Genomic DNA, 57671 nt, shown 5'->3' on the forward strand with positions numbered 1-57671 from the left:
CACCCGCTTTCCTTCGTCCAGAGCTTGTCCAGGCACGGCATCTGGTCGAGGCCGTAGCCGGCGGCGGTCATCAGGTCGCAGCCGGTCCTGCGGTGGCCGCTGTAGACGGCGCAGGAGGCGGGTGCGGCATACGACGGCGGTCCGGCGGAGCGGGTGTTGGACCGGCTCGCCTCTTCTTCCTTCTTCTTGCGCGCGGCGTCCTCGGCGGCCTTGGCCTGCGCGGCGGCCGCGGAGGCGGCGTCCTGCGCCTTGCTCTGCGCCTCCTGCTCGGCGCTCTGGGTGGCCGACGGGCCGCCCGTCGCTCTCGGCAGGGCCGCGGCGTCGGCGGCCTTGACCGGCTGCGCCGTTTCGTGCTGGGTCTGTCGGCCGGCGATCACGAACCCACCGGTGAGCAGTCCCGCTACCAGCACGAGAATGCCCAGGGCCCGGAGCGTGCCGACCCGGTGCCACAGCCGGATCACGAAGGTATCCATTCGTCGGGGACAGGAACCGGCGCACGGCCCGGACGGCGATCCACTCCGATGAGCGGACCCGCCGTCCGGGCCGATGACGCACCGTGAGCGCCTGATGCCGGGAAGCTCCAGAGCAGCCTGGCGTCATGCGCTCGTTCCCCACCATCGCCTAGTGCATTCGAGGGTGAGAACCCGAACAGTACCTTCTGTGATCCTAATCACGTGACAATTAGGACTCTTTCGCTCAAGTTACCGCTCGAACGGGAGGTCCTCCAAGAGGTCCGTGACGACCTCGGCGATCGGCGACCGCTCGGAACGAGTCAGGGTCACGTGCGCGAAGATCGGATGCCCCTTCAGCGCCTCGATCACCGCGGCGATGCCGTCGTGCCTGCCGACCCGCAGGTTGTCACGCTGTGCGACGTCGTGCGTCAGGACGACCCGCGAGTTGCTGCCGATCCTGGAGAGCACGGTGAGCAGGACGCCCCGCTCCAGCGACTGGGCCTCGTCCACGATCACGAACGCGTCGTGCAGGCTGCGACCCCGGATGTGGGTCAGCGGCAGGACCTCGAGCATCCCCCGGGCCGCCACCTCCTCCATCACGTTGTCGTGCACGAGCGACCCGAGGGTGTCGAAGACCGCCTGCGCCCACGGCGACATCTTCTCCGCGGCGTCGCCGGGCAGGTAGCCCAGCTCCTGGCCGCCGACCGCGTACAGAGGCCGGAAGACGATGACCTTCTTGTGCTTGCGCCGCTCCATGACCTGCTCCAGGCCCGCGCAGAGGGCCAGGGCGGACTTGCCGGTGCCGGCCCGCCCACCCATCGACACGATGCCGATCGACTCGTCGAGCAGCAGGTCCAGCGCGATGCGCTGCTCCGCGGAGCGGCCCCGCACGCCGAACGCCTCCCGGTCGCCGCGCACCAGCCGCACCGACTTGTCGACCCCGACCCGGCCGAGCGCCGACCCGTTCTGCGAGGTCAGGACCAGGCCCGTGTGCACCGGCAGGTCGCCGGCGCCGTCGAGGTCGACCGCCTCGCCCGCGTAGAGCCGCTTGACCTCGTCCTCGGCGATGCCGAGCTCGACCATGCCCGTGTAGCTCTGGTTGGTCGCCGGGCCGGGCTGGTACTCGTCCGCGGCCAGACCCACCGAGCCGGCCTTGACCCGCAGCGGCATGTCCTTGGTGACCAGCAGGACGTCCTTGCCCTCGGCCGCGAGCGCCAGGGCGACGGCGAGAATCCGGGCGTCGTCCGTCTCGGCCCGGAAGCCGGCCGGCAGGACCTGCTGGTTGGCGTGGTTGAGCTCGACCCGCAGGGTGCCACCGGCGTCGGTCAGCGGCAGCGGTACGTCCAGCCGGCCGTGCTTGGCCCGCAGGTCGTCCAGGAACCGCAGCGAGCGCCGCGCGAAGTACCCGAGCTCGGGATGGTGCCGCTTGCCCTCCAATTCGGAGATGACGACCAGGGGCAGGACCACGTCGTGCTCCCCGAAGCGCAGGAACGCACCGGGATCGGCCAGCAGCACCGAGGTGTCCAGCACGAAGGTGCGCCGCTGCTCCTGCGCGGGCTCTTCGGCTTTCTTCCGGGTGCGACGGACCGGCTTGGCGGCGTCCACGCTCGTTTCCGCGGGCTGCGCCTTACCGGCGCGGCCGCGTGGAGCAGGGGTGGAATCTGAGGGACTGCGGCGAACGGTCACGGGATCTCCGGGGACGGGCACCTCGCCGCCCGCACTCGCGTCCTCCGACGCCCGCACGGGGTCGGGTGCTTGGCCCCGTGGCTTCACAGTGGATCGCTCGGTCCGGGCCTCGGATGGCCGGGAAAACCCCTAGCCACAGCACAGACGCTAACCGCTGCAAGCAAAATCCACTAGATCGAGTCTGCGATTGCCCGCCTTGTGAGGTACACCCCGCCCCACACGCTGCGCAAACACACCACCACACCGAGCGATCCACCACCGCACCCCACCATGATCCGGAAGAGTTCTTGTCCCCCCGGCGACCCCAAGCCTTCCGGATCACGAACAAACCGGACCGGCCCACGCCGCCCAACCCCCGGACGCCACCCCGAACGGCGCGCCGCACACACCCGAACGCCGCCCCTCGGACTCGAGCCGCCGCCCGCCATGATCCGGAAGAGTTTGCGTAGCCAGGGGCGCACAAGGTCTCCCGGATCACGGAACCCAGCCAGCCCGGCCCAGCCAGCGGCCGGCCCCGACCCATGATCCGGAAGAGATTTCGTCGCTCTGGCGACCATAAGTCTTCCGGATCATGGGAAACGCGGCGGCGGGCCACCGGGGGATGGCACGCGGATGCGTAGGAAGCTGCCGCGCGCTCTGCGCGCTGGCAGTGCGTCGCGGAGCGGCGCATTGGGGGGCTCCGGGGGTGAGAATCCCCCCGGCGGGACCCGCGCGAAGCGTGGGGCAGCGAGCCCCATCGCCGGAGGCGACACAGCGGGTAACAGGACCCGCGCGGAGCGTGGGGCAGCTAGCCCATCGCCGCAGGCGACAGAGCGGGTATCAGACGCCGTAGCGGCGTTGGCGGTTGGCGTAGGAGCGCAGGGCGCGGAGGAAGTCGACGCGGCGGAAGCTGGGCCAGTGCACGTCGCAGAAGTAGAACTCCGAGTGGGCGCTCTGCCAGAGCAGGAAGCCGGAGAGGCGCTGCTCGCCGCTGGTCCTGATCACCAGGTCCGGGTCGGGCAGGCCGCGGGTGTACAGGTGGTCGGAGATGTGGTCGACATCGAGGATCTCGGCGAGCTCCTCGATCGACGTGCCGGCCTTGGCGTGCTCGTGCAGCAGGGAGCGCACGGCGTCGGCGATCTCGCGGCGGCCGCCGTAGCCGACGGCGAGGCTGACCTGGGCGCCGCCGGTGCGGTTGACGGTGCGTTCCTCGGCGGCCTTCAGGGACTGGGCGCTGGCGGTCGGCAGGAGGTCCAGGGCGCCGACCATGCGCAGCTGCCAGGGGTTGCCCTCGTCGGCGAGCTCGGCGGCCAGGTTCTCGATGATCTGCAGCAGCGGGTCGAGCTCGGCCGACGGGCGGGAGAGGTTGTCGGTGGACAGCAGCCACAGCGTCACGTGCGACACCGTGGCGCCGTCGCACCAGCGGAGCAGTTCCTTGATCCGCTCGGCGCCGACGCGATGGCCGTCGTTGGGGTCGACGTAGCCCATCTCGCGCGCCCAGCGCCGGTTGCCGTCGACGATGACCCCGACGTGCCGCGGCGCTGGTTTGCCGTGCAGCCGTCGGGCGAGACGCTTCTCGTACAACGAATACACCACGTCACGCAGGCCCACGGTCGAGAAGAGTAGCGACCTACCGGGCAAAGCGACACCGTCAGCCGTGCACCGGACAGTGCCGGGCGGCGGATGCCAGGGCGGCCGATCTCCCGACTGACCGGCCGCCCACCAGGGGTTATGCGGCGTCGAGGCGGGCCTTCAGCGCGTCGAGCTCGGCCCAGAGCACGCCGGGCAGTTTGTCGCCGAACCGCTCGAACCACTCGACCACCTGGGGGATCTCCTGCCGCCATTCGTCGGCGTCGACACGCAGAGCGAGCGCCAGGTCCTCGGCCGGAAGGTCCAGGCCGTCGACGTCGAGCGCGCCGGGTGTGGGGACCCGGCCGATGGGGGTCTCCTCGGCGGATGCGGTGCCCTCGATGCGCTCGACGACCCACTTGAGCACGCGGGCGTTCTCGCCGAAGCCGGGCCACAGGAAGCGGCCGTCGTCGCCGCGGCGGAACCAGTTGACGTAGAAGATCCGCGGCAGCTTCGACGCGTCCCCGTCGAGGCCCTTGCCCATCGAGATCCAGTGGGCGAAGTAGTCGCCGGCGTTGTAGCCGATGAAGGGCAGCATGGCCATCGGGTCGCGGCGCACGACGCCGACCTTGCCGGTGGCCGCGGCGGTGGTCTCGCTGGACAGGGTGGCGCCGAGGTACACGCCGTGCACCCAGTCCCGGGCCTCGGTGACCAGCGGGATCGTGGTCTTGCGCCGGCCGCCGAAGAGGATCGCGTCGATCGGGACGCCGCGCGGGTCGGCGTATTCGTCGGCGAGGATCGGGCACTGCTCGATCGGCGTGCAGAAGCGCGAGTTCGGGTGCGACGACGGCTCGTCGGAGTCGGGGGTCCAGTCGCGGCCCTTCCAGTCGGTGAGGTGCGCGGGCGGCTCGCCCATACCCTCCCACCAGATGTCGCCGTCGTCGGTCAGCGCGACGTTGGTGAAGACCGAGTTGCCCTTCGCGAGGGTCCGCATCGCGTTGGGGTTGGTCTTCCAGTCGGTGCCGGGTGCGACGCCGAACAGGCCGAACTCGGGGTTGACCGCGTAGAGGCGGCCGTCCTCGCCGAAGCGCATCCAGGCGATGTCGTCGCCGAGGGTCTCGACCTTCCAGCCGGGGATGGTCGGCTCGAGCATGGCGAGGTTGGTCTTGCCGCAGGCGCTCGGGAACGCGGCGGCGACGTACTTCACCTGGCCGGTCGGGCCGGTCAGCTTCAGGATGAGCATGTGCTCGGCGAGCCAGCCCTCGTCGCGGCCCATGACGCTGGCGATGCGCAGCGAGAAGCACTTCTTGCCCAGCAGCGAGTTGCCGCCGTAGCCGGACCCGTAGCTCCAGATCTCCCTGGTGTCGGGGAAGTGGGAGATGTACTTGGTGTCGCTGCAGGGCCACGCGACGTCGTCCTGGCCGGGGGCGAGGGGCGCGCCGACGGAGTGCAGGCAGGGCACGAACGGCGCGTCGTCGCCCATCCGGTCGAGCACGTCCGCGCCCATCCGGGTCATGATCCGCATGGAGGCGACCACGTACGGCGAGTCGGTCAGCTCGACGCCGAACATCGGCTGCTCGGCGGTCAGCGGGCCCATGCAGAACGGCACCACGTACATCGTGCGGCCGCGCATCGAGCCGTCGTACAGCTCGGTCATCACCCGCTTCATCTCCGCGGGCGCCATCCAGTTGTTGGTCGGGCCGGCGTCGGCCTCGTCGGCGGAGCAGATGAACGTGCGCTCCTCGACGCGGGCGACGTCGGAGGGGTCGGTGCGGGCCCAGAACGAGTTGGGCTTCTGCCGCAGCCGCACCAGCACCTGCTTGTCGACCAGTTCGTCGGTGATGCGGCGCCACTCGCCCTCGGAGCCGTCGCACCACACGACGCGCTCGGGGCCGGTGAGCTCGGCGACCTCGCGGACCCACGCGAGCAGCTTGGAATGTTCGGTGGGGGCCTGATCGAGACCGGGGACGGTGACCGGTGCGGACATGTTGGAAATCTCCTCAGTGGTCGGCGTTGACCTGGTCGCACATATGGCAAAGCACGGCGCGCGATGATGCGAGCGGCCGTGGCGACGGTGATCCGATTTCCCTCAGCCTAAACCGGCAGGCAGGGCCGGGCAGCGCGAGAGCTTGTGAAACCTTGCACAAGGACTGGAGAATCTCGCGACCGTTCGCAGAAACGCGCGTGAACTTTTCGTCAACCGAGCATCAACGCGCAAAGCATGCGGTCGAGCCCTGGAAGGGCATGCCCGGCGGGGCGGCGGTGCGCCTCGAGGCGCCGGTCTGTAGCAGGCGTGCCCGCTGGGGCCGCCGGTGCCGTACCCTCTGCGTCGTGACGGAACTGCAGTCGGTGCCGACCGAGTCCGGCCCCGGTGGCCTGCGCGGGCTGGTCGCACGCTTCGAGCACCTGGTCCGCGAACTCGGCAAGTTCGGCACGGTCGGGATCATCGCCTTCGTCGTCGACGTGGCGATCTTCAACGTGCTGCTCTTCACCGGCACGCCGACGCTCGTCGCGAAGACGATCTCCACGGTCGTCGCCGCGACGGTCGCGTTCATCGGCAACCGGTTCTGGACCTGGCGGGACCGCGAGCGCACCAACCTGCGCCGCGAGTACAGCCTGTATTTCGTGTTCAACCTGGTCGGCCTGATCATCGGCCTGGCCTGCCTGTGGGCCAGCCATTACGGCCTGGGCTCGGTGTGGCCGTTCTTCCAGGGCAAGCTCGCCGACAACATCGCGGCCAACGTGGTGGGCATGGCGTTCGGGACACTGTTCCGCTTCTGGTCCTACCGCAACATTGTGTTCCGCAAGGCACCCGAGGCGGTCTAAACTCGGCAGCAGGTAACAACCTGGTTGCACAGGGGTCAAGATGCGGGTGACCTGCCCCGCAGTCGGCGCTGTAACCGGGGCGATGCTCGGCGACCTACCGTAAGGTTGCACGGTGCGCCTAGCCAGCAACCTCCGCGACCGGTTCGTCCCCGAGCGGCACCGCTCGCTCGCCACCGAACTGTTCAAGTTCCTGGCGGTCGGCGGTATCAACACGGTCATCGACTTCGCGGTGCTCAACCTGCTGCTGTCGATCGGCCCGCTCAAGGCGAAGATCGTCGCGGCCCTCGTCGCGACCACCGCGTCCTACTTCCTCAACCGGCAGTGGACCTATGGCCAGAGCGACCGTAAGAGCATGCGCCGCGAATACACGCTGTTCTTCGCGCTCAACGGCGTCGGCCTGCTGATCCAGGCCTCCGTGCTCGCCGTGGCGAAGTACGGGCTGGGCTTCAGCGAGACCAACAGCGCCGACCGGCTGGCGTTCAACATCGCCAGCGCCCTGGGCATCGGCATCGCGATGGTCTTCCGCTTCTGGGCCTACCGCACGTTCGTGTTCACGACCGCGGCGACCGGCTCCGACCCGCAGGCCATCGCGGACGCCGAACTGGAGGCGGAGGTCGAGGCCCTGGAGGTGGCGCTGACCGAGGTCGCCGTCGCGCCCGTGCCGCGGCACTCCCACGACGACGACCCGGCCGGCGAGCTGACCCTCGACGAGCTCGAGTCCCCCGCCGGCCACCGCTAGGTCAGATCAGGACACCGCGTCGTTCTTGATCTCGTCGACGAGCGCCTGACGGTCGTCGTCGCCGAAGGTGTGCTTCTGCCGGTCCGCGTCGACCAGCTCGTAGAGCATGCTCTGGGTCTTCTCCACCTGCGGGATGTCGGACAGCTGGATCTGGCCCCGCTCGCCGGCCGACTCGATGGTCAGGGTGCCGCAGCCGAGCATCCGCTCGAAGAGCGAGTGCGAGAACGACACGTCGTTGACCCGGCCCAGCGGGATGTCCCGGCCGCTGCGCGAGAACACGCCGCTGCGCATGATCACCCGCTCGTTGGTGAAGACGTAGTGCGTGGTCTTCCACTTGATCCACGGCCACACGGTGACCACGAGCACGATGACCAGGCCGACCCCGGCCGCGATCAGCGTGCCGAGCGTGCCCACGCCCGTGAACAGGGAAACGGCCACGACCGCGGCGGCGGTGAGGACGAACCACAGCGCCGGCAGGAACAGCGCCTTCCAGTGGGGGTGCAGGTGCAGCACCACCTGCTCGTCCTTGGTCAGGACGCTTTCCGGGAACCCCACGCCAACCTCCTCGTTCGTGAATGTCGAGGTGAGGCTAGACCGTCCCGACCCGGTGCGACATTGGCCTACCCGGTCGTCTCTGCGCGGACGTGCACCACGTCTCCGGCGGCGACCGCGTGGACCTCGCCGGCAGGGTCCGTGACCTGCAGCCGGCCGTCGGTGTCGACCCCTGAGGCGACGCCCGTGAGCGTGGATCCGCCGGGAAGGTCGACCCGGACCCGGCGGCCGATCGTGCCGCAGTGGAAGAGGTACGCCTCCCGCACGCCGGAGTCGTCGCCGGCCTGCCACTGCCCGTACACCTCCTCGAACGACCGGAGCAGGGCGCGCAGCAGAGGGTCACGGTCGGCGCTGGCCGCCCCGGCGAGCGCGAGGGACGTCGCGTCCGGGCGGGGCAGCTCGTGCTCGCGCAGCGTGGTGTTGAGCCCGATGCCGACCACGACGGCGCCGTCGCCGACCCCCTCGGCGAGGATGCCGGCGGTCTTGCGGTCGCCCTGCAGCAGCAGGTCGTTGGGCCACTTCAGGTAGGCGTCGAGCCGGGCGACCCGGCGCACCGCCTCGGCGAGCGCGACCCCGGTGAGCAGCGGCAGCCACCCCCAGCGAGCCGGGGGCACCGAGGGGCGCAGCAGGATGCTGAGCGCCAGCCCGGCCCGCGGCGGCGACTGCCACTGCCGGCCCAGCCGGCCGCGCCCGGCGGTCTGCCGCTCGGCGACGATGACGAGCCCCTCCGCGGCTCCGGCCCGGGCGGCGTCGGCGGCGTCGGCGTTGGTCGAGCCGGTCTCCTCGACCACGCGCAGGTCCGTCCAGAGGGCACCGGGGACGACCAGCGCGCGCCGGAGCGCGGCCGCCCGCAGCGGGGGCCGCTCCAGGTCGGTGTAAATGTTCACAGGTCGACCGTATCCCCGCCCGATTACGATGCCGAACGTGACCATTGAGCAGGCTGGTGTCGACGCTGACATCCACACGACCGCGGGGAAGCTCGCCGATCTGGGCCGGCGCACCGACGAGGCCGTGCACGCCGGATCGGCCCGGGCAGTGGAGAAACAGCACGCCAGGGGCAAGAAGACGGCCCGGGAGCGGATCGAGCTGCTGCTGGACCCCGGCTCGTTCGTCGAGCTCGACGAGCTGGCCCGGCACCGGTCGACGAACTTCGGCATGGAGCGGTCCCGGCCGTACGGCGACGGCGTCGTCACCGGCTACGGCACCGTCGACGGCCGCCAGGTCTGCGTGTTCGCGCAGGACTTCACGATCTTCGGCGGCAGCCTCGGCGAGGTGTTCGGCGAGAAGATCGTGAAGGTCATGGACCTGGCGATGAAGATCGGCTGCCCGGTGGTCGGGATCAACGACTCCGGCGGCGCGCGCATCCAGGAGGGCGTCGTCTCGCTCGGCCTGTACGGCGAGATCTTCTTCCGCAACGTCCGGGCGTCCGGCGTGATCCCGCAGATCTCGCTGATCATGGGCCCGTGCGCGGGCGGGGCGGTCTACTCCCCCGCGGTCACCGACTTCACCGTGATGGTCGACCAGACCTCGCACATGTTCATCACCGGCCCCGACGTGATCAAGACGGTGACCGGCGAGGACGTCGAGTTCGAGGAGCTGGGCGGGGCACGGACGCACAACACCAAGTCGGGCAACGCGCACTACCTCGCCACCGACGAGGACGACGCGATCGAATACGTGAAGGCGCTGCTGTCCTACCTGCCGTCCAACAACATGGACGACGTGCCGGTCGTGCCGCTCCCGGCGGTGCTGGAGGCGACGGAGGAGGACCTGGCGCTGGACCGGGTCATCCCGGACTCGGCGAACCAGCCGTACGACATGCACACCGTCATCGAGTCCGTCGTCGAGGACTTCCTCGAGGTGCAGCCGCTGTTCGCGCAGAACATCCTGATCGGCTTCGGCCGGGTCGAGGGCCACCCGGTCGGCGTCGTGGCCAACCAGCCGATGCACTTCGCCGGTTGCCTGGACATCGACGCGTCGGAGAAGGCGGCGCGCTTCGTGCGCACCTGCGACGCGTTCAACATCCCGATCCTCACGTTCGTGGACGTGCCCGGCTTCCTGCCCGGCGCCAGCCAGGAGTGGGACGGCATCATCCGGCGCGGCGCGAAGCTCATCTACGCCTACGCCGAGGCCACCGTCCCGAAGGTCACCGTCATCACCCGCAAGGCGTACGGCGGCGCGTACGACGTCATGGGCTCCAAGCACCTCGGCGCCGACCTGAACTTCGCCTGGCCGACGGCGCAGATCGCCGTCATGGGCGCGCAGGGTGCCGTCAACATCCTGTACCGGCAGGAGCTGCGCGACGCGAAGGACCCGGCCGGCATGCGGGCCGACCTGATCCGCGAGTACGAGGACACCCTGGCCAACCCGTACGTGGCGGCCGAGCGCGGCTACATCGACGGGGTCATCGCGCCGTCGGCGACGCGGGTGGAGATCGTGCGGGCGCTGCGGCTGCTGCGCACCAAGCGGGAGACCCTGCCGCCGAAGAAGCACGGCAACATCCCGCTGTGAGCCGGGCGGCGCGCCGGCGCCGCACGGCCTCAGGGCTTGACCACGAACGACAGCTTGATGATGGTGAACTTGTTGGCGGCCGCGGGGTCGTCCCAGAGGCCGTCCGGGGTCTGCCAGTAGATGGCGTGGCCCTTGCCGCTGGGGACCTTGCAGCCGATGTTGGACACGTGCAGCGGCCCGCTCGGCGCCGTGTACCGCCACTGCCAGTCGGCGCAGACCCAGCCGTCCTTCAGGGTGAGCGGCTCGATGTGGACCTGCTGGTAGTTGGGGTAGAGCTTGTCGGCGAGCCGGGCCCGCTCCTGGTCCTTCCAGTCGGCGACCGGGTCGTCCCTGCCCTTCGCCGCCGTGTCGATCGCCAGCTCCCACCGCGCGTCCAGCGGGTCGTTGAAGGAGATCATCGACGGGTACGCCTGGGGGCGCTTGACCGAGCGCACCCAGCCGTCGGGCACGGCGACCGTCCAGCCGTACTTGTCGTCGGTCTCGTAGTGGAAACCCGGCGGCAGGTCCATCGCCATCCCGCCGAAGGAGCCCCGCACCTGCGGCGACACGCTGGGCGTCGGGCTGGGCGCGGCGGATGACACCGGTGCCGCCGTCGGCCCGCCGGCCTGGCCCGTCGGGGTCGTCCGCGGCCCGCCCTCGCCGCCGGAGTCGGTGAACACGATGACACCCGCGGCGAGCAGGACGACCGCGCCGAGGACCGCCGCGATCCAGCGGCCGCGGTGCCGCCCGCGCGGGACGGTCTCGACGTCGTCGCTGACCGGCACCACCGCGGGCGCCGCACCGGCTCCGGCCTCCATCGCACCGCGCGAGTAGAGGCCGGCACCGACGGGCGCGCTGCCGCGGGCCTTGCCGGGGAAGTCGACCTGGGACGGGTCGGCGGCGGTCTGCGCGACCGCCGCCGGGCTGCCCTGCTCCAGCCCCGCGGGCGGCGAGCTGACCGGCGCGTCCGGCACCGGCGACAGCCCGCCGAGCGGGTGCGACGAGCCGCGCGAGAACCCGCTGGAGGAGCCGCGCAGCCCGGTCGGGTGGCCCTCCCGCGACCGGCGCGGCCTGGGCAGCGCCGGCAGCGCCCAGCTCCAGCCGCGGCCCTCGCCGGACGCGGCGCGCTGCAGCAGCCGCTCGGTCTCGGCGACGCCGGCGCGGGCCTTCGGGTCCTTGCGCAGCAGCGCGGTGAGGACGGGCTTGAGGACACCCGCCCGGGTCGCCGGGTCGGGATCCTCGGTCGCGAGGGCCGTCAGCGTCGCGTAGGTCGTGGACCGCGCATACGGCGAGCGGCCCTCGACCGCGGCGTAGAGCGTGGCGCCGAGCGACCACAGGTCGGACTCCGGGCCGGAGATGCCCTCCCGGGCCCGCTCCGGCGAGATGTACTGCGGGGAGCCGAGGATCAGCCCGGGACGGGTGACCGCGCCGTCGCCGCCCTCGAAGACGGCCAGGCCGAAGTCGGTGAGCACCACCCGGCCGGTGTCGGCGAGCAGCACGTTGCCGGGCTTGACGTCACGGTGCAGGACACCGGCGGCGTGCGCGGCCTTCAGTGCGTTGAGCACGGCGATGCCGATCTGCGCGGCCCGCTCCGGCGGCAGCGGGCCGTCGTCGGTGATCACCTGGTGCAGCGACCGCGACGGCACGTATTCCATGACGATCCACGGCGCCTGCTCCGACTGCACGACGTCATAGATCCGCACGACGTTCGGGTCGTTGAGCCGGGCCGCGGCGCGGGCCTCCCGCATCGTGCGCAGCCGCAGCTCCTCGCGCTCCTCGGGGGTCAGTCCCTCGGGCGGGAGGACCTCCTTGATCGCGACGTCGCGGCGCAGCATCTCGTCGCGGGCCAGCCACACCCGGCCCATGCCGCCGGCGCCGAGCGACTCGATCAGTCGATATCGCTCGGCGATCAGGGACCTGGACTGCATCATCACTGCAAACGCTACCCAACGACCGCACGTTCAAGACAGCCTGGATTCGAGGGAGATCATCCTTCTCAGTCGGTGCGCGACCGCAGGACCATGATCAATAGGATGACGAGGCCGATACCGACCAGACCGGCTCCGATCAGGGCCACCGGCAGCACCCGGAACGTGTCCAGGACCTTCTGCTGGGTCGGTGCCGCATCGTCGGCGGTGAACGTCACCGTGACCGTCACCGTGTAGAGGTCGACGTCCTTGCCGGCCTCCTCACCGATGGCGACGGTCCCCGGGATGCCCAGGGGCGCGTTGCCGGGTGCGGGGTCGAGCGTCGCGCCGACGCTCACCGTGGCGCCGCCCGACACCGGCGCTTTCGGGCGCTGCACCGTGCACTTCGTCGGGTCGAGGAAACCCAGCGGCGTGGGCAGCGTCGCCTCGCTGTTGTCGTCCTCGGGGAGCACGACCCGGCCGGTGGATCCGTCGGTGCAGTCGAGGTCCAGCACGACCGGGCCGGCGCGGCCGCTGGTGCTGCCCGCGAAGCGGACCGTGACCTGCAGCTGGTGCGCCTCGACGAACAGGTAGCTCGCGGTGCACTTCGCCGCGGGCTCGCCGGCGGTCAGCGGCACGACGTCGGCGCCCACGTTGGGCACGTCCTGCGACTCCCCCGGGTCGCAGGCGAAGGAACTGAGCCGCCAGCTGCCGTCGACGGTCGCCAGGGGCGGGATCGGCGTCACCAGGTAGTCGCCGAGCGGCAGCGAGGCCGGCAGGCCCTGGGCGATCGCCGCCTCGCCGAACGCGGTGGTGGTCGCGACGCCCGCCCAGCCGGGCGAACCCTGGCCGCGGGGCGCGACCATGAACGACGCCGCGCCGATGCCGCCGACGGTCACCGACCGCAGCTGGATCGTGCCGCCCTTGCGGGTCACCCGCAGCGTGCAGTCGGTGGGCGTGCCGGCCGCGACGAGGACGGTCACGGACAACCCCTCGGGCTTGAGCTCGGTCGCCCCGCAGCCGACGCCCGCGAGGGACCACGCGGCGGCCTCGCCGGCCGGGGCGGTGAGCGTCACCGGATAGGCGCCCGGCAGCAGCGTGGTCAGGTCGGCGCCGGTCGCGACGGTCGCCGAGCCGTCGCCGGCCGGCGCGGCCTGCAGCAGGCGGGGCGGGTCGGCGCCGCCGCCCGAGGCGACGGACAGGTTGAACGCGCCGCCGGGCGCGTCGCCGAACAGCCGCAGCGTCAGCCCGGCCGGCGCGACCGGCGGGGCATACGTGAACGTGCAGGTGACGATCTCGCCGGCGGCGAGGGTGACGGTGGCGGTGCCGGTCGGCACGTCGGTCGTGGTGAGGCTGCGCCCGGCGCCGCTCTTCGCGCAGCTGAGGTCGGTGAGCGTCCAGCCGGCCGGGGTGCGCGACACCACGGTCTGCGGCGCCCCGCCCGAGCTGCGCACGAGCGTCGCGTCGGTGGTCGCGTCGGCGTAGACGCGCTTGTCGGCGGCGTAGCTGGCGCTGGCGTCGTAGGCGAAGCGCTGCGGATAGCCGGCCGGCGCCGAGGTGCGGGCCTTCACCACGAGCGTGGCCGTCGGTTGCGCCTGCCGTACGTAGTACGCGAAGCAGAACACGTGCCGCACGCCGGCGGGGAAGCCGAGCCACTGCACGTTGCCGCCGGAGTGCCCGTCGGCGGCGCAGCGCAGGGCGCCGAACCCGTAGCCGGGCATGGCGGAGCCGAGCAGCGGGTCGCCGGGCGTGCCGCCCTGCACCCACAGCTGCCGGTGCGCCGAGGCGCTCGCCTGCTCCGGGGTCAGCTGCAGCGTGACCGCGCCGTCGAGCATCGCGTCGGTGCGGCGGCCGACCGCGTCCAGCAGCGGCACCTGGGCGACCGTCTCGCCGGAGTCCACGGCCGGCGTGGTCACCGTCGACAGCGCACCCTTGCGCTCCTGGCCCGGGCCGATCGAGAAGTGCCAGCCGGGCAGCGCGGTGCAGCCGGCGCCGTTGGCCGCCTCGACCGCGGGGTCGACCGCCTGGCCGTCCTTGTACGCGTTGGCCCGGCCCGGGACGGTCGCGGCCTCGAGCCGGTCGTCGCGGACCCGGTTGGCCATGACGTCGTCATACGAGCCGCAGGAGCGCGCCGCGAACGTGATCCGGTAGCGCAGCGAGGCGGAGACCGACGCCGGTTGCTCGCCCTCGCGCGCCTGCGCCGGGATCCCGGGCAGCAGCACGGCCAGCAGCACGGCGAGCAGCACGCCGACCAAGAGCGTCGATGCCGCCCGAAATGGGACGTTTGTCAATGCGCCCCCCAAACTCGCCATCGACTCCCGTTCCGTTTGAGTATGCGCTGCCAGTGCATGCGTATGCTCGCAGGACGGCAACGTTTCGCACACTTTCGCAGGAGTCCCGATGGCTGAGGAACCGCTGATCAAGGTCGTTCGTGGCACGCCGAGCGCCGAGGAGGTCGCGGCGATCGTCGGCGTGTTGTTCAGCCGTCCCGCCGCTGCGGGCGCGGTTGCGGGAGCCGCTGCGCGTCCGGTGTCGCGGTGGGCTCAGAGCGCTCGCCCGGGCGCTCGTCCCCGCTGGAGCTAGGCTCCCCTCCCGGTCCGGTGGCCCCGGTCTCGCTGACCGGTCCAGTCGCGCCGGCCTCGGTGACCGGCCCGGTGGCGCCGGGCGCGTCGACCGGTGCGGTGGCGCCAGGTGCGTCGGCCGGTTCCGTGGCGCCGGGCGCGTCGGCCGGTTCGGTGCCACCGGGTTCCCTCGACGGCGGCGGATCGGCCGGCGGACCTGCCGGAGGGCGGCGGCGCGGGATGACGAGCGGGGGCAGTGGCGGCAGCGTCGGCCAGCGCCTGGCCTCGCGCTCGTCCTGCAGGAGCTCGGCCTGCGCGAGCGTCGGCAGGTCCTCGACCAGCTGCTGGCCGCACGACCGGCAGATGAGCGCGGCGGCGGGCACACGGTCGTAGCAGAACGGGCACTGCCGCTGGTCCAGCGGCCGGCCGCGCTCCACGCCGATCCACGTCATGAACTTGATGATCACGAACAGGGCGACCGCCAGCAGCATGAACTGCAGCAGGTCGTTGAGGAACACGCCGTACCGCAGCGGCGTGCGGTGGATCGTGATCTCGAGCTTCTGGAAGTCGGGCTCCCCGGCCACGGAGGCGACCGCCTGCAGGAACAGGTTGGTGACGAACGACTGGACGAGCGTGGCGAACGCCGAGCCGATGATGAAGCCCAGCGCCAGGTCGAGGACCGTGCCACCGATCGCGATCGCTTTGAACTCCGCCCAGAGCTTCCGCATGGCCGCGATGGTACTAACGTCCGTCCCGTGAAGACGTTCATCCTCGCCTCCGCGAGCCCCGCCCGGCGGCGGCTGCTGCAGGCCGCAGGCATCGAGCCCCGTGTCATCGTCAGTGGCGTCGACGAGTCGGCGATCGAGGCGGACGGCGGCGCCGCGCTCGCCGGCACGCTCGCCGAGCTCAAGGCCCAGGCGGTCGCCGACCTGCCAGGCGTCGCGGGGTCCGCCGCGCTGGTACTGGGCTGCGACTCCGTCCTGGAGTTCGACGGCGCCGTGCTCGGCAAGCCGGCCGGCGCCGCCGACGCGGTGGCCCGGTGGAAGGCCATGCGGGGGCGGTCCGGCGTCCTGTACACCGGGCACTGGCTGATCGACGCCGAGTCCGGCAGCAACACCTCGAAGACCGTCGGCACCGTCGTGCACTTCGCCGAGGTCACCGACGAGGAGATCGAGGTCTACGTGGCGACCGGCGAGCCGCTGCACGTGGCCGGCGCGTTCACGATCGACGGGCTCGGCGGCGTCTTCGTCGACCGCATCGAGGGCGACCACGGCAACGTCGTCGGCCTGTCGCTGCCGACGCTGCGGGTGCTGATGACGATCCTCGGTGCGGGTGTCATCGACTACTGGTCGGGCAGGATCGAGGCATGATCGGGCCGGAGCGAAGCGGAGGGCTGAGCATCATGAGCACAGTGTCTGGATCAGGCCGGCGCCGGAGTGCAGCGGAGGTGACGGCATGATCGGGCCGGAGCGAAGCGGAGGGCTGAGCATCATGAGCACAGTGTTCAAGTCAGGCCGGCGCCGGAGCGCAGCGGAGGTGACGGCATGACGAGACAGACGCTTTCGCTGACCGACGCGCTGCACGCCTACGTCGTCGCCAACGGCAGCGAGCCCGACGAGCTGGTCCGGGACCTGATCGCGGAGACCGCGGCGGCGCTGCCCGGCGACGCGGGCATGCAGGTCGCGCCGGAGCAGGCGGCGTTGCTGACGTTGCTGACCCGGATCGCCGGCGCCCGGCGGGCGGTGGAGATCGGCACGTTCACCGGGCTGTCGTCGATCGCGATCGCCCGCGGCCTCGCCGACGGCGGGCGGCTGACCTGCTTCGACGTGTCGGACGAGTTCACGTCGATCGCCCGGCGGTACTGGCGGCGCGGCGGCCTCGAAGACCGTGTCGAGCTGCGGATCGGGCCCGCCGCCGAGACCCTCGCGACGTTGCCGGACGAGCCGCACCTGGACCTGACGTTCATCGACGCGGACAAGACCGGCTACATCGGCTACTGGGAGGCGATCGTGCCGCGCACGCGGCCCGGCGGCCTGATCCTGGTGGACAACGTGCTGCGCAACGGCAACGTGCTCGACCCCGACCCGGGCGACGCGGGCACGATCGCGATCCTGGAGTTCAACCGTCTCGTCCTCGCCGACGAGCGGGTCGAGTCGATGATCCTGCCGATCGCCGACGGGCTCACACTGGCTCGACGGCTCTGATCACCGCCGGTGGCCTGGTGGCGCGCTCCAGCCGCGTCACCACCACCGCGCTGAGCAGCAGGAACGCGGGCACGAGCAGAAACGCGGTGTGCGGGCCGACCGCGTCGGCGAGCGCCCCGAGCGCGAACGGGGCGACGGCGAAGGAGATCCCGACGGCGAAGGAGGCCCGCGCCGCGGCCAGGTCGGGCTGCCCGTCGGAGTGGGCGAGGGCCAGGCCGATCCCGAGCGGGTAGTGCAGGCCGACGCCGAGGCCGCAGACGAACAGGCCCGCCATCGCCGGCCACGGTACTGTCGCCGCCCAGAACAGGGCGAAGCCGGCCGCCGACACGCCCAGCGCGGCGAGCAGCATGCGGGTCGGGCGGAAGCGCAGGAGCAGCCGCCCGCCGATGATCCGTCCGGTCACCATCCCGGCGATCAGCGTGGACACGGCCGCGGTGGCCACGCCGGCCGACACGCCCGCGTGGGCCCGCAGCACGTCGCTGCCCCACAGGGTCAGGCAGACCTCGACGGAGCCCGTCGCGAACAGGCTCGTCGCGGCCAGCCAGTAGGTCCCCGGAAGCCGGCGTGAGCCCTGCCCGTCGGTGACGGTGCGGGCGAGCGGCTCCGGTGCCCGTACATTGGCGAAAACCGCCAGCAGCGCGGTCGGGACGATCACGAGCGCCAGCCCGGCGCGCCACCCGAGGCCGCTGCCGTAGGCGAGTCCGACGATCAGCGGGGCGACCAGGCCGATGCTGGCCGCGGCGGCGTTGGCCTCGCTGATCGCGGCCGGACCGGCGGTGCCGTGGTGCTCGGTGAGCGCCGCGACGACGCCGTTGACCAGCAGCGAGCCGCCGAAGCTGCCGATGGTGGCGAACGCCAGGGTCAGCGCGAGATGGTGCGCGGTGAACATGCCCGCGGCGGCGGCGCAGATCAGGGTCAGGCCGCCCCAGATGAGGCGGTGGCGCCCGTACCGCCGGATCAGGGCCGGGATGACGGCGCCGCCGACGATGCCGCCGACGGCGAAGCCGGTGCCGTGCAGGCTCGCGAGGGTGCGGCTGATGCCGAGCTCGTCGCGCAGCAGCGGGGCGACGGGTCCGAAGCCGTAGAGGAAGTAGCACCACAGGGCCAGCTGGGCGTAGATCACCCAGGTGAGGCGGTCACGGACGAGTCTCGGCACGTCCCTGACGGTGTCACGGCCCCTTCCTCCGCTGGAAGGGGCCGTGACGGTGATTGTCGTTACCGGTAAAGCCGCTTTACCGCACGCCTCTGGCGAAGGCGCGGGAGGCCCAGACGACGGTGACGAGGGTCAGGCCGCCGATGACCACGCCCGCCTGCCAGACCGAGTCGGCGCCGGGGTCCCCGGCGAACAGCGCCCGGACGCCGTCGGTGGCCCACGAGAACGGGTTCCAGTCGGCGACCCGCTTGAGCCAGGCCGGGGCGAACGTGAGCGGCAGCAGGATGCCGGCGGTCAGCAGCAGCGGCTGCGAGATCGTGTTGAGCAGCGGCGCGAGGGCGTCCTCGCTGCGCAGCTTCAGCGAGATCGCGTAGGAGAACGCCGACAGCATCAGCGAGATGACCGCCATCAGCGCGAACGCGCCGAGCACGTCGAGCACGCCGACGCTGAGACCGAAGCCGACCGCGACGACGACGATGAGCGCCGCCTGGAACAGCAGCGACACGACGTCGCGCAGCGAGCGGCCGACCAGCAGCGCGAGGCGGCTGACCGGGGTGACCCGGCTGCGCTCGATGACCCCGGCGCGCAGCTCGGCGATCAGCCCGAACCCGGTGAACAGCGAGCCGAACATGGCCAGCAGCACCAGCAGGCCGGGCACGAACAGCTTGTACGCCTCGGCGTTGGTCTGCACGCCGAGCGCCGGCTTGAGCAGCGGCGCGAACAGCAGCAGGTAGAACAGCGGCTGCACGACGCCGACGATCAGCCACACCGGCTGGCGGAGCATGAGCTGCATCTGGCGGGCGAAGACGAGCCAGGTGTCACGGAGGAATTTCATGGCTTCTCAGCTCTCCCGAAGCGAACGGCCGGTCTTGGTCAGGAAGACGTCGTCGAGGCTGGGCCGGTGCAGCTCCATCTGCTTGAGCTCCACGCCGGCGTGGTCGAGGACGCGCAGGATGTGCGGGATCGCGACGGCGCCCTCGTCGACGTACAGCCGCAGGTCGCCGTCCGCCCGCTCCTCGATCCTGCGGACGTAGTCCTGGTCCCTGAGCAGCTCGGTGGCGGTCTGCGTGGCCCCGTCGACGCCGACGGTGACCACGTCGCCGGCGACCTCGCGCTTGAGGTCGTCGACGGTGCCCTCGGTGACGACCTCGCCGTGGTCCATGATCGCGATCCGGTCGCAGAGGGCGTCGGCCTCGTCGAGGTAGTGGGTGGTGATGAAGACCGTCATGCCCTCGTCGCGCAGGCGGCGCACCTCGTCCCACATGTGGGCGCGGCTCTGCGGGTCGAGGCCGGTGGTCGGCTCGTCGAGGAACACGACCTTCGGTCCGTGGATGATGCCGAGCGCGATGTCGACCCGGCGGCGCTGGCCGCCGGAGTAGGTCTTGGTCTTGCGGTCCGCGTATTCGCTGAGCTGGAACGCGTCCAGGGCCCGCTGTGCTTTTCGCAGCGCCTCGGCCTTGTGGATGCCGTAGAAGCGGGCCTGCAGGACGAGCTCCTCGCGGGCGGTGCTCTCGTCCCAGGTGCTGCCGCCCTGGGCGACGTAGCCGATCCGGCGGCGCACCTCGCCCGGGTCCTTCAGCAGGTCGGCGCCGGCGATGACGGCCTCGCCGCCGTCGGGCGTGATGAGCGTGGCCAGCATCCGCAGCGTCGTGGTCTTGCCGGCGCCGTTGGGGCCGAGGAAGCCGTAGATCTCCCCCTCCTTGACGGAGAGGTCGACCCCCCGGACCGCCTCGACGACCTTGGTCTCGCGACCGGCCCGTGAGCGGTACGACTTCCGCAGCCCCTTCGTCTCGATCATGACGGTCTCCCCTGTCGTCTCGGTTCTCGCAGGGTCAACGTAACGCGATATAGTTCGCGTGGTCAAGCATTCCGTATATCGCGTTTTAGTCCTCGTCCTCCGGGTCGCCGAACTGCTCCCGGATGGCCCTGCGCCAGGCCTCCGCGCCGTGCTCCCCGTCGTCGGCGCCGGCCTCGTTGAAGTGCATGCCCTCGCCGCCCTCGACCCGTCCGGCGACGTCGTGGCACCAGCGGGACTCGGCCTCGGCCCGCGCGGCGGTCAGCTCGAACTGCCAGGCGACGTGCGGCGGCTTCCCGGCGGCCCACTCGTCGGCACTGTCGCGATAGGTCTTCACCCAGTCGTCGAGGAGCCTGGCCCTGGCCCGCAGCGCTCCGGCCGCCTCGGCCCTGGGCAGCGACGGCAGGAACGCGAAGGCGGCGAGGAAGGGGTCGACCGGTTCGGCGTACTCCCACCAGTACCGCCGCAGCATCGCCTGATACTCGACCTCGCCGGACTTGGTCAGCCGGTATCGCGTGCGGGCCGGGCGGCCGTCCACCTGCGCGGTGTCGACCGCCTCGAGGAGCCCCGCGTCGGTCATCCTGCGCAGCGCGTGATAGATCGACCCCGGCTGGACCGCGGCCCAGCTCTCCACGTTCCAGCTGGTCAGCTCCTTGCGGATGTCATAACCGTGGACGGGCTGGAGGTAGGAGATCAGCCCCATGATCATCAGACGCGTAGTAGACACGACACAATCGTAATAGTTGCCGCTTGACTATGACATTGTTGGCAACGGAACTGTCGGACGGGTCGCCTAGACTGCGCGGAGGGTTACCCAAGGGAGCGTTCAGCGTGCGCAAGGTTCTCATCGCCAATCGGGGCGAGATCGCCGTCCGCGTCATCCGCGCCTGCCGCGACGCCGGTCTGGCCAGTGTCGCGGTCTATGCCGACTCCGACCGCGACGCGCTGCACTCCCGGCTGGCCGACGAGGCCTATGCCCTGGGTGGCGACACCGCCGCGGAGTCATATCTGCGCATCGAGAAGGTCATCGAGGTCGCCGTCTCCTCCGGCGCCGACGCCGTGCACCCCGGCTACGGGTTCCTCTCGGAGAACGCGGACTTCGCCCAGGCCGTCATCGACGCCGGGCTGACCTGGATCGGGCCGACCCCGCAGGCGATCCGCGACCTCGGCGACAAGGTCACCGCCCGGCACATCGCCCAGCGCGCCGGCGCGCCCCTGGTCCCCGGCACCGCCGAGCCCGCCAGGGACGCCGACGAGATCGTCGCGTTCGCCCGGGAGCACGGCCTGCCCGTCGCGATCAAGGCCGCCTTCGGCGGCGGCGGGCGCGGCCTGAAGGTCGCCCGCACCATCGAGGAGATCCCGGCCCTCTTCGAGTCCGCGACCCGCGAGGCCGTCGCCGCGTTCGGCCGCGGCGAGTGCTTCGTCGAGCGCTATCTCGACCAGCCCCGCCACGTCGAGGCCCAGGTCCTCGCCGACCAGCACGGCAACGTGATCGTCGTCGGCACCCGCGACTGCTCGCTGCAGCGCCGCCACCAGAAGCTCGTCGAGGAGGCGCCCGCGCCGTTCCTCACCGACGCCCAGCGCGCCCAGATCCACGAGTCGGCGAAGGCGATCTGCCGCGAGGCCGGCTATCACGGCGCCGGCACCGTGGAATATCTCGTCGGCGCCGACGGCACCATCTCCTTCCTCGAGGTCAACACCCGCCTGCAGGTCGAGCACCCGGTCAGCGAGGAGACCGCCGGCGTCGACCTGGTCCGCGAGCAGTTCCGCGTCGCCGACGGCGAGAAGCTCCGCTTCGACACCGACCCCGAGCCCCGCGGCCACTCGATCGAGTTCCGCATCAACGGCGAGGACCCCGGCCGAGGCTTCCTCCCCGCCCCCGGCACCGTCACCGACCTGCGCCTGCCCACCGGCCCCGGCGTCCGCGTCGACACCGGCATCGAGTCGGGCAGCGTCATCGGCGGCAACTTCGACTCCCTCCTCGCCAAGGTCATCATCACCGGCGAGACCCGCGAGCAGGCCATCGAGCGCGCCCGCCGGGCCCTCGACGAGATGGTCGTCGACGGCATGGCCACCGCGCTGCCCTTCCACCGCGCGGTCCTGCGCGACGAGGCCTTCACCGCCACCCCGTTCCGCGTGCACACCCGCTGGATCGAGACCGAGTGGCACAACACGGTGCCGCCCTTCACCGCACCCGCCGGCGACCCGCCCGCCGCCGAGGAGCGCTCCACGGTGGTCGTCGAGGTCGGCGGCAAGCGCCTCGAGGTCTCCCTGCCTGCGGGCTTCGGCGCCGGTCCCGCTTCGGGTGCGGCGCCCGGTGCCGCCCCCCGCCGCCGCACCGGCGCCAAGAAGCAGTCGGGCGCGGCCGGCGGCGACGCCCTCACCAGCCCCATGCAGGGCACCATCGTGAAGATCGCCGTGGCCGAGGGCGACACGGTCGCCGAGGGCGATCTGATCGTCGTCCTGGAAGCGATGAAGATGGAGCAACCCCTCAACGCCCACAAGTCCGGCGTCGTCACCGACCTGACCGCCACCGTCGGCGAGGTCGTCTCCGCGGGCGCCGTCATCGCCACCCTGAAGTAGCCACCACCCCGGCCGCGGGCGGTCCACACCCTGCGGCCGGACCCGTTCCGCCGTCACGACCAGCGGCGCCGACCCGGCGCGCGGGCCTGGTCATGCGGCTGTTTCCGGCGCCGGGGGCCGCGCGGCCGACAGGCGGCGGCCGCGAGGCCCGCTCCAGGTCCGGCCACCGGATGAAGCGGTCCCAGATCCCGTCCCGCACGCTCCACCCGAGCCGCCGTGGAAGCAGCCGCCGGACGACGCCGCGCCCGCAACCCCCTGGCACCGACAGACGCCTCGAAGCCGGAGAACGACGGCCCGGCCCGCCTCAGGTCCGGCGCCAGGACGATGCGACCCCCCGAACCCTCGTGCCCGCACATCACCCGAGCTGCCGGGGAGCGGGTCCCCGCACGCACCAAACGGTCTGCCGCGGGGGCGGTCACCGGACGACATCATGCCCACGTCTCAAGGCCGGAGGCCGGCAACCACGCATCCGTCAGGTCCGGCCACCGGACGAGGCGGTCCCCGAACCCCGTCCCGCATGCTTCACCTGAGCCGTCGTGGAGCCGGTCACCGGGCGATGCCTCCGACGCCGAGGGGACTGTGGTCGACGCTGAAGTTCCGATGGGCTGACAGCGATGGCCTGGCGCAGTTCACCCCGGCGGCCGCACGGCGGGGGCTGTGTCTGCGGCCGCACCACCGCAGGCGACAGGCGTGGCGGCCGGGGTGTGGGAGAGGTGGTCAGCGGGCGGCGGTGGGGGATCTGTCGGCGGCGTGGGCGCCATGTGTGGTGTGGAGGGGGACGGCGACCACGGCGGTGCCGTAGGCGCAGAGCTCTGCCCAGGTGTTGGTGAAGTCGCGGTGGTCGAAGCGCATGCCGACGACGGCGTTGGCGCCGCGTTGTTCGGCGACCTGGACCATTTGGCCGACGGCGCGGGCACGGGTCTGGACGAGGAACTGGGACATGTCCTGGCCGGGGCCGCCCTCGGTGGAGCGCAGGCCGGACGCGAACGGGTTCTTCGACGTCGCGCACACGCCCAGGACCTCGCCGAGCACGGTGGTTATCTCGTAGCCCGGTAAACCTTCAGTGGTGACAACCAGCACATATGAATCGTATGCACATATGTACGGTTTGGTGTGCATGTACCCCGAAGATCCTCATCCCTGGCCCGGGGTGGCCGCGGGGGTGACGGTGATGCCCGCCGCGAAGCGGAGCAGGTCGGGCTCCGGCAGGGGTACCGCCGCCGCCGACTGCACCACGAGCAACCTGCCGTCGCCCAGGTCGACCTGGAGCACCACATAGCCGTCCTCGGGGTCGCTCAGCGTGCCGGGGTGGCCGGCGACGTCGACGGGACGGCCGGCGGACCGTTCGGCGGCGACGCTCAGCATGACGGTGATCTTGCCGACGAAGGTGGCGTCGAAGGGGAGGTCCGGCGGGCAGAACGTGACGGCGGCCGGGCTGATGTTGTCGACCGCGTAGCCGGCGGGGATTACGGCGAACGTGAACGGGGCCGGGGCGGTCACCGGCGTGGCCACCAGGCTCTTCGCGAAGCCGGCCAGGTGGTCGGCGGGCACGGCCGGGTCCGCCCGCAGCTCGAGCCACTGCTCCGGGCCCTCCTGCCACACGATCGCGTCGCCGGTGGCGGCGAGGAAACCCTGGACGCCCCGGACCGGGACGGGGGTGGCGAGCCCGGCAGGGCGGGTGGGGCGCACGGTCAGCGTGGCGGTGCCGCCGTCCGGCATCGGGAGGCTGATCGTCGGGAGTCCGGCTTCGAGGCGTACGTCGGGCGCGGCCACCACCCCGTCGACGGGTGCCGGGCTGAGCGGGAACGTGACGGTGACCGGCCCGGACGGCTCGGTCAGGGCGGACGGCTCGGCGACGGCGTAGGGAGCGGCGTAGGGAGCGAGCCGCAGCGGCACGGTCACACCGATGCCGGCGAGCACGGCGACCGCCGCGGCGACCACGGTACGGGCCCGCCGGGTCCGGCGGCGGCTCTCCGTGCGCACGGTGGTGAGGAGGGTCGCGCCGGCGGGGGCCTCCTCGGCGTGGCGCCGCAGCAGGTCACGGACGCGGTGCTCGACATCGCTCACGGCCGGCCTCCACGACACAGCAGGAAAGAACGCAGCAGGGAAGAACGCGGGAAACCGGTCATGGCAGCGGGACGGGGGTCAGCGCCGACCTGAGCCGGTGCAGGGCGTGGAACGCGTGGACGCGCACGGTCGCCTGGGCGCAACCGAGCAGCCTGGCGATCTCGGCGTCGGGCAGGTCCTCGTAGTACCGCAGCACGATCACGGCGCGCTGCGAGCGGGGCAGGGCGCGCAGCGCGGTCCACATCTCGTCGGCCTCGACGACCCTGTCCGCGAGGTCGCCCGGGGCGGCGACCGGCGGGAACGCGGCGACCGGACGCTCGGTGCTCGCGCGGCGGCGGCGCCAGGACAGGTACTGCCGCAGGATCGCCCGCCGGACGTACGGCTCCGGGCCGTCCGAGCCGGTGATCGCGTGCCAGCGCCGGTGGGCCCGCACCAGGGCCTCCTGCGTGAGGTCCTCGGCCAGGTGCCGGTCGCCGGTCAGCAGGTACGCGAACCGGAGCAGCGCAGCGCTGCGCACCGTCACGAACTCGTCGAAGTCCCGCACATGGGTCTTGACGTTGCGGGAGGGGCCGGGCGTTTATGGCTGCTCCTCTGGAGTCGGGTCGTCGTACTGCCCGGAGCGGCCCGCGTACGGGCGGCCGTCGACGATCGGCCACGGGTTGGCGGCGCAGCCGTGCAGGCCGAGGGTCTGCTGCTGCATGACGGGCGCGGGCCGGCCGGGGCCGGGGCACAGTTCGTGGCCGCGGCCGAGCCGGTGACCGGTCTCGTGGTTGACGACGTAGGCGCGGTAGGCGGAAAGCTCGTAGCCGGGGATGGCGCGGGCCCAGCGGGCCACGTTGACGACGACGCTGTTGCCGTTCCTGCAGGAGGTGTACCGTTCGTAGCCGTTGCCGCACAGCACGTCGCGGGTCGCCGGGGTGGCGAGGAAGACGGTGAAGTCGTAGCGTTCGCCGGCCCCGGCCCGGCGCAGCCGCCAGTTGCCGGTGGCGGGCCAGCTGCGCGGGTCGGCGTAGACGAGCTCGACGGCGTCGCCGAACGTGGCCGCGTCGACGCCGGTGACGCCGCGTTCCACCCCGACCCGGTAGGTCAGCAGCCGGCCGGCGGCGCCGATGACGGGGCCGCCGGCGGCGGCGAAGTCGAACGCCCCGCCGCCGGCCACGGGGAAGCCGATGACCGGGACGTCGGTGGACACGGGCCCGCGCGAGGAGGACGAGGGCACCGGTGCCGGCGGCGGGGACAAAAACGGGGACGAGGACGGGGACGGGGACGGGGACGACGCGACGGCGGGAGCCGAGAGCGAGGGCGTGGACGAGCAGCCGGCCGCGAGGGCGAGCAGCACGACGATCGGGAGGATCCGCACGCCCGGACTGACGCGCCGGCCACGCCCGGCTGTTTATGGGGCGGCGCACACCTGCCGGAGCTCGGCGACGGCGGCGTCGACCGGCAGGACCCCGGACAGCGCGCCGGCGTCCCGCGGGCGGATCGAGACGGCGCCGGCGGCGGCCTCCCGCTCCCCCACGACCGCGACGAACGGCACCTTCCGCGCCGCCGCCTGCCGGATCCGCGCGCCGAGGCTGCCCGCGTGCCACTCCTCGACCCGCAGGTCGGCGGCCCGGCACGCGCGCAGGAACGCGCCGCCGGCACCCGCGTCGGACACGGGCAGGACGACCACCTGCAGCGGCGCGTACCAGGCCGGGAACGCCCCGTCGTGCACCTCGATCAGGTGCGCGAAGAGCCGCTCCATGCTGCCCGCCACGCTGCGGTGCACCATGACGGGCCGCCGCCGCTCGCCGCCCGCGTCCACGTAGGACAGGTCGAAGCGGGCCGGCTGGAAGTGGTCGACCTGCACGGTGGCGAGGGTGCTCTCCCGCCCGGCGTGGTCGACCAGCTGGACGTCGATCTTCGGCCCGTAGAACGCGGCCTCGCCGGGGGCCTCCACGTAGGACACCTTCGCGGTTTCGAGGGCTTCCCGCAGTACCGCCGACGCCGCGGACCACATGGCGGGGTCGTCGACGTACTTCCCGCCGTCCCCGCGCAACGACAGGCGGAACGACGACGGCGAGAAGCCGAGCGCCTCGTGCGCGACCCGCATCAGCCGCAGCGACTCGACGACCTCGTCGTGCACCTGGTCCTCGGCGCAGAAGACGTGCCCGTCGTTGAGGGAGATGGCCCGCACGCGGGACAGGCCGCCGAGGACGCCGGAGCGTTCGGCGCGGTACTGCCCGCCGATCTCCCCGATGCGCAGCGGCAGCTCACGGTACGACCGGCCGCGCGCGGCGAACACGGCCGCGTGGTGCGGGCAGAGGCTGGGCCGCAGCACGAACGCGTCGTGCTCGCTGAGCGCCATCGGCGGGAACATGTCGTCGGCGAAGTGCGGCAGGTGCCCCGATCTGACGTACATCTCCTGCTTGGCGAGGGGCGGGGAGTACACGTGCTGGTAGCCGTTGCGGCGTTCGAGGGCGTGGAGGTAGTCCTCGACGGCGCGGCGGGCGGCGGCGCCGGCGGGCAGCCACAGCGGCAGCCCCGCGCCGACGAGCGGGTCGGAGTGGAACAGCTCGAGGTCGCGGCCGAGCTTGCGATGGTCCTGCATGGTCATGACTCCCTTTCGCGGTGGTGGAAAGGGGGCGGCGCGCACGAAAAAGCTCCGGGGCGCACGCCCCGGAGCTTTGCTGGACAGTGAGTGTCAGCGCCGCCGGGGTCGGCCCGGCGTCGTCGTGGACAGTGCGCTGTGACTCATGCCCCCGAGAATAGCGCGCCGGCATCCGGGCCCGGCGGGTATAAACGTGCGGTGCCTGAAGGTCACACCATCCACCGTCTCGCCGAGCGGCACCGCAAGCTGTTCGCGGGCCGCGCCGTCGCCGTCAGCAGCCCGCAGGGCCGGTTCGCGGACGGCGCCGCGCGCGTCGACGGGCTGGTCCTGCTCGACACGGCCGCGCACGGCAAGCACCTGCTGCACCGGTACGAGGGCGACATCACGCTGCACGTGCACCTGGGTCTCTACGGGAAGTTCACCGACGGCGACGGCGACCCGCCCCCGGCGGTCGGGGAGGTCCGGCTGCGGATGGCCAACGGCGAGCACTGGCTCGACCTGCGCGGCCCCACCGCCTGCGAGCTGCTCGACCCGCTGCAGGTCGAGGCCCTGCTCGACCGGCTCGGCCCGGACCCGCTCGCGGATACCGACGACGGCGGGGTGAAGGCGTTCGCCGCGATCAAGAAGTCGGAGCGGCCGCTCATGGCGCTGCTGATGGACCAGTCGATCGTCGCGGGCGCCGGGCTGATCTACGTGACGGAGGCGCTGTTCCGGGCCGGGCTGCGCCCGACGGTCCCCGGGCGGCGGCTGACCCGCCCCAGGTGGAACGCGATCTGGCAGGACCTGCGGATGCTGATGCGCACCGGGGTCGAGGACGGCCGGATCGACACCGTCCGCAGCGCCCACCTGCCCGAGGCGATGGGCCGTGCCCCGCGCGTCGACCGGCACGGCGGCGAGGTCTACGTGTACCGCCGCACCAACCAGCCCTGCCTGGTCTGCGGCACCCCGGTGCGCACGGCGGAGCTCAACGCGCGCAACGCCTACTGGTGCCCGGTCTGCCAGGCGACCCGCTGATGGTCGCCGCCCTGGAGCTGCACCTCGACGAGCGGTCCACCCGCCGGATCCGGGTGCTGTGGGACCTCCTCGAGGACCTCGGCGTGCAGACGCTGCGGACCCCGCACGACGGCAAGCACCGGCCGCACGTGTCGCTGATCAGCGCCCGGGCGCTCGACCCGGACGCGGTCGCCGAGGCGCTCGAGCCGGTGCGGGTCGCGGCGCCGCTGCGGCTCAACTTCCAGTTCGCGGGCGTGTTCGTCGGGCGGGTCGTGTTCCTGGGCCTGGCACCGACCCCCGACCTGATGCGGCACCAGGCCGAGGTCTGGCACTACCTCAGCGCCGCCGGGATCGAGGGCCTGCCCCTGTACGACCCGGGCGAGTGGGTCCCGCACTGCACCGTGTCGATGCGGGTGCCCCGGCCGATCCTCACCGACGCGCTCCGGCGCTGCCTGGAGGTCCTGCCGATCGAGGCGACCGTGAAACGGGCCGCCGTCGTCGACTACGCCCGGGGCGTCTACCGGGAGCTGCCCTAGGACCGCGACTAGTCCGAGGCGTGCAGCATCAGCTGGCGGGCCGCCTCGGCGACCGATCCGGAGATCGACGGGTAGATCGTGATGGTGTGGGCGAGCTGGTCGACGCTCAGATGGTTCTCCACCGCCATGGCGATCGGCATGATCAGCTCGCTGGCCTTCGGCGCGACCACGACACCGCCGACGACCAGGCCCGACGCGGGCCGGCAGAAGATCTTCACGAAGCCGTCGTCGAGCCCGTCCATCTTCGCGCGGGCGTTGCCGGCCAGCGGCAGCATGACCGAGCGGGCCGGCACGCGACCGCTGTCGATGTCGGACTGGGTGATGCCGACGGAGGCGAGCTCCGGGTCGGTGAACACGTTGGCCGCGACGGTGCGCAGCTTCAGCGGGGCGACCGCCTCCCCGAGCGCGTGCCACATGGCGATCCGCCCCTGCATGGCGGCGACGCTGGCCAGGGGCAGCAGGCCGGTGCAGTCGCCGGCCGCGTAGATGCCGGGGACGTTGGTCCGCGAGACCCGGTCGACGGTGACGTAGCCGCCGGGGGCGACGTCCACGCCGTACTCCGTCAGGCCCAGCGCCGCCGTCTGCGGCACCGAGCCGACCGCCATCAGCACGTGGGAGCCCTCGACCGAGCGGCCGTCGGCGAGCTCGACCACGACCCCGCCGTCGACGCGCCGGGCGGCGGCGGCACGGGAGTTGTTGAGGATCGTCATGCCGCGGGCGCGGAAGACCCGCTCGATCGCCATCGCGGCGTCGGGGTCCTCGTGCGGCATGACCCGGTCGCGGCTGGAGACCAGGGTGACGTCGATGCCCATCGCCAGATACGCGGAGGCGAACTCGGCGCCGGTCACCCCGGACCCGACGACGATCAGGTGCTCGGGCAGCTGGGGCAGGTCATACACCTGCCGCCAGTCGAGGATCCGCTCGCCGTCCGGCGCGGCGGTCTGCAGCACCCTCGGGGTCGCCCCGGACGCCAGCAACACCGTTGAGGCGGCAATCACATACGGAGCGTCACCACCCGCCGGTGTGATCTGCACCGCATGGGTGTGACCGAGCGTGTCCTCTCCGAGGCGCGCAGTGCCGGTGACGAACTCGACGCCCGCCTTGACGAGCTTCGAGTGGATGTCGCCGGACTGGGCGGCGGCGAGACGCTTGACCCGCCGGTGCACCGCCGGGCCGTCGACGCGCACGTCGTCGCCGGGCGGGCCGATGACCCCGAACTCCTCGGTGTCCAGGTGCGCGGTGACCACGCTGGAGCTGGCGATGAACGTCTTGGACGGCACGCAGTCGTGCAGCACGCACGCGCCACCTGCGCCTTCGGCCTCGATCACGGTGACCTCGGCGCCGAGCTGCGCGGCGACCAGGGCCGCCTCATAGCCCGCCGGGCCCCCTCCGATGATCACGATCCGGCCCACGAACGCCACCCTTCTCGCCTGCTGTCGCAACATTGTCCCTCGTCGGCGTGCGCCTCTGAGCAGGGACCCAGCCGAACGGCCGCAACGCGCCGACGAGTGGATCCGAATCCGACACGCTCTGCAGTATTCTCTCCCGCACCCTGACGGGTTTATCGTCATCGCCGTGCGCCATTACGCCGCGTATGGCTCGAACCTGGATCCAGCCCGCATGCGGGCCTACTGTCCGTATTCGCCGATGATCGGCACCGGCTGGCTGGAAGGCTGGCGGCTGACCTTCGCCGGTGAGGATGTCCTCGGCTGGGAGGGCTCGGTCACCACGATCGTCGAGTCACCCGGCGACCGGGTCTTCGTCGCGCTCTACGACGTCCACCCCAACGACGAGAAGCAGCTCGACGAGGTCGAGGGGCAGCTCGCCGGCACGTACCAGAAGCTCCACCTGCGCGTGGCCACCCTCGACGGTGACGCGACCGCGTGGGTGTATGTCTTCAACGGGTACGAGGGCGGCCTGCCGACGGCCTGGTATCTCGCCGAGATCGCCAACGCGGCCGCGAAGGCGGGCGCCCCGGCGGACTACCTGGACGAGCTGCGGGGCCGGCCGACGAAGACCGCCATGCCTTAGAGCGGGCGCTCGTAGACGTCCGCCGCGAACACCACCGTCATGCCGACGCCGGTGTAGAGGTGGTATGCGCCCGTCGGGTTGGTCAGGTCGACGCCGAGCCCGGCCGACGTGCGCCCCTTCGCCGCGTAGGTCGCGAAGGCCGTCCGCAGCAGCGCGCCGCCGAGCCCGGTCCTGCGGTGCCCGCGCAGCACGGCCAGGTTCTTGATCCAGCCCTCGCCGTGCTCGACGGCCTGGTCGGCGGACTGCAGCACGCCGACGATCTCGCCGGCGCCGCTCACGGCCACGAACCACTCGTCCCAGCTGATCGACGGCAGGCTGTCCAGAGCCGCGCGCCAGTCGTCGTAGGGCGTCGGCTGGAAGTCAGGGGTGTCGGCGAACGCCGACTCGAGCACCTCGTGGAAGCGCGGCAGGTCCCCGGGCGTGACCGGGCGGATGCCGAGGCCGGCCGGGGCGGTCTCGTCGCCGGTCAGCGGGCGGCGCATCCTGGCGTGCCGTTTGACGAAGGCGAAGCCGCCGGCCTGCAGTACCGACACCAGCGCCGCCTCCGAGGCGAGCGTCCCGGCGCGCAGGATGCCCTGGGTGACGCCGTTGCGGCGGGCGCGGTCGGCGGCCCGGGCGACCGCCAGCTCCAGCAGTGGCGCGTAGGCGGGCTCGCCGCGGCCGGGCCACCCGTAGAGCTCGACGTTGTCCCGGGCGCCGCGCTGCGGGTTGTCGACATACGCCCAGGCGACCGGCTCACCGTCGGGGCCGGCGGCGAGCCACGTGTCGACCGCGGGGTCCTCGGACGGTGCGGTGAGCGTCGCCACGACCTCGTCCTCGGACCAGTCGGGCTCGCCGAGCGCGGCGATGTCGCTGGCCCGCGTGATGGCGAGGATGGCCGGCACGTCGCGCAGCGTGCAGCCGCGCACGGTCCAGCCGTCCACCCCCGGCAGCGCGCCCGGCCGTCCCGGCAGCGCGCCCGGGGCGGCGTCCGGTCCCGGCAGGTCACCCGGGGCGGCGTCCGGGCCCGGCAGGTCGCTCATACGGGCGCTCCTTCCCGGACGGTGGTGACGGCCGCGTCGAGGAGGTTGACCAGCTCGACGCGCTCGGTGGGGGCGAGGGCGCGGAACGCCTCGCCGGCGATCCGGTCGGTGAGGGCCTCGGCCCAGCTGCGGCGGCGCACCAGCGGCTCGAACGGCGGGAACGGCGGCTGCCAGCCGAACGCCGTCGCGCCGGACTCGCCCTCGGGCCCGGCGATGATCGCCTCCAGGGGGCTGAGGCCGCTGGCCCGGATCGCGAGGAGGTGCGCGGCGCCGCGGTGCTCGCGCAGCAGGTGGGCCAGGACCGCGGCGCGGGCGCCGGGCGAGTCGTCGGGCAGCGGCATCGCCCGCCACGCCGCGAACAGCGGCATGCCGGCCGTCTCGGCGCTCACCACGACCCGCTCGGCGAGCTCGACGAGCTTCGGCAGCGCGTAGAAGCTCTCCAGGTGCTCGCGGCCCCAGCGGCAGCACTCGTCGAGGTTGTCGGCGGCGATCTGCTCGGGCGGGGCGACCTTGCGGGCCGCGTCCCACCCGTCCTGCACCGCCGCGGGCGCGATGAAGCCGAGCGCCGCGGCGACCGTGTCGGCCCGCACGTCGCCGAGGGCGCCGCCGCGACCGGCGACGTAGAACGCCCAGCCGGTCAGCCCGATCTGCCGTGCCCGGCGCATGGTCTTGGGGTCGTCGCTGAACGCGCCGCCCAGCATCAGGACGGCCTGCTTCGCCGCCGCTGCCGCCTGCTCGGGAGTCACCCGGCTCATTCTGCCTGCTCGGGTGGATCACAGAGTAGGCACTCGTTCGTGGCGATGCGTCAGGTCGGGATCAGGACAGGTCCGCGAGGGCGTCCTGGGCGATTTTCACCCGTTTCTCGGCCGACCTGATCGCCTTCTCGGCGGCGGCGACGGCGCGCTCCGCCTCCGACCTGGCGGTCTCCGCGTCGTTCAGCTGCTGCAGCGCGGTCATCAGCTCGCGGCGGGCCTGCTTGACCGCTCTGGCGTGGTCCTCCTCGGCGCGGCGCCGCTCCTCCTCGCGCCTGCGGGCCTCGGCGCGCTGCTCCCGGTCGTCCTGGGTGGGGGCGGACCGTTTCGCCGTCACGGTGCCGACGCTCCGCTCGCCCTGCACCAGCCGCAGCTGTGGCCTCGGGGTCTCCCCGAAACCGGTGTACTCGAGCGATTTCGTCAGCGCCCCCTGCCGTACCGCGGCCGCGACGTCGGCATCGGCCAGCGCCGCCGAAAGGGTGCCCTCCACCTCCACGAGTGAGACGGCGTCGCGGCCGGCGAGTCCCGCGGCCTCCTTCGCCAGCGCGGAGACGGTCGCGCGGCGGCGGGTGGACAGCTCGCGCAGCTCGGCCCCCCGCAGGTCGCGCTGGGCGTCGCGGAGCTGCTCACCGAGCTCCAGCAGCTCCTCGACCAGGTCGGGCCGCTCGTGGGCGAGGAGGTTGACCAGCCACGCGGCGACGGTCGGCTTGCGCAGCTTGCCGATCGCGGCGGCGAGCCCGGTGTCGCGGGCCTTGCGGGCCTTCGCGACCTCCTCGGACCGGACCGCGACGAAGTCCTCCGGCGGCGCCGAATACAACCTGGCCACCACGGCGGCGAGCGCATCGTCCACCATCCGATCGTAGGATCAGCGGATGCGCGCGGACGTCTATTTCTCCCTCGATGTCGAGGCCGACGGCCCGATCCCGGGGCCCTACTCGATGGTGAGCGTCGGCCTGGCGGTCGCCGGGCGGTCCGACGGGGTGTTCGTGGCCGCGGACCCGACCGCCGACACGTTCTACCGGGAGCTGCGCCCGATCAGCGACGACTTCGTCCCCGAGGCCCTGGCGGTGTCCGGGCTGGACCGGGCGGCGCTGCTGCGCGACGGCGCCGACCCGGCCGCCGCGATGGGCGAGCTCGGCGACTGGGTGACCCGCGTCGCGGGCGACGGACGGCCCGTCATCGTGGCCTACCCGGCCGTGTTCGACTGGATGTTCCTGTACTGGTACCTGCTGCGCTTCACCGGCCGCAGCGTCTTCGGCCACTCCGGCTGCCTGGACATCAAGACCCTCTACGCGGTCCGCGCCGGCGTCCCCATCGGCGCGGCCGTGAAGAGCCGCATGCCGGCGCACCTGCTGTCGAAGCGCCGGCACACCCACCACGCGCTCGACGACGCCGTCGAGCAGGCGGAGCTCTTCGCGAACCTGATGGCCTGGCGGCCTTAGACCGACTCGCCCGGGTCGAGCCTGGTGTACCGCGTGCCGGACAGCCTGGTCATGTGGCCGGTGACCATCTGCTGACCGGCGTCCACGAGCAGGCTGTCGTGCAGGGCGAACGCCCGCTCCGGCGCGACCGCCCGGGTGAAGTCGATCGCCTCGGCGAGCTTCAGCCACGGTGCGGACACCGGCACGAACAGCGTCTCGATCCGCTCGTCCGGCACGTGCAACGCGTCGCCGGGGTGATAGAGCGGCCCGGCCGGGGTGTCGATCACGAAGCCGATGTTGACGATCCGCGGGATGTCGGCGTGGATCACCGCGTGCTGCCCGCCGACCGCGCGGACCGTCATCCCGGCGGCGACGAACGTGTCGCCGGGGGCGACCGCGTAGACGTCGGCGTCGAGGTCGGTCAGCTGCGCCTCGACGTCGGCGTGGGTGTGCACGGTCAGCTCGGGACGCTTCAGCCCCCGCAGCGCCTCGATGTCGATGTGGTCGAAGTGCTCGTGCGTGACCAGGACCGCGTCCGCGCCGTCGAGCGCCTCCGCCTCGCTGAAGACCCCCGGATCGATCACCAGCACCCCGCCGTCGTGCTCGATGCGCAGACAGGCGTGCGTGAACTTGGTGATGCGCATGGCCGGTCTCCCTTTCGCCGTGCTCTTGCCGTGGCTTCGCCGTGTCGTAACCGTGACTGTGCACCCGGGAACCGGCGTGGCGCCCTCCTGCGTCCCAAGGTGCAGTTCGATCGCTCCGGTCGACCCTACCCAGGAGGCGTCATGTCAGTCAGGCGCACCAGACTGTTCCTCACGGTGGCAGGTGCCGTGCTGCTCGTCGCGGTGAGTGGCTGCGCCGCCGACAAAACGGACTCTGCCAGCACCAGCTCGGCGAAGGACGCCGGGGTCCCGGCGGCCGGCGGCATGGCGCAGGAGGGCGGCGCCGGCCCCGCGCCCGCGAAGGAGCCCGTCCAGGACCCCAACGCCAACAAGGTCCCCGACAACCTCGACACCGAGAACCGTTCGATCATCTACGCGGGCACGATGACGGTCCGGGTCGACGACGTCGACGCCGCGGCCGCGAAGGCCATCTCCCTCGCCACCGCAGCGGGAGGCTTCGTCGGCGGCGACAACCGCCGGCGCGACGACCGCCGCTCCACGGGCACCCTGGTCCTGCGCATCCCGGCACAGAAGTTCACGCCGACCCTGGAGCAGCTCAAGGACCTCGGCGACGAGGAGAACCGCACCATCACCGCGCAGGACGTGACCGACCAGGTCGTCGACGTCCAGGCCCGCCTCGACAACGCCACGGCGAGCGTCGACCGCATCCGCGCCCTGCTGGCCCGGGCCACCACGATCGGCGAGATCACCTCGCTGGAGTCGGAGCTGTCCCGGCGCCTGTCGGACCTGGAGTCGCTGCAGGCCCGCAAGCGCAAGCTCGACGGCCTCACCGCCCTGTCCACGATCACCCTCCAGCTCCTCGGCCCCGAGGCCGCGATCACCCGCGACAAGGACGAGATCGGCATCGCCGCGGGCTTCAAGGAGGGTCTGAAGGCGTTCCTGGCCTCGCTCCAGGTGGCGCTGACGGTGCTCGGCTGGCTGACCCCGTGGATCCTGCTGCTGGGTGTTCCCGTGTACCTCCTGGTCTGGCTGATCCGCCGTTTCCGCCCCCGGCGGCCCGTCCTGGCCGCCGCCGGTCCTCAGGCCGGGCCGCTGCCCGGCTGGACCGCCCCGCCGCCTCCGGCCGGGCCGCGCCCGGCGCCGGGTCACGCGCCCCAGTCCGGCCCGCGCACGGCCGCGCTGATGACGGGTCGCGGCCCGGTCTCCGCCCCGCCCGCCGTCCGCCCCGCCACGGCCCAGACCTCCGCACCGCCCGCCGCCGGGCCGGTCTCCACGCCGCCCGCCGGCAGTGCTGCCGCGACCGAACCGGAGCCGGACTCGTCCGGCACGGAGACGGCGGAGGGCGGGCCGAGGTCGGAGGTGCCGCCGTTCCCGGCGCTGTCGAAGCGGGACGACGACGACCCGAAGGACCGCTGAACCATCCCGACCGGGCCCGGTGCTTCACCGGGCCCGTCAGGGGTTCGCCGGCGGGTTCGCGGCCGTCGGGGGTTCGTCCGAGGGGTCCGACAGGACCGTCACGAGGCCGGCCACGGCGGTGGCGAAGGCGGGACGCTGCTGGTAGCCGGAATGACCGTCGATCTTGGGGTACACCGTGTCACCCGCGGCGATGTCGAAGCCCGGCGGGTCGACCAGCCGCACATCCCGTGCGGCGGGTGACTGGACCGGGCCACCGATCGGGTCGGTGTCGCGCCACAGGTTGACCCAACGGGGGCCGTGCTGCCCCGCGTCGAGGACGCCATCCCCGGGGCGGGACAGCACCGCACCGATGCGTCCCAGCACGGCGTCGTTGACGTAGGCGGGGAAGAACCGGGCGTACAGGCGGCGCAGCGGCGAACCGTAGGTCAGCAGCGCGGTCCGGGCCTGCGCCTCCGGCGGCAGCTGCAGGACGGTCGCGGCGGCCAGGACGGTGCCCTGGCTGTGCCCGGACAGGATGACGCCGCCCTGCTCGGCGGCGAGCCACCCGGCGCGCCGGACGAGCTCCGGCACGGCCCGCTCGGCATAGCACGGGGGCGCGAGCGGATGGGCGGCGCGGGGCCAGAAGGTGCCCAGGTCCCACAGGACGCCCACGATGCGGCGGAAGCGTTGGTACCGGTACGCCAGCACCCCGATGAGCACGAGCGCGAAGACCGACAGGCCGATGAGGTAGGTGCCGAGGTTGACGACGGCCGACACCACCTCGGCGGTCGCGGAGCCCGAGCCGGCGAGCCGGATCGGCCGCCGGCCCAGCAGGGCGAAGCCGGTCGCGACGACCGCCGCCGCGGCCGTGGGGACGAACACCCACACGAGCATGCGGGCGACGTGGTCGGTGACGAGGGCGTCGGCGACCGCCTTGTCGACGTGTTCCGCCCGCCGCCCGTCGCGCTGCCGTCCGCCGCGGAAGTCGGCGTCGGTGACGACCCGGGCGTACCGGCGCAGGCGGCGCACCAGCGGCAGGCCCAGGACCAGGCCGACGAGCACGGCGATCACCAGAAGCAGGACGAAGCCGGCGGCGGCCCACTCGTACGCGGGCGGCGGCTCCAGCAGCAGGGGCGCCTGCGCGTAGTCGGCGGTGGTGGCGAGGGCCCGCCGGTTGAGCAGGTCGGCGACCCGGTAGGCCATGCCGGCCGCGAACGCGGCGGCGACACCGAGGCCGGTGCTCGCGATCAGCGGCCCCGCGAGGCCCTGCAGGAACGTGCCCCTGGGCCTGGTCGCGAGCACGACCGCGCCGAGGGCCAGCATGAGCAGGACCTGCACGGCGAAGAGCACGGTGACGGTGCCGCTGAGGACCGGCAGGCGGCCCCGCGCCTCCCACGGATCGCGGTTGAGGCAGGCGTACGCGATGACGAAGCCGGTCAGGACGACGGCGGCGTGGCTCATGACCCGCGTGAACGGCTTCGCCCAGGAGGCGGGCGCGTCGCGGTGCACGACGACGGTCAGGGTGACCGCGAGGATGCCCAGCAGCAGGATCGCGGCGGTCAAGGCGGCGAGCGCGTAGCCGAGGGGGTGCCGGTCCCGCGGGACGAGGACGCCGAGGAGCACCGCGTCGAGGGTGCCGAACGCGACGGCGATGTGCAGCGACCGGAGCCGGCCGACGAGGGGGCGGCCGTTCCAGAAGCAGGGGTGGGCGAGCCCGTCGCCGTCGCCGTCGGTCGTGACGGGGAACGCCTCGTAGCGGGCCCAGGTGCGCCTGCCGAGGAACCACAGGAACGCGATCGCGAGGACCGGGACCAGGGCGGTGACGGCGAGCCGCCGGCTGGTGCCGGCGTCGGCGAGGACCGCCAGCCAGCCGCGGCCCTCGAGGCAGCGGGCCTGTGCCGCGCACTGCCAGCCGACGAGGTCCATCGAGATCTCGGCGAACGACAGGACGAACGACGCGGTCATGGTCAGCGCGAACACGCGGGTCAGTGCCCGGATCGCCGTTCTGGCCCCGGTACCGACGTCGGGGCGCAGCCAGATCGCGACGTTGGCGAACATGAAGGGCAGCAGGAGCAGCCAGAGCGCGCGTGCCGCGGCACCGGCGGTGAGGTTGCCCCAGCGGTACGCCTCCAGGGTGACGCCGCCGGGGCCGGTGACGGCGCCGTACTCCGCGCGGGGCCGGAAGAACCCGGCGTCGGTGTCGCCCGCGACCCGCCGCAGCAACGGCCGGTCGAGGACGTCCTCCGCCGGGGTGCCGGTGACGCCGTGCACGCGCAATTCAGTGACCACGGCCTATAGCTACCAGGCCGGGGGATGTTTTAGAAGGCTCCCGCGCTCAGCGCGGCCAGGGCGGTGTGCACCATGACCCGGACGCCGTAGCCGATGGAGCGTTCGTCGACGTCGAACGCCGACTGGTGGATGTCGAACTTCTGGTCGGAGCCGGGCACGCCGACGCCGAGCCGGATCATCGAGCCGGGCACGCCGTCGAGGTAGAACGCGAAGTCCTCGCCGCCCATGCTGATCTCGGCCTCGACGACACGGTCCGGGCCGAGGGCGGCGCCGGCGGCACCGGCGATGACCGCGGTGGCGAGCCGGTCGTTGACGACGGGCGGCACGCCGCGGGTGTACTTGACCTCGACGTCGGCGCCGGTCGGCGCGATGACGTCGTGGACGAGCTTGGTGACCAGCTCCGGCACGTCGCGCCACGCGTCGCGGCTCAGCACCCGGATGGTGCCGCGGGCGACGCCCTCGATCGGGATCGCGTTGGCCGCCTCACCGGCCCGCACGGCGCCCCACACCATGGAGACCCCGGCGCGGGCGTCGAGCTTGCGGTCCAGCAGCGACGGCACGTCGACGAGGATCCGGCCGAGCGCGTGGACCAGGTCGGCGGTCAGGTGCGGCCGGGCGGTGTGCCCGCCGCGGCCGGTGAGCCGGACCTCGATCTTGTCGGCGGCGGCCGTGAACGGCCCCGAGCGGACCCCGACGAGCCCGACGGGCAGCTGCGGCGCGCAGTGCAGCGCGTAGATCGCGGCGACGTCCTTCAGCCCCCCGGCGGCGATGACGTCGGGCGCGCCGGACGGCATCGTCTCCTCGGCCGGCTGGAACAGCAACCGCACCCGGCCGGGCAGCTCGTCGCGCTCGGCGAGCTGCGCCAGGGCGAGCCCGACGCCGAGCAGGATCGTGGTGTGCACGTCGTGGCCGCAGGCGTGGCAGACGTTGTCGACCGTCGAACGGTAGGGCACGTCCTTGGTGTCCGGCAGCGGCAGCGCGTCCAGGTCCGCGCGCAGCGCGATGACCCGGTCGCCGTAGCCGATGTCGCACATGACGCCGTTGCCCTTGGGCAGCATGCGGGGCGAAAGACCGGCACGGGTCAGCTCGCGGGCGACGAGGGCCGCCGTCTCGAACTCCTGGCCGGAGAGCTCCGGATGCGCGTGAATGTGACGTCGTACGGCGACGAGCTCAGCGCCCCGGGAGGTGAGCCAGCGGTCGAGCTGACCGGGCAGCGGATCGGCCCCGGGTGGAGTCTCGGGCCAGGACGACGTCAACTTGCTGACCCGGGCCGCGGCAGCGGCGGGATCGGGCAGCGTCAGCGCTCTCGTCACGGTGAGTTCTCTATTTCGGTCTAAAGGAGCGGCCCGCCCCATGCGCGCCACGGACAGACTAACTGGGTCAAGGTGACGGAGCGCAACATCATTCTCGTGATGTTGAGATAGCTGAGCGTCACTTGATTGGTGCTGGAGGCGTAAAGATGCTGGCCTCGTCGGAAGTGTGCGGTCCGCTTCTGACAAGAACCCCTCACCTCCTACAACGGGTGACAGGCGCCACGGTCACGTGGTGTCGCGAGTAACTTTTCAGCTCGACGTGCAGTCCATCGTCGCCGCAGATCGACGCACAGTGACGAAAGACGTCGCAGAGTGGCATGAACCCGGGGGTCACCGCCGCACCGCGCGTCCGTCCAGCACACCGATCGGCAGGTGCACCAGGAAATCCAGGGAAAGTAGTCCCCCGATGTTCCGGATACGTTTCAGTCCCCTGCGTAGACGCTCCGCCCAACCCTCCGGGTTCCCCGAATCAGAGGATTCAATCCAACCGGTTCACGAGCGCGACAAGATCATCACGCACGGTTGCGTGCGGGTCACGGTACGGTGAAGGAGGGGACCCCACCTTTCTTAACGGGCGAGCAGCACGCAAGATAGGGGGGACCGCGGTCGTACAGCGAGAAAGTCATCTCCCCTCCATGACGACGGTTTACTGCCTGTGACTCAGCTCCCGACGTGGCACGGCGAGCCCCTGCCATCCACCGGCGCTCTGGCTTCCGCCGGAGCCGGGCGTGATCCTGCGCGCGGCCCTGAGCAGCGGGAGCCCCGCGAGCCTGGCTCCACGAGCATGCCCGTGCCCGGCCAACGAGCCGCCCCGGGCGTGGTGATCGGCGGGCGCTATGCGCTGCGCACCGCCATCGGTCACGGCGGCATGGGCACCGTGTGGCGCGCGAGCGACACCGTGCTGCGCCGCGACGTGGCGGTCAAAGAGGTGATCCTCCCGCCCAACATGGCGCCCAGCGACCGCGACTCGATGTATCAGCGGACGCTGCGCGAGGCCCGCGCGGCGGCGGCACTGTCCCACCCGGCCGTCGTCCAGGTGTATGACGTCGTCACCGAGGCCGGCCGCCCGTGGATCGTCATGGAGCTGCTCCAGGCCCGCAGCCTCGCCGAGATGATCGTGGAGGACGGCCCCCTGGCCGCCCGCGCGGTCGCCAAGATCGGCATCGCGCTGCTCGGCGCGCTCGAGGTCGCCCACGCCGCGGGGGTCCTGCACCGCGACGTCAAGCCGGCCAACGTGCTCATCGCCGGCGACGGCCGCTGCGTGCTCACCGACTTCGGCGTGGCCCGCATGCCCACCGACAGCGAGCTGACCACGCCCGGCATGGTGCTCGGCTCGCCGCACTTCATCTCCCCCGAGCGGGCGATCGGCGCCAAGTTCGGCCCGCCCAGCGACCTGTTCTCCCTCGGCGTGACGCTCTACACGGCCGTCGAGGGCCGTCCGCCGTTCGACCGGCGCGACCCGTTCGAGACGATGCGCGCCGTCGTCGAGGAGCCCCCGGCCCAGGCGGTCCGCGCGGGCCCGCTCGCCGGCGTGCTCTATGGCCTGCTGGAGAAGGACCCGGCCCGCCGCTGGAACGTCGAGACCGCCCGCGCGGTCCTGCGCGACCTGCTCGCCGGCCCCCTCGCCAGCAACGCGCCGGCGCACATGACCGACCCGTATGCCGTGGTCCGGCCCACGCACCAGCCGACCGTCGCGACCCCGCAGCACTCCCCGACCGGCCAGATCGGCGGCCGGGCGATGATCGCCCCCGGCGAGACCGTCAGCGGCGCCATGCGGCGCATGCACTCCGGCGGCCCGGTCAGCGGCGCCCCCGCCGGCGGCCAGCACCAGGCGGCCGACCAGCTGGAGCGCACCGACGCCAGCCGCTTCGCGGCCTACCAGGACGGCCCGCTCGGCACCACCGACTGGACCCAGGCCCCGGCCGAGCCCCCGAAGCAGCCCGGCACCGACCTCAAGCGCATCGTCACCCAGGCACCACGCTGGGCGAAGATCGCGGTCGCCGCGGGCGTCGTCGTGGTCCTGATCGTGGCGGTCTCGATGTCCGGCCTGTTCTCCGGCGGCGGCTCCGACAGCCAGTCGGGCAAACCCCCGGTCACCACGTCGAGCGCCCCGACCAAGCCGCTGCTGGACGTCGAGTCCTTCACCCACTCCGGCGGCATCACGGTCAACGTCCCGAAGGGCTGGACGAAGAAGCAGCTCGGCAACGCGAGCGCGCCCTACTGGGACATCACCGACCCGGCAGACCCCAACCGGCGCATCCGGGTCAACATCGAGAAGGCGTCACAGACCCCGCGCGCCTTCCTGGAGAGCGCCGAGAACCGGCTGAAGACCAACGCCTCCAGCTGCGCCCAGCCCTTCGGCCACGTCGACATGACCGAAAACAAGCTCGACGGCCACGACGCCGCCGTCCTCGAATACACCTGCGGCACCGGCGACCAGCAACGCCACGCACTGTGGAACGCGGTCGTCCAGGGCGGCAAGAGCTACCACTTCTTCGTGACCGTGCCCGAGGCCAGGTTCACCGAAAGCAAGATCATCTTCGACGAGATGGTCCGCTCGTTCAAGCTCAGCACCCCCACGACCACCACCTCCTCCTCAACGGGCCAGTAACCAACCCGCCCCGAGGGGCCTTTGGTGATCCGGAAGACTTTGTGCCGCCAGGAGCACCCAAGGTCTTCCGGATCACGAAACCCAGCCACCCCAGCCCGGCGCCAGACCGTCGTGCCCATGATCCGGAAGACTTTGCGTTGTCCAGGGTGCACAAGGTCTACCGGATCACGGAAGGCAGCCGGCCCACCCTCCGACCGGCCCGCTGCACCATGATCCGGAAGACCTTTTGCTGCTCCAGCGACCAGAACTCTTCCGGATCACGAAACCCAGTCACCCCGCCCGGCGCGTGGCCGGTGTGACCCGTGATCCGGAAGAGTTTGGGTAGCCAGGGGTGCACAAGGTCTTCCGGATCATGGAAAAGCGCGGCGGTGAGGCACCCGGGGATGGCACGCGGATGCGTAGGAAGCTGCCGCGCGCTCTGCGCGCTGGCAGTGCGTCGCGGAGCGGCGCATTGGGGGGCTCCGGGGGTGAGAATCCCCCCGGCGGGACCCGCGCGGAGCGTGGGGCAGCGAGCCAATCGCCGAAGGCGACACAGCGGGTAACAGCACCCGCGCGGAGCGTGGGGCAGCGAGCCCATCGCCGAAGGCGACACAGCGGGAAACAGCGTAAAACAATGCTAAGAACTAGGGATGAGTGAGCTGCGCGCCGAAGCGGAGGCCTGGCTGGCCGACGATCCTGATCCTGCCGGCCGGGACGAGCTGCGGGCCGTCCTCGACGACAGCCGGGAGCTGCAGGACCGGTTCGCGGGGCCGTTGACGTTCGGGACCGCCGGGCTGAGGGGGCCGCTGCGGGCCGGGCCCAACGGCATGAATCTCGCCGTCGTGCGGGGTGCCGCCGCAGGGCTCGTCCGGTGGCTGGCGGACACGGGGACCGAGGGTCCGCTCGTCGTCGGGTACGACGCCAGGCACGGCTCGAAGGCGTTCGCGGAGGAGACCGCCAGGGTCGCGACCGGGGCGGGCCGGCGGGCGCTGGTGCTGCCCCGGCCGCTGCCGACGCCGGTCCTGGCGTTCGCGGTGCGGCATCTCGGCGCGGCCGCGGGGGTCATGGTGACCGCGAGCCACAACCCGCCGCAGGACAACGGGTACAAGGTGTATCTCGGCGACGGCTCGCAGATCGTGCCGCCCGCCGACCGGGAGATCGAGCGGGCGATCCGGGCCGTCGGGCCGCTGCGGGACGTCCCGCTCGGCGACGGCGGCGAGACGCTCGGCGAGGACGTGCTCGACGCGTACGTGGACGGGGCGCTGGGGACGGTCGAGCCCGAGGTGCCCAGGGATCTGGTCGTCGCGTACACGCCGATGCACGGTGTGGGCAGGGACGTGTTCGTCCGGACGATCACCGAGGCGGGGTATCCGGCGCCGGCGGTCGTGGCGGCGCAGGCCGAGCCCGACCCGGACTTCCCGACCGTGGCGTTTCCCAACCCTGAGGAGCCCGGCGCCACCGATCTGCTGCTGGCGCTCGCCGACGAGGTGGACGCGGACATCGCGATCGCCAACGACCCGGACGCCGACCGCTGCGCCGTCGCCGTCCGTACGAAGGCGAATGCGCATGACCGGAAGTGGCGGCTGCTGCGGGGTGACGAGGTGGGGGTGCTGCTCGCCGACCACCTGATGCGCCGCGGCGTGAAGGGCCTGTACGCGACGACGATCGTGAGCTCCAGCCTGCTGTCGCGGATGTGCGAGGCGCACGGGGTGGGCTACGGCGAGACGCTGACCGGCTTCAAGTGGATCGTGCGGGCCGGCGACGACCTGGTCTACGGCTACGAGGAGGCGCTCGGGTACTGCGTCGCCCCCGGCCACGTCCGCGACAAGGACGGGATCACCGCCGCGCTGCTGGTGTGCGAGCTCGCCGCCGGGCTGAAGTCCGAGTTCAAGACCCTCGGCGACCGGCTCGACGAGCTGGCACTGCGGCACGGGGTGCACGCGACGGACCAGCTGAGCGTCCGCGTCGACGACCTCGCCGACATCGCGACGGCGATGGCCACGATCCGGCGGCGGCCGCCGGTGGCGCTGCTCGACGAGCCGGTGCACCTGGTCGAGGACCTGCTACCGGACGCCGACGTGCTGATCGTTCGGGCCGGCACGACCCGGGTGGTGGTGCGGCCGTCGGGGACGGAGCCGAAGCTGAAGGCGTACCTGGAGGTGGTCGAGCTGGTCGTGGACGGTGACGTGGCCGCCGCCCGCGAGCGCGCCCAGGCGTCCCTGGTGGCGCTGCGGACGGAGACCGCGCTGGCGCTCGGCCTCAGATGACGGCGGAGAAGACCGTCGACGCGGCCAGCTGCCGGAAGGCCGAAAGGGCCTCCGGCGAGCTGTCCGGCCGCGTGTCGCCCTTCGGCGCGTTCGGCGAGTCGAAGTAGACGAGGGCCTTGATCGCCGGGAACCTGCCGAGCTGCTGGCGGACCGTCGAGTAGATCCACGCCTTCTTCGTGGGGTCGGCGGCGTGCTCGTACACCCCCCACTCCGCGATCATCAGGGGCTTGTTGCCGTGCGTGCGGGTGATCCAGGTGTAGAACCCGGGCCACTTCGCGGGGTCGGAGGTGCGGTCGACCAGGTACGCGAAGTCGCCGTGGCCGTAGCCGCCGGGCTTGGCGAAGAGGTACGGGTCCATGCCGACCCAGTCGACGACGTCGTCGCCCGGGTACAGGTCGCCGAACCACGGCTGCACGCACCACGGCTCGTAGGCCATGTAGACCATCACGAAGACGACGTTCGTGACGCCGGCGGCGCGCAGGCGCAGGACCGTGTGCCGGTACATCGCGGCGTAGTCGCGGGCGGTCATGCCGCCGCCGGCGCGCACGTCGTTCTCCGGCTCGTGGTGCAGCGCGACGAACAGCTTGCCGGGGAACGCCTTCAGCCGGGCCGCGGCGCGGTCGATGCGGGCGTCCTGCCCGCCGGCGGCCACGTCGGCCCAGGTGGTGTTCCAGGCGACCTTCCAGTTGGCGAACAGGATCCGCTTGCGGGACTGCTTGACCACGGCGATCTCGTCGGCGGTCGGCCAGACCTCGTCGCCGCGGTGGTAGGAGTGCAGGATGTCGGCGGGCCGGCCGGTGGTGCGCTCGAAGTTCGCCAGGGCCTGCGACGACTTCAGGTCCGTGAACGCGCCCGGCGCGACCCCCCACAGCAGCCCGCAGCCCGGCACGAGCTTCGCGTCGAGGCCGCAGAGTCCGCCCGCCTCGGCCGCCTTCGACGCGGGCGGCTTTCCCGCCGCCTTCGAGGGCGTGCCGGCGGTGCCGAGGCCGGACCCGTCCGCGTGCTGCGTCGCCGGTACGGCATCAGCCCGCACCGAGGCCGGTGAGGCCTTCGGATCGGGCCGGCTGACGGCGGTCGCGGCGAGGGCTCCGGAGCCGGCGAGGATGCCGGCCGTGACGACGACGGCGAGGACCGGATGGGCGCTGAGGAAGGAGCGTCGGTGCTTCATCGCCGGTCACCGTAGGCCGCTGCTCAGCCCTTGAGGCAATGGCTGAGCAGCGGATATCCCCCGATCCGGCGACGAAGCTTAAGCCGGACTTCAGAATCTGGGCATGCCGCCGAACTGCCGGTCGCCCGCGTCGCCGAGGCCCGGGACGATGTACATGCGCTCGTTGAGCTTCTCGTCGATCGCGGCCGTGACGAGCCGGATCGGCAGCCCGGAGTCGGCGAGCCGCTCGATGCCGGCGGGCGCGGCGAGCACGCACAGGACCGTGATGTCGGTCGCGCCGCGGTCGACGAGCAGCTTCACGCAGTGCAGCAGCGAGCCGCCGGTGGCCAGCATCGGGTCCAGCACCAGGACCGGGATGCCGGTCAGGACGCCGGGCAGGGACTCCATGTAGGCGCGCGGCTCGTAGGTCTCCTCGTCGCGGGCGAGCCCGACGAAGCCCATCGAGGACTCCGGCAGCAGCGCGAGCGCGGAGTCGGCCATGCCGAGCCCGGCGCGCAGGACCGGCACGAGCAGCGGCGGGTTGGCCAGCCGGGTGCCCTCGGCCATCGCGACCGGGGTCTTGACCTGGAACTGCTCGGTGGCGAACGACCTGGCGGCCTCATACACGAGCATCGTGGTGAGCTCGTGCAACGCGGCACGGAACTGGCCGTTGTCGGTCCGTTCGTCACGCATCGCGGTCAGTCGCGACTTGGCCAGGGGGTGATCCACCACGAGTACGTCCACAGGGACTGAGCTTAGACTCAGCCCATGACCCTCACCGCCGAGGTCGCGCGCTCACAAGGCGCCCTGCGGACCTTCCTGCACGGTTTGCCCGGTGTCGACCAGGTCGGCGCGGAGCAGCGCGCCGCCATGCTGGGCACCCGGTCGATCAAGACGACGGCGAAGGCGCAGGCCCTGGACCTGGCGATCCGCATGGTCGACCTGACCACCCTCGAAGGCTCCGACACCCCCGGCAAGGTCCGGGCGCTGTGCGCGAAGGCGGTCCGGCCCGACCCCGCCGATCCCACCTGCCCCAGCGCCGCCGCGATCTGTGTGTACCCGTCGATGATCGCCGTCGCCGCCGAGGCGCTGCGCGGCAGCGGGGTGCACCTGGCCAGCGTCGCGACCGCGTTCCCGTCCGGGCAGGCGCCCCTTGAGGTGAAGCTCGCCGACACCCGGGCCGCGGTCGCCGACGGCGCCGACGAGATCGACATGGTGATCAAGCGCGGCGCGTTCCTCGCCGGGCGCTACGCCGAGGTCCACGACGAGATCGTGGCGATCAAGGAGGCGTGCGGCGACGCGCACCTCAAGGTCATCCTGGAGACCGGCGAGCTGGCGACGCTGGACAACGTGCGGCGCGCCTCGTGGCTGGCGATGCTGGCCGGCGCCGACTTCATCAAGACCTCCACCGGCAAGATCCAGCCGGCCGCGACGATGCCGGTGACGCTGGTCATGCTGGAGGCCGTCCGCGACTTCCGGGCCGCGACCGGCCGGACCATCGGCGTCAAGCCCGCCGGCGGCATCCGCACCGCCAAGGACGCGATCAAGTATCTGGTCATGGTCAACGAGACCGCCGGCCCCGACTGGCTGGAGCCGGACCTGTTCCGCTTCGGCGCCTCCACGCTGCTCAACGACCTGCTCATGCAGCGGACCAAGCTCGCCACCGGCCACTACGCGGGCCCCGACTACTTCACCCTGGACTAGGCGATGGACTTTCAGTACGCACCCGCGCCGGAGTCACGCTCGGTCGTCGACATCCGGTCCTCCTACGGGCTGTTCATCAACGGCGCGTTCGTCGACGGGCGGGGCGAGTCGTTCAAGTCCGTCAACCCGGCGACCGAGGAGGCCCTCGCCGACATCGCCGCGGCCTCCGCGGAGGACGTCGACGCCGCGGTGCAGGCCGCGCGCCGCGCCTTCGACACTGTGTGGGGCCCGATGCCCGGGCGGGAACGCGCCAAGTACCTCTTCCGCATCGCCCGGATCATCCAGGAGCGGGCCCGCGAGCTGGCGGTGCTCGAGTCCCTGGACAACGGCAAGCCGATCCGGGAGTCCCGCGACGTCGACGTGCCGCTCGTCGCCGCCCACTTCTTCTACTACGCGGGCTGGGCCGACAAGCTGACGTATGCCGGCTTCGGCCCGGACCCGAGGCCGCTCGGCGTCGCCGCTCAGGTCATCCCGTGGAACTTTCCGTTGTTGATGTTGGCGTGGAAGATCGCGCCGGCGCTCGCCGCCGGCAACACGGTCGTGCTGAAGCCGGCCGAGACGACGCCGCTGACGGCGCTGCTCTTCGCCGAGATCTGCCAGCAGGCGGAGCTGCCGCCGGGCGTCGTCAACATCGTCACCGGCGCCGGGGACACCGGGCGGCTCCTGGTGGAGCACGCGGGCGTCGACAAGGTGGCGTTCACCGGCTCGACCGAGGTCGGGCGGGCCATCGCCCGGTCCGTCGCCGGCACCCGGAAGAAGGTCACCCTGGAGCTCGGCGGCAAGGCCGCCAACATCGTCTTCGACGACGCCGCCGTCGACCAGGCGGTCGAGGGTGTCGTCAACGGCATCTTCTTCAACCAGGGGCACGTCTGCTGCGCCGGGTCGCGGCTGCTGCTGCAGGAGTCCCTGGCCGAGGAGTTCCTCGACGCCCTGAAGCGGCGGATGGCGCAGCTGCGGGTCGGCGACCCGCTGGACAAGAACACCGACGTCGGCGCGATCAACTCCTCGGCGCAGCTGGCCCGCATCCGGCAGCTGTCGCAGATCGGCGAGGACGAGGGCGCCGCCCGCTGGTCGGCACCCTGTGAGCTGCCGTCGCGTGGGTACTGGTTCGCCCCGACCATCTTCACCGGGGTGACCCAGGCGCACCGCATCGCCCGGGAGGAGATCTTCGGCCCCGTGCTGTCGGTGCTGACGTTCCGTACCCCCGACGAAGCCGTCGAAAAGGCCAACAACACGCCCTACGGGCTCTCCGCCGGGATCTGGACCGAGAAGGGGTCCCGCATCCTGCACGTCGCGGACCGGCTCCGGGCGGGTGTCGTGTGGGCCAACACGTTCAACAAGTTCGACCCGACGTCACCCTTCGGCGGCTACAAGGAGTCCGGCTACGGGCGTGAGGGCGGCCGTCACGGGCTGGAGGCCTACCTTGAGCACTGAGTCACCGGCGCGGCTCGCCGTCCGCAAGACGTACAAACTCTTCATCGGCGGCGCGTTCCCCCGCAGCGAGTCCGGGAGGTCCTACCAGGTGCACGCAGCCTCCGGCGACTTCCTCGCCAACGCCGCGCTCGGCTCCCGCAAGGACGCCCGCGACGCGGTCAAGGCGGCCCGCGCGGCCGCCGGCAAGTGGTCCGGCGCGACCGCCTACAACCGCGGCCAGATCCTCTACCGGGTCGCCGAGGTCCTCGAGGGCCGGCACGACCAGTTCGTGGCCGAGGTGAAGGCCGCGGAGGGCGTGTCCCGCAAGGAGGCCGCCGCCCTGGTGGACGCCGCGATCGACCGCTGGGTCTGGTATGCGGGCTGGTCGGACAAGGTCGCGCAGATCCACGGCGGGGCCAACCCGGTCGCCGGGCCCTACTTCAACCTGTCCGCGCCGGAGCCGACCGGGGTCGTCGCCGTGGTCGCGCCCGCCGCGTCGTCGCTGCTCGGGCTGGTCAGCGTGATCGCGCCGGCGATCGTGACGGGCAACACCGTCGTGGTCGTCGCCTCCACCGACCGGCCGCTGCCGGCGATCTCCCTGACCGAGGTCCTCGCCACCTCCGACCTGCCCGGCGGGGTCGTCAACGTGCTCACCGGGAAGGTCGCAGAGATCGCGCCGTGGCTCGCGGCGCACATGGACGTCAACGCCATCGATCTCACGGGTGTGACGGACGACACTCTCGCGAAGGAGTTGGAGGTCGCGGCGGCGGAAAACCTGAAGCGGGTGATCCGACCTGCAGACCCCGACTGGGCCGCCGACCCGGGGGTGTCCCGCATGCTGGCACTACTGGAGATCAAGACGGTCTGGCACCCCAAGGGGGTCTGACCGTCGCAGACCGGGCACACTAGGGTGTTTGTGCGCGAGGCCATGTAAGTGAGCAGTGTGCCCGCACGCCGAGCCGACTACGGAGGTCACAGTGGCCCGCCAGTCTTCCCGTCCGTCCTCATCACGTCCGGCGTCCTCGCGCCCGGCGGCAGCGAAGAAGAGCACCCCGGCCGCGGCTGAGCCCGCCTCCGTCGAGGAGCCGCTCGACGAGGCCCCCGAGGCCGCCGAGATCTCCGACACCACCGCCACGGCCGACGTCGTCGAGGACGTCGACGCGGTCGAGGACGACGAGGTCGAGGCCGCCCTGGACGACGAGGACGACGACGCCGACCTCGACGAGGAGGACGACCGCAAGGAGCGCTCCGCGCAGGCCGACGCGATGTGGACCGACGTCAACATCGAGCCGGTCGAGATCGCGCTGCGCACCGGCGTCGGCTACACGCTGCGGGCCTACCGGCTGTCGACCGAGCTCACCCCGACCGAGCTGGACGAGGAGGAGGACGACTTCGCGATCCTCCACCGCCGCGAGGCGGACGTCGACGAGGACGAGGTCGTCATCCTCGACGAGAACGCGGAGCTGTTCGCCGACGAGGAGCCCGAGCCGGCCGTTTCGAAGGCGGCGAAGCCGGCGAAGAAGTCGCGCGACGAGGACGACGAGGACGCCGCCGACGCCGACGTCGTCGACCTGGACAAGTCGGACAAGGCCGACGAGGACGACGAGGACGACGACTCGGATGACGCCGACGAGGCGGCCGAGGCCGACGAGATCGCCGACGACGAGGATGAGGATGAGGAGGAGCCCGAGGAGGTTCCCGCGTTCCTCAGCCACCGCGGCAAGCTGCTGCTCTTCCGCAGCGCCGAGGGCCTCGTCGAGTTCGTGAAGTCCGACGCGGAGCACGACCTGCGCCAGCTCGACACGTGGAGCAGCCTGAAGACCCGCATCACCGCCTCGTCGGTCGCGCCGAAGGACGAGGACCGCTACGAGCTCGACCTCGTCGTGGAGAACCTCCGCGGCGGCCAGGACGCGTGGGACGCCGACCTGCTCATCGCGGCCGGCGAGGCCGCCCGTGACCTGGCGCACGCGCTGCGGCTCGAGCCCGTCCGCACCGCCCTCGCCCCCGGCTCACCCCTCGACGACCTCGACGAAGCGCTGCGTGCGGCGGCCGGCGGCGGCGTCGGTGGTTTCTTCGCCAAGCGGCGTCTCAAGAAAATCGGGGCACAACAGGCAGCCCTCGGCTGGCGGACCATAATCGGCAAGATTTCTGCCGTCGTGGACTGGCGTGATTGATTTGTGACCGACAGGATCTAAGCCGTGGGCATTCTGGCACGGCGGGCTCGACCCGGCCTTTGACCGGACGGGTGGCGACGGTGCGCGACGATCAGCCGATGAGGTAGTTCAACCGAAACGGCTGATCGCGTCATCCGCCCGCAACCTGTTTAGTAGAGGTCGTTCAGTTTGACCTGCGGTAACACACGGCGGGGCGCCGGGACACGTCCCCGCCGACGTGGTGAAAGCTCAACTGATGTCCCGAGAGGAGGACGACGCGGTGGCGCTCGTTCGGGTGTACTGCGGTCTGGCGTCGGCTGATCTCGCCGAGCCGCAGTCAAGCTCCGAAATCTGGTTGACCGTCGCGGTCGTCGACGACGCCGGCCGACTCATCGACATCTGCGAGGTGAGCGACGACGCCGGCGGCTACGCCGAGCTCAGCGCGCTGCTCGCACAGCGCTCCGGCGGGCAGTCCGCCGTCGCGGTCGCGGCCGAGAGCGACGACCACGTCGTCACCCAGCTGCTCACCGCCGCCGGGCGCAACCTCGCCTTCACCGACGACGACTCGGCCGACGACTACGCCGAGCGCTTCGCCGACGACGAGTCGCCGGAGGAGATCCAGTCCAACGCCGCCGAGCGGCGCGCCGTGGGCCTCGCCCGGGCGCTGCAGGCCGGCGTCCTCTCCGCGGTCGGGCAGTCCCCGCCGCGCGACATGCTGCCGCTCAAGCCGGTCCTCGCCGCGCACGCCGCCGTCGTCTCCGGCCGGCAGAGCGCCGCGGCGACGCTGCGGGAGGTGCTCCGCGAGCTGTATCCGGCCGCGCTGCGCGCCTACCCGGACCCGGCCGAGGCCATCCCCCTCGCGATCCTCGACGCGCTGCCCGAGCCGGGCATCCTCGGCGGCGGCGCCGCCGGGCGCAACCGGGACGCCCAGGTCGCCACCGAGCTCGCCGCGAGCGGGGTCGCCGACGCCGTGACGCTCGGCGAGGCCATCACCGCGCTGCGGGTCGCGATCGCCGAGACCCCCCGCCGCACCGGCGTCAACCGGGCCCTCACCGCCGCGGTCGCCGAGACCATCCGCCAGTCTGTCGCCGCGGTCCGCGCCTGCGACGCCGCCGCCGCCTCGCTCGTCGGTGTCCTCGCCGACAAGATGAGCCCGTCGCGGCTGCCCGGCCGCCAGCGGACCGGCTCGCCGCTGACCCCGGTCGCGCCGCTGCGCTCCGCGCCGCCCGCGGCCGTGTCCGCCGCAGGTCCCGCCGCCGGGCTTGCCGCCGGTCCCACGATCGGTGCGGTGCCCGCCGTCGGGCAGGACGCCCCGCCGACCCGCACCCGCGTCGCCGCCCGTGCCGCCGAGGCGGCCCGCGCCGCCGAGTCGACCGCCGCGGCCTTCAGCGCTCCGCCGGCCGGTGGCCGCACCAGTGCCGCGCAGGCGACCGGTGGACGCCGCCGCGCCCAGGCGGCACCCGCGCAGGCCCAGCCGCCGGCGGTCTCCGCTCCTCCGGCCGCCTCCGTCGTGTCCGGCCCGCCGTCGCACGCGGCCGTCGTGTCGGGTCCGCCCGCGGTGCCCTCGGCCCCGCCGGTCGCCGCCCCCGGGTATCAGCCCGCCGCGGCCTCCCACGGGCAGCCGGTCACGTCGACGCCGCCCGGCTACACGCCACCCGGGCAGCCGGTCACCTCCACGCCGCCGGCGTTCGGTGCTCCGGTCACGTCCACGCCGCCCGCCTACGTGCCCGCGGTCACCTCGACGCCGCCGGCCTTCGGGCAGCAGGTTCCTTCCGCGCCGCCGGCGTACGGGCAGCCCGTCACGTCGACCCCTCCCGGTTACGGGGTCACCTCGACGCCTCCGGCGTACGGGGTCACCTCGACGCCGCCCGGGTATCAGCCCGCCGCGGCCACCTACGGGCAGCCGGTCACGTCCACGCCGCCCGGCTACTCGCCGACCTTCCCGGGCGCGTTCGACGCACCGGGCGCGCCGGCGCAGGCCACGCCGCCGTATCAGCCGGCCGCCTACCAGCCGCCGACACCGACCTACGCGCCCGCGCCGCCGATCCCCCCGACGTACCAGCAGCAGCAGCCGGTCCCGGCGTCGATGCAGTCGATCCCGGTCCCGCTGCAGCCGGCGCCGCCGCAGCCCGTGCCGGTGGCTCCCCTGCCCGTCGCGCCCGCCCCGGTCGCGCCGCCGCCGGTCGCCCCGGCCCCGGTGATCCCGCCGCCGGCCGCCACGGAGCAGCCCACGTTCGCGTCGCTGATGCCGCCGCCTCCGCCGGGCATCGCCCCGCTGCTGGCCGACACCGGCTTCGACTTCACCCGCCCCTCCTCCGCGCCTCCGGCCGCTCAGGAGAGCGACAGCGGCGCGATCAGGCTCAGCGACCTCAGCTCTCTCAGCGAGCCGCCGACCCTGGCCCCGGCCATGCCGGCGCCCGCGTCGCGGACCGGCTGGCCGCTGGGCGGCGCGGACGCGGCCGACGCGTTCGACGGCGACCCGCTGAACATGACGACGTCGGCGTTCGCCACCCCGTCGTCCGACCTCAGCAGCCTGCCGCGGATGAGCGACCTGCCGAAGCCCCCGGCCGAACTGCAGGACCTGGAGACCAGCGGCGAATTCGGCCGCCGGTCCGAGCGGTCCGAGCTGCTCAGCAGGTCTGAGCTCAGCCGGTCCGCCGCCGCCGAGACCTCGCCGGCCGGCGCGGAGCCGGCGCGTGGGCGGCGCGCCAGCCGCACCGACAGCCGCACCGAAGAGGCGGCCCCGACCGGTCGCCGCGCCCGGTCCGAGTCGACGGCCCCGGCCGCGTCCGAGTCCGCCGCGACGCCCCCGCGGTCCGAGCGGTCCCGGACTGAGATCCCCCGCTCCGAGCGGTCGCGGACCGAGATCCCGCGGTCCGAGCGGTCCCGCACCGAGATCCCCCGGTCGGAGCGGTCGCGGGCCGAGCGCCCCGTCGAGCTGCCCCGCCAGCGCGAGGGTCGCGTCCCGCCGCCGTGGCAGACCGGCGACCTGCCGGCCGAGCCCGCCGGTCTGCGGCTCGTCGAGCCCGCCCCGGTGCCGGACCCGGCGCTCACCGGCTACGGCGACGAGCTCAGCGGTGAATACAGCGGCGAGTTCCGCTTCGAGCCGCCGGCGCTGCGCCTGGTCGAGGACCGCCCCGCCGCCGAGCGGGCCACGGCACGCAGCAGCGGCACCGGCGCGGGCCGCAGCCGCCGCGCCGCGGCCGCCGAGTCCTCCGCGCTGGCCTCCGGTGCCGATGCCGCCTCCGGCTCCGGTGCCGCCGAGGCGGACGGTGACCTGTTGATATTCGCCGCGGCACGATCCGCGTGGTTCACCGACTGGGACGCCGACAGCGAGTCCGAGACCCCGGCCGAGCGCCCGGCGGTCAGCTGGGACAACCAGAACGACTCCGCCTGGCGCCTGGCCGAGGAGGCCAGCCAGCCGAAGCTCGGCGACGAGACCTCGACGGGCCTGCCGCGGCGCGTGCCGCAGCAGAACCTGGTGCCCGGCTCGCCGATCAACGCCCCGGAGCGTCCGCTGCGCATCGTCCGCGACGCGGCGCAGATCGCGGCGCACACCACCGGCTACTTCCGCGGCTGGCGCCGGGGCCAGGAGGTCGGCGGCTTCGCGGTCGGCGGCCGCCCCGGTCGCGAGGCGGCGGGCGGCTGGGACTTCAGCCGGGAGCGCGAGGCCAGCCGGGACTATCAGGAGCGCGAGTTCGAGTACCGCTCGGCACGCCGCTAGATCGTCATCCGGAAAGGGCCGCCCTCGAACTTCGAGGGCGGCCCTTCTGCTTGCCCGGATCCGCCGCGGTCCGCGACCCGACGGTTGCCCCGGTCCGCTGCGGTCCCGCGACCCGACGGCCGCCCCGGCCCGCCGCGGGTCCGCGACCCGACGGTTGCCAGGGTCCGCTGCGGTCCCGCGACCCGACGGTTGCCCCGGTCCGCTGCGGTCCCGCGACCCGACGGCCGCCCCGGTCCGCTGCGGGTCCGCGACCCGACGGTTGCCAGGGTCCGCTGCGGTCCCGCGACCCGACGGCCGCCCCGGTCCGCTGCGGTCCGTGATGTGGCGGCTTCGCAGCGCCCATCTCGGCCCGTGCCGGTGGACGGCGCGTTGAGCGACCGTGAGGATGGCCTTCAGAGCGACAGAGAGCTCCACGAGACCGCCACCCACATTGGGATGCGTCTCAATGGCGACCCGGCCGCCTCCGGCCATCTCAGGGCGGCCTGAGACCGGCCCGGCGCGCAGCGGTGCGGAAACGAGCGCGCGCACCGTGCCCGCCCTGCTGAGGAGGCGGAGACGGTGCGCGCGTGGAGCGTGCGAGAGAGGGGTGGTGCGTTACGCGGGGGCGGTCGCCCGGGTGCGGCGCATCGAGAGCACGTATTCGACGAGGGAGATCAGGACGTTCTTCGTCGACTCGCGCGAGCGGGCGTCGCAGGACACGACCGGGACGTCGCTGGAGATGGCCAGCGCCTCCCGGACGTCGTCGGCGTTGTGATACTGCACGCCGTCGAAGCAGTTGATGGCGACGAGGTACGGCAGGCGCCGATGCTCGAAGAAGTCGATCGCGGCGAAACAGTCGGCGAGACGCCGCGTGTCCACCATGACGACAGCGCCGATGGCGCCGCGGACCAGTTCGTCCCACATGAACCAGAAACGGGTCTGGCCGGGGGTGCCGAACAGGTACAGGATCAGGTCACGGTCGATCGAGATACGACCGAAGTCCATCGCGACCGTGGTCGTCGTCTTGCCGGGGACATTGCGGGTGTCATCCACACCGACGCCGGCGGACGTCATGATGGCCTCGGTGGTCAGCGGCGTGATCTCCGAGACCGAGCCGACCAGTGTGGTCTTGCCCACGCCGAACCCTCCGGCGATGACGATCTTCGCTGACGTGACCCGCCCTGGGCGGACTGCCACGTCAGAGCCTCCGAAGTCCACTCAGCACCCTCTCAAGCAGTTCTGTGCCCACCGACTCGTTTTCGTCGAGCGAGGTCGGCTCGTACACCGCGACGAGTCCGTCGGCAGCCATGTCCGCCACAATGACCCGCGCGACACCCAGCGGAAGCTGCATGCGCGCCGCGATCTCAGCGAGAGACTGCAAGCGACCGTCGCAAAGCGTGGAAATGTATTGCTGTTCTTGTCCGTGAGCACCGCCCGGCCGAGAGTTGGCCGCGCGCCCGCGCACGGTGGTCTCGACCAGCGCCTCGATCGCAATGTCCAGCTTGGGCCGGGTGCGACCTCGGGTGACGGCGTACGGCCTGACCAACGCGCCGGTTGGTTCATCGCGCTCGGCCATGGTCGCCGTTCACCTCCTCACTCGTCGGGCCTCGTCAACAGCTGATGCGTCAACAGTTATTACGTCCGCTAATGCGTAAAGCACCTAGTTCAGTCTCAACCGAGCATCGATGCGGTCGGCCTGGGGGGTGGCGTCAACGCGTCACCGACCCGGTCGACCAGCAGCGCCATTTCGTATCCGACCTGGCCGACGTCGCACGCCCGGGCCGCGAGGACCGCGAACGAGGAGCCGTCGGAGATCGACATGAGGAACAGGAAACCGTTGTCCATTTCGACGACGGTCTGCAGCACCGCACCGCCCTCGAAGCAGCGGGAGGCGCCCTGCGTGAGGCTCACCAAACCGGAAGCGATCGCGGCGAGCTGGTCGCCACGGTCGCGCGGCAGGTCACGAGAGGCGGCCAACAGCAGACCGTCTGCCGAGACGGCTACCGCGTGGGCGACTCCCGGCACTCGGTCCGCGAAGTTGGCGAGCAGCCAACCGAGATCCTGCGTAGATGTCATGCCTCTTGCTCCTTGCCAACCTGCGAGTTTTGAGGCCCGGCCGAGGTGTGCTCCGGGGTTTTCGAGTCGTCGGACCGGGTGCGGCCGCGCTGAACGCCTCGGTGATACGCGGACAACAGACCACGCACGGACTCCGGCGTCCGCCGGTGGACCGTGGCGGGGTTCTTCTCCACCCCGCCGGGGACCAGCTGCGCTTGCGGCACGCGTTTTGGCAAACCCGTGTCGGTCGTCGCAAATTCCTGATCCTCGGCGAGTGCGGCGGCCGCCTGCCATCCTTCGTCTGCCGCAGTCTGCCAGTTTACCGCCGGACCGCCGGATCCCCGGTCGGCCGAACCTCGCGAAGCTTCACCCGGAACCCGGGTTTCAAATCGCTGCGGCGGCACGTATGCCGTGTCGCTGTAGGTCACCTCGACCGGTCGGGTCGAGGCACCGTTGGACGCGGGCGCCGGCGCCGCGGGAGCGGCCGGGGCCGCCGGTGCGGCGGCGACGGGCTCGTCGTCGAACTTCGGCGCCTTGCTGGTGGTCTGGAACCAGGCCGACTCCAGCTCGCGGAAGATCGGCAGCTCCATCGTCTCGTCGACGAAGCGCTGGCGGGAGTCGCCGGCGTCGCTGTCGGAGGCCGAGGGGTCCCAGTCGAGCCGGACCTTCGGGATCTCCGCGGTCATGTCGACCGGGGCCGCGTAGGGCTCGGGCTGCCGGTAGGGATCCGCGGCGGCATACCGGTCGGGCTGCTGCGCGGCGCCCGGAGCGGCGGGGCCGGAGGAGACCGGCGGCCAGGCGGGCGGTGCCGCCGCGGCCGGGGGCGGTCCACCGGCGTTGTACGCCGCGGGCGCGTCGAAGCCGCGCGGGCCGGGCGCCTCGGGGCGCTGCCGCGGGATCTGACCGCTGACCTCGTCCTCGGCGACCTCGCCGTCGACGGTCCAGTTCTCGTTGGCGCGGCGCTGCGGCAGCGGGTTGAGGTCGCCGGGCGACCGGCGGTCCTGGTCACCCTCGCCGTTGACGCCGGTCAGGTCCGACCACGCGGGCAGGCTGCGACCGGCTCCGGGACCCTGCTGGGCCGGCGGGCGCGGGCCGAAGCCACCGTCACGGG

The 57671-nt window shown here is 72.4% G+C and carries 49 protein-coding genes and 1 pseudogene (2 of these 50 cut by a window edge); 19 read left to right on the forward strand and 31 right to left on the reverse strand.

Annotated features, from left to right (window positions below):
- The 4 genes from ACZ6TV_RS15930 to ACZ6TV_RS15945 form a co-directional block, all read right to left on the reverse strand.
- A protein-coding gene (locus ACZ6TV_RS15930) for an aggregation-promoting factor C-terminal-like domain-containing protein (protein ID WP_465297897.1) crosses the window boundary here: on the reverse strand, positions 1 to 461 show its 5' portion. 199 nt of this gene lie to the left of the window's left edge; 461 of the gene's 660 nt are visible here — the first part of the coding sequence; its start codon is at positions 459 to 461; the stop codon falls past the left edge of the window.
- A gap of 240 nt (positions 462 to 701) precedes the next feature.
- Entirely contained in the window at positions 702 to 2057 is a 1356-nt protein-coding gene (locus tag ACZ6TV_RS15935; protein WP_465297898.1) for a PhoH family protein, read from the reverse strand.
- Positions 2058 to 2957: 900 nt separating this feature from the next.
- Positions 2958 to 3728 (reverse strand): isoprenyl transferase, encoded by a 771-nt coding sequence (locus ACZ6TV_RS15940; protein ID WP_465297899.1) that lies wholly within the window; start codon positions 3726 to 3728, stop codon positions 2958 to 2960.
- A gap of 118 nt (positions 3729 to 3846) precedes the next feature.
- Entirely contained in the window at positions 3847 to 5673 is a 1827-nt protein-coding gene (locus ACZ6TV_RS15945; RefSeq protein WP_465297900.1) for a phosphoenolpyruvate carboxykinase (GTP), read from the reverse strand.
- A 344-nt stretch (positions 5674 to 6017) separates the two neighbouring features.
- Between ACZ6TV_RS15945 and ACZ6TV_RS15950 the strand changes: the two genes are divergently transcribed.
- Positions 6018 to 6512: a GtrA family protein gene (locus tag ACZ6TV_RS15950; protein WP_465297901.1), complete on the forward strand. Its 495-nt coding sequence runs from the start codon at positions 6018 to 6020 to the stop codon at positions 6510 to 6512.
- Between the two features lie 112 nt (positions 6513 to 6624).
- A complete protein-coding gene (locus ACZ6TV_RS15955) occupies positions 6625 to 7251 on the forward strand; it encodes a GtrA family protein (RefSeq protein WP_465297902.1) in 627 nt (208 codons plus the stop codon).
- A gap of 6 nt (positions 7252 to 7257) precedes the next feature.
- Here ACZ6TV_RS15955 and ACZ6TV_RS15960 read toward each other — a convergent pair whose 3' ends face one another.
- Positions 7258 to 7806, reverse strand: coding sequence for a PH domain-containing protein (locus ACZ6TV_RS15960; RefSeq protein WP_465297903.1), 549 nt, complete (start codon positions 7804 to 7806; stop codon positions 7258 to 7260).
- 65 nt (positions 7807 to 7871) lie between these two features.
- Positions 7872 to 8735 carry a biotin--[acetyl-CoA-carboxylase] ligase gene (locus ACZ6TV_RS15965; RefSeq protein WP_465297904.1) on the reverse strand — a complete coding sequence of 288 codons (864 nt, stop codon included), beginning with the start codon at positions 8733 to 8735 and terminating at the stop codon, positions 7872 to 7874.
- Here ACZ6TV_RS15965 and ACZ6TV_RS15970 point away from each other — a divergent pair.
- Positions 8719 to 10314: an acyl-CoA carboxylase subunit beta gene (locus ACZ6TV_RS15970; RefSeq protein ID WP_465297905.1), complete on the forward strand. Its 1596-nt coding sequence runs from the start codon at positions 8719 to 8721 to the stop codon at positions 10312 to 10314. The genes ACZ6TV_RS15965 and ACZ6TV_RS15970 overlap by 17 nt on opposite strands.
- A 29-nt stretch (positions 10315 to 10343) precedes the next feature.
- Here ACZ6TV_RS15970 and ACZ6TV_RS15975 read toward each other — a convergent pair whose 3' ends face one another.
- Both ACZ6TV_RS15975 and ACZ6TV_RS15980 read right to left on the reverse strand, forming a co-directional pair.
- A complete protein-coding gene (locus ACZ6TV_RS15975) occupies positions 10344 to 12224 on the reverse strand; it encodes a serine/threonine-protein kinase (RefSeq protein WP_465297906.1) in 1881 nt (626 codons plus the stop codon).
- 65 nt (positions 12225 to 12289) lie between these two features.
- Positions 12290 to 14446: a prealbumin-like fold domain-containing protein gene (locus ACZ6TV_RS15980; RefSeq protein ID WP_465297907.1), complete on the reverse strand. Its 2157-nt coding sequence runs from the start codon at positions 14444 to 14446 to the stop codon at positions 12290 to 12292.
- Between the two features lie 154 nt (positions 14447 to 14600).
- Between ACZ6TV_RS15980 and ACZ6TV_RS15985 the strand changes: the two genes are divergently transcribed.
- Entirely contained in the window at positions 14601 to 14783 is a 183-nt protein-coding gene (locus ACZ6TV_RS15985; protein WP_465297908.1) for an acyl-CoA carboxylase subunit epsilon, read from the forward strand.
- 424 nt (positions 14784 to 15207) lie between these two features.
- On the opposite strand, the pseudogene mscL reads toward ACZ6TV_RS15985, so the two are convergent.
- A pseudogene (gene mscL / locus ACZ6TV_RS15990) lies at positions 15208 to 15489 on the reverse strand (large conductance mechanosensitive channel protein MscL); the annotation flags it as partial.
- Positions 15490 to 15516: 27 nt separating this feature from the next.
- Between mscL and ACZ6TV_RS15995 the strand changes: the two are divergent.
- Both ACZ6TV_RS15995 and ACZ6TV_RS16000 read left to right on the forward strand, forming a co-directional pair.
- Positions 15517 to 16131 carry a Maf family protein gene (locus tag ACZ6TV_RS15995; RefSeq protein ID WP_465297909.1) on the forward strand — a complete coding sequence of 205 codons (615 nt, stop codon included), beginning with the start codon at positions 15517 to 15519 and terminating at the stop codon, positions 16129 to 16131.
- A 174-nt stretch (positions 16132 to 16305) separates the two neighbouring features.
- Entirely contained in the window at positions 16306 to 16965 is a 660-nt protein-coding gene (locus tag ACZ6TV_RS16000) for an O-methyltransferase (protein ID WP_465297910.1), read from the forward strand.
- Here ACZ6TV_RS16000 and ACZ6TV_RS16005 read toward each other — a convergent pair.
- The 4 genes from ACZ6TV_RS16005 to ACZ6TV_RS16020 form a co-directional block, all read right to left on the reverse strand.
- Complete coding sequence (locus ACZ6TV_RS16005) at positions 16943 to 18121, reverse strand: MFS transporter (protein WP_465297911.1); 1179 nt, start codon at positions 18119 to 18121, stop codon at positions 16943 to 16945. The two genes, ACZ6TV_RS16000 and ACZ6TV_RS16005, sit on opposite strands and share 23 nt — an antisense overlap.
- Positions 18122 to 18197: 76 nt before the next feature.
- Positions 18198 to 18953 (reverse strand): ABC transporter permease, encoded by a 756-nt coding sequence (locus ACZ6TV_RS16010; RefSeq protein WP_465297912.1) that lies wholly within the window; start codon positions 18951 to 18953, stop codon positions 18198 to 18200.
- A 6-nt stretch (positions 18954 to 18959) separates the two neighbouring features.
- On the reverse strand, positions 18960 to 19916 hold the full coding sequence (locus ACZ6TV_RS16015; RefSeq protein ID WP_465297913.1) for an ATP-binding cassette domain-containing protein: 957 nt from the start codon (positions 19914 to 19916) through the stop codon (positions 18960 to 18962).
- A gap of 85 nt (positions 19917 to 20001) precedes the next feature.
- Complete coding sequence (locus tag ACZ6TV_RS16020; RefSeq protein ID WP_465297914.1) at positions 20002 to 20640, reverse strand: PadR family transcriptional regulator; 639 nt, start codon at positions 20638 to 20640, stop codon at positions 20002 to 20004.
- 104 nt (positions 20641 to 20744) lie between these two features.
- Here ACZ6TV_RS16020 and ACZ6TV_RS16025 point away from each other — a divergent pair, with 104 nt between their 5' ends.
- A complete protein-coding gene (locus ACZ6TV_RS16025; protein ID WP_465297915.1) occupies positions 20745 to 22496 on the forward strand; it encodes an acetyl/propionyl/methylcrotonyl-CoA carboxylase subunit alpha in 1752 nt (583 codons plus the stop codon).
- Positions 22497 to 23213: 717 nt separating this feature from the next.
- On the opposite strand, the gene ACZ6TV_RS16030 is transcribed toward ACZ6TV_RS16025, so the two are convergent.
- The 5 genes from ACZ6TV_RS16030 to thrS are packed head-to-tail and all read right to left on the reverse strand — an operon-like array spanning position 23214 to position 27153.
- Positions 23214 to 23576, reverse strand: coding sequence for a YbjQ family protein (locus tag ACZ6TV_RS16030; protein ID WP_465297916.1), 363 nt, complete (start codon positions 23574 to 23576; stop codon positions 23214 to 23216).
- Positions 23577 to 23630: 54 nt separating this feature from the next.
- On the reverse strand, positions 23631 to 24563 hold the full coding sequence (locus ACZ6TV_RS16035; RefSeq protein ID WP_465297917.1) for a hypothetical protein: 933 nt from the start codon (positions 24561 to 24563) through the stop codon (positions 23631 to 23633).
- 58 nt (positions 24564 to 24621) lie between these two features.
- Positions 24622 to 25107, reverse strand: coding sequence for a SigE family RNA polymerase sigma factor (locus ACZ6TV_RS16040; protein ID WP_465297918.1), 486 nt, complete (start codon positions 25105 to 25107; stop codon positions 24622 to 24624).
- 33 nt (positions 25108 to 25140) lie between these two features.
- Complete coding sequence (locus ACZ6TV_RS16045; protein WP_465297919.1) at positions 25141 to 25923, reverse strand: DUF3152 domain-containing protein; 783 nt, start codon at positions 25921 to 25923, stop codon at positions 25141 to 25143.
- 33 nt (positions 25924 to 25956) lie between these two features.
- Positions 25957 to 27153: a threonine--tRNA ligase gene (gene thrS / locus ACZ6TV_RS16050; RefSeq protein WP_465298000.1), complete on the reverse strand. Its 1197-nt coding sequence runs from the start codon at positions 27151 to 27153 to the stop codon at positions 25957 to 25959.
- 198 nt (positions 27154 to 27351) lie between these two features.
- Between thrS and ACZ6TV_RS16055 the strand changes: the two genes are divergently transcribed.
- Together ACZ6TV_RS16055 and ACZ6TV_RS16060 are read left to right on the forward strand one after the other, a co-directional pair.
- A complete protein-coding gene (locus ACZ6TV_RS16055) occupies positions 27352 to 28167 on the forward strand; it encodes an Fpg/Nei family DNA glycosylase (protein WP_465297920.1) in 816 nt (271 codons plus the stop codon).
- The gene (locus ACZ6TV_RS16060) at positions 28140 to 28682 is read left to right on the forward strand and encodes a 2'-5' RNA ligase family protein (RefSeq protein ID WP_465297921.1); all 543 of its coding nucleotides are present in this window, start codon (positions 28140 to 28142) and stop codon (positions 28680 to 28682) included. Before ACZ6TV_RS16055 ends, ACZ6TV_RS16060 begins: the two co-directional genes overlap by 28 nt.
- A gap of 8 nt (positions 28683 to 28690) precedes the next feature.
- Here ACZ6TV_RS16060 and ACZ6TV_RS16065 read toward each other — a convergent pair whose 3' ends face one another.
- Positions 28691 to 30094 carry an NAD(P)H-quinone dehydrogenase gene (locus tag ACZ6TV_RS16065; protein ID WP_465297922.1) on the reverse strand — a complete coding sequence of 468 codons (1404 nt, stop codon included), beginning with the start codon at positions 30092 to 30094 and terminating at the stop codon, positions 28691 to 28693.
- Positions 30095 to 30257: 163 nt separating this feature from the next.
- Here ACZ6TV_RS16065 and ACZ6TV_RS16070 point away from each other — a divergent pair, with 163 nt between their 5' ends.
- Positions 30258 to 30713, forward strand: coding sequence for a gamma-glutamylcyclotransferase family protein (locus ACZ6TV_RS16070; RefSeq protein WP_354789051.1), 456 nt, complete (start codon positions 30258 to 30260; stop codon positions 30711 to 30713).
- Here ACZ6TV_RS16070 and ACZ6TV_RS16075 read toward each other — a convergent pair.
- The 3 genes from ACZ6TV_RS16075 to ACZ6TV_RS16085 form a co-directional block, all read right to left on the reverse strand.
- The gene (locus ACZ6TV_RS16075; protein ID WP_465297924.1) at positions 30710 to 31735 is read right to left on the reverse strand and encodes a GNAT family N-acetyltransferase; all 1026 of its coding nucleotides are present in this window, start codon (positions 31733 to 31735) and stop codon (positions 30710 to 30712) included. The genes ACZ6TV_RS16070 and ACZ6TV_RS16075 overlap by 4 nt on opposite strands.
- Positions 31732 to 32481, reverse strand: coding sequence for an SCO6745 family protein (locus tag ACZ6TV_RS16080; protein ID WP_465297925.1), 750 nt, complete (start codon positions 32479 to 32481; stop codon positions 31732 to 31734). Before ACZ6TV_RS16080 ends, ACZ6TV_RS16075 begins: the two co-directional genes overlap by 4 nt.
- Positions 32482 to 32551: 70 nt before the next feature.
- Positions 32552 to 33337 (reverse strand): hypothetical protein, encoded by a 786-nt coding sequence (locus tag ACZ6TV_RS16085; RefSeq protein ID WP_465297926.1) that lies wholly within the window; start codon positions 33335 to 33337, stop codon positions 32552 to 32554.
- Positions 33338 to 33359: 22 nt separating this feature from the next.
- Here ACZ6TV_RS16085 and ACZ6TV_RS16090 point away from each other — a divergent pair, with 22 nt between their 5' ends.
- A complete protein-coding gene (locus ACZ6TV_RS16090) occupies positions 33360 to 33929 on the forward strand; it encodes a 3'-5' exonuclease (RefSeq protein WP_465297927.1) in 570 nt (189 codons plus the stop codon).
- On the opposite strand, the gene ACZ6TV_RS16095 is transcribed toward ACZ6TV_RS16090, so the two are convergent.
- Positions 33926 to 34552, reverse strand: coding sequence for an MBL fold metallo-hydrolase (locus ACZ6TV_RS16095; protein ID WP_465297928.1), 627 nt, complete (start codon positions 34550 to 34552; stop codon positions 33926 to 33928). The genes ACZ6TV_RS16090 and ACZ6TV_RS16095 overlap by 4 nt on opposite strands.
- Before the next feature lie 141 nt (positions 34553 to 34693).
- On the opposite strand from ACZ6TV_RS16095, the gene ACZ6TV_RS16100 reads away from it, so the two are divergent.
- The gene (locus ACZ6TV_RS16100; RefSeq protein WP_465297929.1) at positions 34694 to 35947 is read left to right on the forward strand and encodes a DUF4349 domain-containing protein; all 1254 of its coding nucleotides are present in this window, start codon (positions 34694 to 34696) and stop codon (positions 35945 to 35947) included.
- Positions 35948 to 35983: 36 nt separating this feature from the next.
- Here ACZ6TV_RS16100 and ACZ6TV_RS16105 read toward each other — a convergent pair whose 3' ends face one another.
- Positions 35984 to 38215, reverse strand: coding sequence for a hypothetical protein (locus tag ACZ6TV_RS16105; RefSeq protein WP_465297930.1), 2232 nt, complete (start codon positions 38213 to 38215; stop codon positions 35984 to 35986).
- A gap of 29 nt (positions 38216 to 38244) precedes the next feature.
- Complete coding sequence (locus tag ACZ6TV_RS16110) at positions 38245 to 39528, reverse strand: amidohydrolase (protein ID WP_465297931.1); 1284 nt, start codon at positions 39526 to 39528, stop codon at positions 38245 to 38247.
- 784 nt (positions 39529 to 40312) lie between these two features.
- Between ACZ6TV_RS16110 and ACZ6TV_RS16115 the strand changes: the two genes are divergently transcribed.
- Both ACZ6TV_RS16115 and ACZ6TV_RS16120 read left to right on the forward strand, forming a co-directional pair.
- Positions 40313 to 42139: a serine/threonine-protein kinase gene (locus tag ACZ6TV_RS16115; RefSeq protein ID WP_465297932.1), complete on the forward strand. Its 1827-nt coding sequence runs from the start codon at positions 40313 to 40315 to the stop codon at positions 42137 to 42139.
- A 629-nt stretch (positions 42140 to 42768) separates the two neighbouring features.
- Positions 42769 to 44385, forward strand: a complete 1617-nt coding sequence (locus ACZ6TV_RS16120; RefSeq protein WP_465297933.1) for a phospho-sugar mutase — start codon at positions 42769 to 42771, stop codon at positions 44383 to 44385.
- Here ACZ6TV_RS16120 and ACZ6TV_RS16125 read toward each other — a convergent pair.
- Together ACZ6TV_RS16125 and upp are read right to left on the reverse strand one after the other, a co-directional pair.
- Positions 44378 to 45553, reverse strand: a complete 1176-nt coding sequence (locus ACZ6TV_RS16125; protein WP_465297934.1) for a glycoside hydrolase family 26 protein — start codon at positions 45551 to 45553, stop codon at positions 44378 to 44380. The genes ACZ6TV_RS16120 and ACZ6TV_RS16125 overlap by 8 nt on opposite strands.
- A 90-nt stretch (positions 45554 to 45643) precedes the next feature.
- Positions 45644 to 46276, reverse strand: coding sequence for a uracil phosphoribosyltransferase (gene upp / locus ACZ6TV_RS16130; protein ID WP_465297935.1), 633 nt, complete (start codon positions 46274 to 46276; stop codon positions 45644 to 45646).
- Between the two features lie 24 nt (positions 46277 to 46300).
- On the opposite strand from upp, the gene deoC reads away from it, so the two are divergent.
- The 5 genes from deoC (at position 46301) to ACZ6TV_RS16155 (ending at position 54526) form a co-directional block, all read left to right on the forward strand.
- The gene (deoC, locus tag ACZ6TV_RS16135; RefSeq protein ID WP_465297936.1) at positions 46301 to 47236 is read left to right on the forward strand and encodes a deoxyribose-phosphate aldolase; all 936 of its coding nucleotides are present in this window, start codon (positions 46301 to 46303) and stop codon (positions 47234 to 47236) included.
- 3 nt (positions 47237 to 47239) lie between these two features.
- Entirely contained in the window at positions 47240 to 48670 is a 1431-nt protein-coding gene (locus tag ACZ6TV_RS16140; RefSeq protein ID WP_465297937.1) for an aldehyde dehydrogenase family protein, read from the forward strand.
- Positions 48660 to 49535 (forward strand): aldehyde dehydrogenase family protein, encoded by an 876-nt coding sequence (locus ACZ6TV_RS16145; RefSeq protein WP_465297938.1) that lies wholly within the window; start codon positions 48660 to 48662, stop codon positions 49533 to 49535. Before ACZ6TV_RS16140 ends, ACZ6TV_RS16145 begins: the two co-directional genes overlap by 11 nt.
- 91 nt (positions 49536 to 49626) lie before the next feature.
- Positions 49627 to 50823: a DNA primase gene (locus ACZ6TV_RS16150; protein ID WP_465297939.1), complete on the forward strand. Its 1197-nt coding sequence runs from the start codon at positions 49627 to 49629 to the stop codon at positions 50821 to 50823.
- Positions 50824 to 51058: 235 nt separating this feature from the next.
- Positions 51059 to 54526, forward strand: coding sequence for a hypothetical protein (locus ACZ6TV_RS16155; protein WP_465297940.1), 3468 nt, complete (start codon positions 51059 to 51061; stop codon positions 54524 to 54526).
- Positions 54527 to 55120: 594 nt separating this feature from the next.
- On the opposite strand, the gene ACZ6TV_RS16160 is transcribed toward ACZ6TV_RS16155, so the two are convergent.
- The 4 genes from ACZ6TV_RS16160 to ACZ6TV_RS16175 form a co-directional block, all read right to left on the reverse strand.
- Positions 55121 to 55723, reverse strand: coding sequence for a GTP-binding protein (locus ACZ6TV_RS16160; protein WP_203848113.1), 603 nt, complete (start codon positions 55721 to 55723; stop codon positions 55121 to 55123).
- Entirely contained in the window at positions 55704 to 56081 is a 378-nt protein-coding gene (locus tag ACZ6TV_RS16165; protein WP_033358337.1) for a DUF742 domain-containing protein, read from the reverse strand. The genes ACZ6TV_RS16160 and ACZ6TV_RS16165 overlap by 20 nt, the downstream gene beginning before the upstream one ends.
- A 95-nt stretch (positions 56082 to 56176) precedes the next feature.
- A complete protein-coding gene (locus tag ACZ6TV_RS16170) occupies positions 56177 to 56581 on the reverse strand; it encodes a roadblock/LC7 domain-containing protein (RefSeq protein ID WP_033358336.1) in 405 nt (134 codons plus the stop codon).
- Positions 56578 to 57671, reverse strand: the 3' portion of a protein-coding gene (locus ACZ6TV_RS16175; RefSeq protein ID WP_465297941.1) for a sensor histidine kinase. Its footprint extends 2374 nt past the window's final position; only the last 1094 of its 3468 coding nucleotides appear in the window; the start codon falls outside the window, past its right edge — the gene reads right to left on this strand; its stop codon occupies positions 56578 to 56580. Before ACZ6TV_RS16175 ends, ACZ6TV_RS16170 begins: the two co-directional genes overlap by 4 nt.

The organism is Dactylosporangium sp. NPDC051087, from assembly GCF_055586325.1.

Bases quoted from the DNA above. Each gene is read 5' to 3' on its own strand.
- ACZ6TV_RS15945 (WP_465297900.1), bottom strand. From the start codon at position 5,673: ATGTCCGCACCGGTCACCGTCCCCGGTCTCGATCAGGCCCCCACCGAA.
- ACZ6TV_RS15970 (WP_465297905.1), top strand. From the start codon at position 8,719: ATGCCGAACGTGACCATTGAGCAGGCTGGTGTCGACGCTGACATCCAC.
- ACZ6TV_RS15965 (WP_465297904.1), bottom strand. From the start codon at position 8,735: ATGGTCACGTTCGGCATCGTAATCGGGCGGGGATACGGTCGACCTGTG.
- ACZ6TV_RS15975 (WP_465297906.1), bottom strand. From the start codon at position 12,224: ATGATGCAGTCCAGGTCCCTGATCGCCGAGCGATATCGACTGATCGAG.
- ACZ6TV_RS15985 (WP_465297908.1), top strand. From the start codon at position 14,601: ATGGCTGAGGAACCGCTGATCAAGGTCGTTCGTGGCACGCCGAGCGCC.
- ACZ6TV_RS16000 (WP_465297910.1), top strand. From the start codon at position 16,306: ATGACGAGACAGACGCTTTCGCTGACCGACGCGCTGCACGCCTACGTC.
- ACZ6TV_RS16010 (WP_465297912.1), bottom strand. From the start codon at position 18,953: ATGAAATTCCTCCGTGACACCTGGCTCGTCTTCGCCCGCCAGATGCAG.
- ACZ6TV_RS16015 (WP_465297913.1), bottom strand. From the start codon at position 19,916: ATGATCGAGACGAAGGGGCTGCGGAAGTCGTACCGCTCACGGGCCGGT.
- thrS (WP_465298000.1), bottom strand. From the start codon at position 27,153: ATGCAGGACCATCGCAAGCTCGGCCGCGACCTCGAGCTGTTCCACTCC.
- ACZ6TV_RS16075 (WP_465297924.1), bottom strand. From the start codon at position 31,735: ATGAGCGACCTGCCGGGCCCGGACGCCGCCCCGGGTGACCTGCCGGGA.
- ACZ6TV_RS16090 (WP_465297927.1), top strand. From the start codon at position 33,360: ATGCGCGCGGACGTCTATTTCTCCCTCGATGTCGAGGCCGACGGCCCG.
- ACZ6TV_RS16095 (WP_465297928.1), bottom strand. From the start codon at position 34,552: ATGCGCATCACCAAGTTCACGCACGCCTGTCTGCGCATCGAGCACGAC.
- ACZ6TV_RS16100 (WP_465297929.1), top strand. From the start codon at position 34,694: ATGTCAGTCAGGCGCACCAGACTGTTCCTCACGGTGGCAGGTGCCGTG.
- ACZ6TV_RS16115 (WP_465297932.1), top strand. From the start codon at position 40,313: ATGCCCGTGCCCGGCCAACGAGCCGCCCCGGGCGTGGTGATCGGCGGG.
- ACZ6TV_RS16120 (WP_465297933.1), top strand. From the start codon at position 42,769: ATGAGTGAGCTGCGCGCCGAAGCGGAGGCCTGGCTGGCCGACGATCCT.
- ACZ6TV_RS16125 (WP_465297934.1), bottom strand. From the start codon at position 45,553: ATGAAGCACCGACGCTCCTTCCTCAGCGCCCATCCGGTCCTCGCCGTC.
- deoC (WP_465297936.1), top strand. From the start codon at position 46,301: ATGACCCTCACCGCCGAGGTCGCGCGCTCACAAGGCGCCCTGCGGACC.
- ACZ6TV_RS16140 (WP_465297937.1), top strand. From the start codon at position 47,240: ATGGACTTTCAGTACGCACCCGCGCCGGAGTCACGCTCGGTCGTCGAC.
- ACZ6TV_RS16155 (WP_465297940.1), top strand. From the start codon at position 51,059: ATGTCCCGAGAGGAGGACGACGCGGTGGCGCTCGTTCGGGTGTACTGC.
- ACZ6TV_RS16165 (WP_033358337.1), bottom strand. From the start codon at position 56,081: ATGGCCGAGCGCGATGAACCAACCGGCGCGTTGGTCAGGCCGTACGCC.
- ACZ6TV_RS16170 (WP_033358336.1), bottom strand. From the start codon at position 56,581: ATGACATCTACGCAGGATCTCGGTTGGCTGCTCGCCAACTTCGCGGAC.